The sequence below is a fragment of the Chromobacterium sp. Ag138 genome (assembly GCF_055181315.1).
The window spans coordinates 726,795-781,922 of sequence record NZ_JBUPWA010000001.1 but is presented as its reverse complement, the minus strand read 5'-3'; the positions used below and the strand labels follow the sequence as shown (position 1 = coordinate 781,922).

Sequence of the window (55,128 nt, the reverse complement as noted above, 5' to 3'; positions counted from 1 at the left end):
ATAAATAATAATTCTTTCCAGAATGATTATTCATTTGCCATAAAAAGATCTCCGTGACGCAACACTCAAGGAGAAAGAGATCATGACAAAGAAAATCATCACGCTGTGCGCGCTCGGCGCGGTTATCGCAGGCCAGATCGGCGCGGCCCTGGCCCTGCCGGTGAACAATAGCTACATCCAGTCCAGCGCCAACGAGATCCGGGGCTTTCTCGGCGCTTACGCGCGCCCGACGGTCTATGTGGACCAGAACGCCTGCGGCGAGCCGCAAACCAGCGCGATGGCGTGCGGGCCGTACACCATCAGCGTCGGCACCGGCTTCCTGCAGCAACAGGAAAGCAGCTATGGCAACTATGTGGCCAAGTTCATCCTGGCGCACGAATGGGGCCACTCCGTCCAGTTCACCCGCGGCATCAACCGCCAGCCGCCGATGCAGGAGCTGCAGGCTGATTGCGTGGGCGGCACCTTCGCCAAGTACGCCGAGACCAATCTGCGCTATCCGAGCTTCATCGAGAACGCGGTGGCATCGGCGCGCGACGCGGCCGACTACGCCGAGCACGGCACGCCGTCGCAGCGCGATTACTACTCGCGCTACGGCTACGCCAACGGCTTCAACGTCTGCATGACGCGGATCTGACGATGAAGAGGGCAACCTTGTTGATCGCAGCGGCCGCAGGGACGGCGGCCGTGGCGGCATGGCTATGGCTGCCCGCTCACTTCACGATGGCGGGCGGCGCGTCCGGACAGGCGCAGTCCGCCGCCGCGAAGGGGGCCGGGATGGAAAAGGGAGCGGCGCAGGCATCCGCGAAACCGGCCGCCGATGGTTTCAGCTTCGCGGTGGGCGGCGATCCGTCCGCGCAGCAGCCGTCCGCCGCCGCGCCAGCGGAAACGCCGGCCGAGCGCGCGCGCAAGCAGCAGCTGCGCAAACTGGGCTACATGATAGACGCGCGTTATTACCAAATGTCGCTGGCCGACTTGCGCATGGCCGCCAGCCGCGGCGATCCGCAGGCGCTGACGCATCTGGCCGAGCGCTATCTGTTCCAGCTTGACGGCCACCCGCGCGAGCCGGACTACGAGGCGGACTTCCGCTATCGCGAGGAGGCGCGCGAGGCGCTGCAGCAGGCCTATGCGCGCGGCAATCTGCACGCGGCGGCCATCATCTCGGAGAGTTATCTGCTGGACAAGCAGCCGGAAGAGGCCGCCGCCTGGAACCTGGTGGCGCGCCGCTCCGGCGACACGCTCAGCGCCGACTGGTTATTGAAGACCAAGGACTACCAGGCCTTGACCGAGCAGCAGAAGGCCAGCGCCGCGCAACGCGCCAACCAGTTGTGGCAATCGCTGCAGCGGCGCAAGGCCGCCGCCGGCTAGTTTGACGGGACGCGGCGCTTCAACGCGGCCTGCCGGGCCGCAGCGAGGCGCCGCGCACCTCGAATCTCACCGCCTGCACCGCCTTGCCGTCGCCGCCGCGCAGCTCCAGCCGGTGCCGGCCGGGCCAGGGAAACCAGGCCAGCTCCGCTCCGCTTCCCAATCGTTTGCCGTCCAGCCACCATTGCGGCTTGGCCACGCCGCGCGCGCGCAGCACCATGCGCTGGTTGGCGGGCGGGATGTCCGGATCGAGCGCGAAGATGCTGCCGTCCACCGGCGCGGCGATGCCCGGCGTCAGGTCGGCGGCGGAGCCTTTCTGCGGCACGATCAGCGCGCGCTGGGTGCCGGCCAGGAACCACTCGGTCCGCGGCGCGGCGACATCGCCCTGGTAGCGCACCTTCTGGCGCACCAGGCCGGCCGGCGGCGCGGGCGGCGGCAGGGGCGCGGCCGATTGCTGGGCGCGATCCAGCACGGCCTGCCATACCGGCGCCGCGCCGTGCATGCCGGACACGTCCCACATCGGCTCGCCGCTGGCGTTGCCCACCCAGGCCGCGACGGTGAAGCGGCGCGAGAAGCCCACCGCCCAGTTGTCGCGCATGTCCTTGCTGGTGCCGGTCTTCACCGCGCTCCAGTAGCGAGTGGACAGCGCGCTTTCCAGGCCGAAGGTGAGGGCGCGCGCGGTGCGGTCGGACAGGATGTCTGCGATGATGAAGCTGCTGGCGGGGTCGAGCAGACGCTGGGGCTGAGGCTTCGCGTCGGCCAGCGTCCAGCGCGGCGGGCTGGCCAGGCCCTGGTTGGCGAGCGTGCGGTAGGCGTTGGCCAGGTCCAGCAGGCGGATGTCGGCCGCGCCCAGCGCCAGGCTGTAGCCGTAGTAGTCGCCGTCCTCGGTCAAGCTGGAGAACCCCAGCTTGACCAGCCGGTCGCGCGCGGCGTTGGGAGTGACCATTTCTATCGTTCGCACCGCCGGGATGTTCAACGATGACGCCAGCGCGGTGCGCACCGGCACCAAGCCCTTGAAGTCCTTGGAGTAATTTTGCGGCGCGTACAGGCCGCTGCCGGTCTGCAGATCCAGCGGGCTGTCGTCCAGCAGCGAAGCCGCGGTCAGATAATGTTTCTCCAGCGCCTGCTGGTACAGGAAAGGCTTGAGCGTGGAGCCGGCCTGGCGCAGCGCGGTGACCCCGTCCACCTGGGCGGCGTTGGACAAGCCGCGGCCGCTGGATCCGATCCAGGCCAGGATGTCGCCGCTGCGGTTGTCCAGCACCACCAGCGCGCCGTCCTGCACATTGCGCTGCGACAGCGCCGACAGATGGCGGCGCAGCGCGGCGGCGGCGAAGCGCTGCAGCGGCAGGTCCAGCGTGGTGGCCACCCGGCTGCCGGCGGCGAAACGGCGCGTCTGCTGCAGCTTTTGCGCGAAGTGCGGCGCGTCCTGTTCGGCCAGCGGGTTGGCGGCGCGGCTGCGGGCCAGCGCTTGGCTGGCGCGCACGCCCAGCGCCGCGCAGTCCGGTTTGCGGCCCATGTCCTGCAGGATATGGCAGGCGCGGCCGGACACCTTGTCCGGCGCGGCGTTGGGCGCGCGGATCAGCGCCACCGCGATCGCCGACTCTTCCAGATTCAGCCCGGAAGGCAGCTTGCCGAACAGCGTGGACGACAGCGATGACAGACCCACCAGCTCGCCGCGGAAGCCCACCAGGTTCAGGTAGGCCTCCAGGATCTCCGCCTTGGTCCAGTGCCGTTCCAGCCAGGCGGCGGACCAGGTCTGGCCCATTTTCTGCCACAGGCTGCGCCCGCCCTTGCTCACCTTCAGATCGTCGTCCAGCAGGCCGGCCAACTGCATGGTCAGCGTGGACGCGCCGCGGGTGCGGGTGTTCCACAGATTGGCCCAGGCCGCCGCCGCCACGCCGGACCAGTCCACGCCGCTGTGCTGGTAGAAGCGCTTGTCCTCGGACAGCAGCAGCGCCTGGCGGAAGGCGGGCGAGGTGTCGGCCAGGTCGACCCACTCCTGCCGCCGCGCCTGCTTGTCGACGCGCAGCCGCTGCAGCGTCTGGCCGTGTCGGTCCAGCAGCGTCACGTCGGACGGTTGCCAGGCGGCTTTCACCTCTTTGAACGTGGGCTGAGCCCAGGCGGGGGCGGAGAGCAGGGTCAGGGCGATGATGAGGATGCTGGGTTTGGTCACTGCTGGTGCTTTTCTCAATTGCGGGCGGGCACTGGGTATTGGCGCAAAGGTTATGGCGCGGCGCATTCGGGGTTCATTGGCGCGAACTCTGCTGCTGGGCGGCTGTTGCGATGCCTATCGCTTCTCTCAATGCGGCTGCCGTTTGAGCGAGTCCGTGATTTCTCGGCTCAGCGGGTTCGGTCGAATAGAATTCTGAAAATGGACGATTTTTATCTCTGGGCACGACATGCATGTGAAAGTGGCCGAGCTCATTGAAGGCGCCGCCGTTCTGGCAGAGGGCGATGCCGTCCGGGCGGTACAGCGACTGGATGGCCCTGGCGACGGTTTGGGCCGCGCCCATGACCGCTTTAGTCAACTGCTCGTCCAGTTCTTCCAGTTCCACGGCATGCCGCTTGGGGAGGATCAGCGTATGCCCTTCGCTGAAAGGATCGTGGTCGAGAAAGCACGCGACAAGGTCGTTTTCGTAAACTGTGTGTATGGTTTCTTTACCATTCGCCAATCGGCAGCCCAAACACTCCATCTTTTCTCCCGTTATTTCTGCGCGACATCCAGCCCATGAGCGAGTGCGGCCTCTCCCTGGAATGACAGGGAGAGGCCATTGCGTCACTTGCCGCCATCCACCACTTTGAATGCCCCGTTCGGCGACATGCCGAACACGTCCGGCGCGTACATCGCTTCGACGCGGGTCGGCGGCAGCTTGAAGGTGCCGGGATTGTTCAGCCGCATCGTGTATTCCACTTTCAGCTCGCCGCGCGGCACATAGCTGTAGTAGGCGCGGTAGCCGGCGAAGCGGCGTTCGATGTAGTCGGCGTAGTCGCCGCCGTTGCCGGGCTTGGCGTCGATCGCCGAGTCGCGGCCCAGGCCGCCGCCCTGGATCGCGGCGCCGGCCGGGATCGGGTCGTCCACCACCACCCAGCTCATGTCGCTCTGCGCCTGGATGGACAGCGTCACTTTGACCACGTCGCCTGGCTGATATTGGCCGTCCACCTTCTGGCTCACCGGCGTCAGCGTCTTCTTGATGCTGTAGCCGGCGTAGCGCGGCGCTTTCAGCGGGATGGCCGCTTCGGCCTGGACGGTAGCCCATGGAGCGCCGGAGCCGGCGTGCTTGAGCTGCAGCTTGCCGCCGCCGGCGGGCCACGGCAGCAGGCCCAGCAGTTTGACGCCTTCCTGCGGCCAGGCGAGGCTGAGGCTGGATTTGCCGAGGACGGCGCTGGTCTGGCCCGTCACCGGCACGGTCTCGAACTGGCGCGAGAACTGCGCGGTGGCCAGCGATCCCCATAGGTTGGCGGTAGTGGTGTCCCAATGGCCTTTCTGCTGGCGGCCGAGCAGGCCGGTCAGCAGGCGCGGCATGTCGGCCTGCCAGTCCGGCAGCTTGCGCGCCGCCAGCAGCAGCTTGGCGGCGTTGACGTCGCCGTTGCCCATCAGCCACCAGGCGTTGTCGCTGGCCTCGGTGCTGAAGCCCATCCGCGTGCCCTGGTAGGTCAGGCGGGCGCGCAGCAGGTTGGAGGCTTCCGAGATGCGGCCGGCGCGCTGCGGGATGTCCGCCGCGCGGCCCAGCAGCGACAGCCAGTCCACCAGCATGGCGGTGCCCATCTTCTGCGGGTTCAGGTCCAGCACGTCCAGCATCGCCGGGCGGAAGCGGCCGTAGCGCGACAGCGCGTCCATCGCCGCCAGGCGGCGCGCGTCGGCGTCCTGGCGGCTACCGGGCAGGTCGCGTTTCAGCTTGCCTTCGACGAAGGCGGACAGGCCGTCCAGCATTTTGCCGCGCGGGCTTTCCGGAATCTCCATGCCGGCCTCGCCGGCCACCGACAGCAGATAGCTGGTCAGCACGTCGCTGCCGCGGTCCGGCGCGCCTTCGGCGAGCGGGAAGTAGGCGGCCAGGCCATTGCCGTCCAGATACAAGGGCAGCTCGCCCATCAGCTGGTTCCAGCGCTTGCCGTCGGCCAGGCCGATGGCGATGGAGCTGCGCTGTTCCAGGCAGGCGTAGGGATAGTCCTCGAACCAGCGGCGCACGCCGGGCAGGCTGTTGCCCAGTTTGGCCTGCAGGCTGACGCGGATGCCGCCGCGGCCCGGCAGCGCGCCCGGCGGAGGGGCCGCCGGGATGGACAGCTCGGGCGATACGCGCTGCAGCGTGGCCTGTTCCACCGTCACCGGCACCGCCGGGTCGATCTGTTGCTTGACCGCCAGCTTGTCGGCGGCCTTGCCGTCAACCTGCTGGGCGGAGAAGGTCCATTGCGCCTCTTTCAGCCCCTCAGGCACCGTCACGTTCCAGCTGACCAGCCGCGCCTCGCCCACCGGCAGGCTGATTTCTCTGGCCGGCAGCGCCGGGAAGCCGGATGCGGCGGCCGATACCTTGACCTTCAGCGCCTTTTCGCCGCCGTTGCGGACGGTGACGCCGGCCTGGAACTGATCGCCCTCGCGCGCCAGCGGCGGGATGCCGGAAGTCAGTTGCAGATCTTGTGTGACGTTGAAGCCGGATTCGCCGGTGCCGAACATGTCATTGCCGACATCGGCCACCGCCATCAGGCGGAAGCGGGTGAGGGCGTCGTTGATCGGCACCTTGACGCGGGCGCTGCCGTTGGCGTCTAGTTTGAGGGCGGGCTGCCAGACCAGCAGGGTGTCCAGCAGCTCGCGTGTCGGCGCCTTGCCGCCGCCGCCGCCCGGCGGCAGCGACTTGCGGCCGTAGTGGCGCTTGCCCACCACTTCCAGCTGGGCGGTGGCAGTTTCCACGCCGTAGCTGTGGCGCTGGTACATCGCCTGCATCAGCTCCCAGCTGTGGTTGGGCTGCAGTTCCAGCAGCGCCTCGTCGACGGCGGCGAAGGCCACCTCGGTGCCGGCAGGCGCCGGTTTGCCATTGGGCAGTTTCACCTTGACGGCGACTTCGGCGGTCTCGCGGATGCCGTAGCTCTTCTTGGCTGGCGTGACTTCCACGCTCAGCCGCTTGGCGGCGTCGCCCACTTGTATCTCCGCCACGCCGTATTTGAAGGCCGGGCGCGACAGGTCCACCATCGCGGTCGGCGGCGCGTAGTCGCCGCCTTCGTTCCAGTAGGCGTCCCACCATTCCGACGGGCTCTTCCAGCCCCAGGTGAAGAAGGAGTACCACGGCACGTCGCGCACGCGGCCGCGCACGGCCAGCACCGATACATAGACGTTGGGCGTCCAGTCGGGGCCGATTTTCAGCTCTACGGTCGGGTCCTTGCCTTCCAGCTCCACCACGCGGGTTTCCAGGACACCTTCGCGTTCGATGGCCAGCCAGGCGGTGGCCTTGCGGAAGGGCATGCGCACCTGGAAGCGGGCGGTCTCGCCGGGCAGATAGCTGGTTTTTTCGGGCAGGATGTCGATGCGGTCGTTGTTGTCGACATCGAACCACAGCTCGTCGTGCTTGCTGACCCAGACCGATTGCGCGGCCTGGGCGATGTTGCCCTGGTCATCCTTGGCTTCGGCGATCAATTCCATGTCGCCTGCGTTCTTGAGGTTGATGTCGCAGAACACCAGGCCGCGGGCGTCGGTGGTGCCGCCGCACACCTTGCCCTTGTCGTCGGTTTCCTCGTTGTGGTCCCAGGCGTAGAAGCCGCCCACCAACCGTTTGCGGCTGGACAGGTAGCGGTGTTCGCGCAGCGTGACCTTGACGTCCTTGTTGGCGATGGGCTTGCCGGCGGTGTCCAGCACCACGGCCTTCAGCTGCAGCGCGCGGCCGGCGGTGATCCAGCTGTCCACGCTGACGCCCACCTGCAGCGCGGCGGGCCACAGCGGAATGCGGCGGGTGATGGTCTGGGTTTCGCCGTTGGGGTCGCGGTAGGCGGCCTCGGTCACCAGGTCGTAGCGGCGGTCCAGCTTGGGCAGCTTGTCGACGGCCACCTTGCCGTTGCCGTTGGCGTCCAGCTTCAGCGCGGCCTTGTCCAGCACCACCTTGCCGTCCAGCGAGCCGTCGCTGTTTTCGCGGCTGCGCTGCGGCGGCGAGAAGGTGAAGCCGTCATAGGCCTTGATGCGGGTGTAGGCGTCGGCCAGCATCGCGCTGACCTCCACCGGCCAGTCCTTGGCCGGGCCGCCGTTGCCCCAGGACATCGACACGTTGAGCGGCACTTGCTTGGCGCCGATATTGGCGCCCTTGGCGGTGAAGATGCGGCCGGTCATCACCGGCAGGCGGAATTCCTCGACGCGGAAGCTGCCGCTGTGCAGCGAGTAGCCGTCCAGCTCCGGGCTGGCCGGCTTGGCCTTGTCGTCCGGGCCGCGGGCGCCCTTGCGTTCCAGGTACAGCGTGTACTCGCCGAGCTTGGCCTCCTTCGGCAGAGCGTAGCTGCTCTCGGCGTAGCGGCCGTTGCGCCAGGCCAGCGGCAGAGTGATCTCGTCGCCGCTGCCGTCATGGACGATGCGCAGCTGCTGCGGCAGTTGGTTCGGCTTCAGCTGGGCCAGTCCCTTGCCGGCCTGCACCCGCAGCAGGTGCTTCATCGACACCGTTTCGCCGGCGCGGAACAGCGGGCGGTCCAGGATGGTGTGGGCCAGGATGGACGGGCTGTCGTTCCATTGCGTGGGGAAGGGGAAGCGCCAGGACTCGATGCCGCGGTTCCAGCCGGAGCGTACGAAGGACACGTCCTCGTTGCCCTGCGCGTCCTTGGCGCGGGCGGTGACGAACAGGCCGGACAGCTCTTCGTCGGATGAGCATTCGCCGCCGTTCAGCTGCTTGTTGATGTTGGCGATGCCGTTCTTGTCGGCCTTGCCGGACCACAGCGCCTCGCCCTTGCAGTCGTAAACGCTGATTTTGGCGTCCGGCACCGGCTTGCCCTTGTCCAGCGTGGTGACCCACACCGAGGCGTTCTCGCCGGAGCGCTTCAGGTGCACGGCCATATTGGTGACCAGGGCGGCGGTGCGCACGTACATCGGTTTGTCGGCGCCCAGCAGAGACTTGCCCAAGAGGCGGGACGACACTTCCACCACGTAGAGGCCGGGTTTGGGCAGCGGGATGCCCACCACCTCGAACGGCCACTTGCCGTTCTTGTCAGGCTGCGTCGGCAGCTTCAGCGGCGCGGCGTCGCGGTTCTTGTTCAATAGCGACACGCGCCGGCTTTCCACGGTTTTGTCCTTGCCGGCCGGCAGATTGCTTTCATGGTAGCGCTGCACCTTGGCCAGCCACTCCATCATGTCGGCGTCGTTCAGCAAGTGCAGCGCCTTGCCGCCCAGCTGCACCGACTTGATGCGCAGATCGGCCTCCACGCCGCGCAGCGTGATCGGCAAGGCGGCGTCGGCGCCGGATTCGATGATGCCGAACGGCGCGGCGGCGAACTTGGCCAGCGGGGGATAGTCGCCCAGCTTGAACGACAACGGGAAGCGGCCGGCGTTGACCAGCGGCCGGCCCACCTCGTCTCGGAAGTCCTTGGGCAAGGTCAGCGTCAGCGTTTCCAGCGGCGGGAAGGGCGGCGCGAAGCTGATGCTGTCCACCGGCTCGCCCTTGCTGCGCTCTTGCGCCTGAGGCGCGCGCTCGGCGCCGCCGCCGGACAGGCGCACCGCCATGGCCAGCTTTTCCGGCACCGGCGAGCTGAAGTTCAGCGTGACGGGCTTGAACGGGATGCAGGCGCCCTTGGCGCTCTCGCGTTGGCAGCTCATGCTGGCGCTGAAGGCGGGGCGCACCTGGAAGTCCAGCTTGTCCGGTTTGCCGGCGCCGCGCAGGTGCACCAGCGACAGCTTGCTGTCCGGCGCCAGGCGTTGGTCGCAGCGCACGGTCAGCACCTGAGAGGCCGACTTTTGCAGATCGAGATGCTTGAGCAGCGCCGCGCGCTCGGCGATGGCGAGCGTCCGCACCGGGATGCGTTCCGGCAGGCTGGACGACTGGCAATACAGCGAAGACGGCGACACATTGGCGGCGTTGAATTTCAGCACGAAGGCCTGGTCTTCCTCGATCCGCCCCTCGTCCGGCCAGCTGCGGCTGACAATGGGCAGGCCGGTGAAGAAGCGGAAGGCCGGGCCGCTGACCGCGTCTCCCCGCGCATCCTTCAGGCCGGGCTTCAGCGTGAAGCGGCAGTCGGTGTTGGCGGCGGGCGTCTCCGGCAGGTCCAGCGCCCAGGTCTTGTCGTCCACCCAGTGGCCCTTGCCTTTCAGGCCGCAGCTCCAGGCGAACGGCGCCGGCGCGGCGCTGTTGCCCAGCGCGATCATGCTGGCCGAGAAGGTGGCGCGCACCTGGCTGATTTCCTTCACTTCGCCCTGGGGGCTGAAGGTGACCACGCCGGCGAGAGTGGCGGCGGGGGCGGCGAGAGCGGCGAGCAGCAGGCTGCGGCGCAGCAGTGTCTTCATGGCATCACCGAGGGATGGTTGGGGCCGGGAGGCGCGGTTTCGGGCGGGAATGCTCATTCTTTCAGGATATTTTCTCTGCCGGAAATGGCAATTTGCATGAGGCGGGATGATAGCAGATGGCGCCAGCCGCCGCGCGCGCGCCGGTAAAAACCTCTGCAATATCAAGCCGGAATCCTTTTGGGCTCGCGGCGCGGCGCGCGTCGGCGCCGCAGGCGGGCGAGCCTCCCGGCCGAAGCCGGAGCGGCAGAAGGGCAGACAAGCCGGCCCTGCGTGCTATACTCTTTGCTTCGTTGGGTGCGTGGTGTAACTCCACGCAGCGCCGCTTCCAAGCCGTCCGGCGGGTGCCGGAAACCTGGCGGGAGTGGGCGTCGTACCGTCCCAGATGACTAAAACCTGTCACACTTAAGGAATCAACATGCAAGTACAGCTGGAAACTCTGAGCAATCTTGAACGCCGCATGAACATCGCCCTGCCGATGGCCGCCATCGAAACCCAGGTTGCGGAGCGCCTGAAGCGCGTGGCACGCGGCGCCAAGATCCAAGGTTTCCGCCCGGGCAAGGCTCCGCTGAAGATCGTGGAGATGAACTACGGCGCCCAGGTGCGTGAAGAGGTGATGGGTGAGCAGGTTCAGCAAGGCTTCTACAAAGCCGTGACCGAACAAAGCCTGCGCGTTGCCGGCTACCCGCGTTTCGAGCCGGTTGCCGCCGGCGACGACAAGGAAAACTTCAAGTTCGCCGCCACTTTCGAAGTGTATCCGGAAGTGAAGATCGGCGAACTGGCCGGCAAGGAAATCGAAAAGCCGAACACCGTGGTCGGCGACGCCGAAATCGAAAAGACCATCGACATCCTGCGCAAACAGCGCACCCGCTACAACCGCGTTGAGCGCGAAGCCGCCGAAGGCGACCGCGTGATCATCGACTTCAAGGGCACCATTGACGGCGTGGCCTTCGAAGGTGGCTCCTCCGAAAACTTCCCCTTCGTGCTGGGCCAGGGCCAGATGCTGGCCGAGTTCGAAGCCGGCATCGTCGGCGCCAAGGAAGGCGACATCAAGAGCGTGGAAGTGAGCTTCCCCGAGGACTACCACGGCAAGGACGTGGCCGGCAAGAAGGCCGTGTTCGAAATCCTGGTGAAGAACGTGGCTGAGGCCACCCTGCCGGAAGTGAACGAAGAATTCGCCAAGATGCTGGGCATCGCCGAAGGCGACGTCGAAAAAATGCGCGGCGAAATCCGCAAGAACGTTGAGCGCGAAGTGAAGCGCCGCCTGCAGGCCCGCATCAAGGAAAACGTGATGCAGGCGCTGATCGACGCTACCGAGCTGGAGCTGCCGAAGGCCCTGGTGAGCCTGGAAATCGGCCGTCTGGTCGAGCAGGCCCGCCGCGACATGCAACAGCGCGGCATGAACGTGAAAGACATGCCGTTCCCGCCGGAACTGTTCGCCGCCCAGGCCGAGCGCCGCGTGAAGCTGGGTCTGATCCTGTCTGAAATGGTTGAAGCCAACAAGCTGGAAGCCAAGCCGGAGCAGGTTCGCGCCATGATCACCGAGTTCGCCGACAGCTACGAGCAGCCGGAAGACGTGCTGTCCTGGTACTACGAGAGCCAAGACCGTCTGGAAGGCCCGACTTCGATGGTTCTGGAAGACAACGTGGTTGAATTTGTGCTGTCTCAGGCCAATGTTGTAGCCAAGGACCTGTCCTTCGATGAACTGATGGGCAGCCAAGCCTGATAACAACTTTTGGAGTGGCCGATGAAATCTATGATGGAAGCGCAAGGTCTGGGCTTGGTGCCCATGGTGGTGGAGCAGAGCGGTCGGGGCGAGCGCGCCTATGACATCTACTCTCGCCTGCTGAAGGAACGCATCGTCTTCCTGGTCGGCCCTGTCACCGACGAGTCGGCCAACCTGGTTGTGGCGCAGATGCTGTTCCTGGAGTCGGAAAATCCGGACAAGGACATCCATTTCTACATCAACTCGCCGGGCGGTTCGATTACCGCCGGCATGTCGATCTACGATACGATGAACTTCATCAAGCCGGACGTTTCCACGCTGTGCATCGGGCAGGCGGCCAGCATGGGCGCCTTCCTGCTGGCGGCCGGCGCGCATGGCAAGCGCTTCGCGCTGGAGAACAGCCGGGTGATGATTCACCAGCCGCTGCTGTATGGCGGCGGCCTGTCCGGCCAGGTGACCGACATCGAGATCCATGCCCGCGAGCTGGTCAAGGTGAAGGCCAAGATGAACGAGCTGCTGGCCAAGCACTCGGGCCAGACGCTGGAGCGTGTGCAGTCCGACACCGAGCGCGACAACTTCATGTCGGCGGAAGAGGCTCGTGCGTACGGCATGATCGATAAAGTGCTGTCTTCCCGTCGGGATGTGACGGCCTAAGTAGTGGAATTGGCTAATGGCTGACAAAAACAGCAATGAGAAGCTTCTCTACTGCTCTTTCTGCGGAAAGAGCCAGCACGAGGTGCAACGGCTGATCGCCGGACCGCAGGTGTTCATTTGCAATGAATGCGTCGAGCTGTGCAATGACATCATCCGCGAGGAGCTGGAAAAAGGCGCTGGCGGAGAGGTGATCGGCGGCGGATCCGACGATCATCCCTTGCCGACGCCGCAGGAGATTCGCGCGGACCTGGACCAGTACATCATCGGCCAGGACTTCGCCAAGAAAACTCTGTCGGTGGCGGTGTACAACCACTACAAGCGGTTGTACAACAAGGGCGGCAAGGATGACGTCGAGCTGGCCAAGAGCAACATCCTCTTGATCGGTCCGACCGGCTCCGGCAAGACGCTGCTGGCGCAGTCGCTGGCGCGCCTCTTGGACGTGCCCTTCGTCATCGCCGACGCCACCACGCTGACCGAGGCGGGGTATGTGGGCGAGGATGTCGAGCACATCATCCAGAAGCTGCTGCAGAAGTGCGACTACGATGTGGAGAAGGCCCAGCGCGGCATCGTCTACATCGACGAGATCGACAAGATTTCGCGCAAGTCGGAAAACCCGTCCATCACCCGCGACGTATCGGGCGAGGGCGTGCAGCAGGCCTTGCTGAAGCTGATCGAGGGCACGGTGGCCTCGGTGCCGCCGCAGGGCGGCCGCAAGCATCCGAACCAGGAGTTCATCCAGGTCGACACCACCAACATCCTGTTCGTCTGCGGCGGCGCTTTCGATGGTCTGGACAAGATCATTCGCCAGCGTTCCGAGAAGGGCGGCATCGGCTTCGGCGCCGAGGTCTCCTCCAAGGACGACGGCAAGAGCCTGACCAAGCTGTTCCAGGAAGTCGAGCCGCAGGACATCATCCGTTTCGGCCTGATTCCGGAGCTGATCGGTCGTCTGCCGGTGGTGGCCACGCTGGAAGAGCTGGACGAGGAAGCGCTGGTTTCCATCCTGACCCAGCCGAAGAATGCGCTGATCAAGCAGTATCAGCGGTTGTTCTCGCTGGAGACGGTGGAGCTGGAGGTTCGTCCGTCGGCGCTGCGCGTGATCGCCAAGCAGGCGCTCGCCCGCAAGACCGGCGCCCGCGGCCTGCGTTCCATTCTGGAACGCGCGCTGCTGGACACCATGTACGAGCTGCCGTCGATGCAGGATGTGGAAAAGGTCGTCGTCGACGAGAAAGTGATCGAGAAGGGCGACAAGCCGCTTTTCATCTATCGCGAAGGCGGCGGTGTGGCACAATCCGCCTGACGGCCTGGCCTGAATGACTGAACCGCCCGTCAGGGCGGTTTTTTATTTGTCACCGACGTAATCTGTTTTAGTATGGGGTGTTGATATTCTGGCCTTCCACCCCATTTTCCAAGCATTGTTTCCCCAAGCTAAGGTTAGGTGATATGCCGCAACCCGCAGAAATCAGAGAAGAGACCACGCTGCCGCTGCTGCCCTTGCGCGACGTGGTGGTCTTTCCGCACATGGTCATTCCGCTGTTCGTCGGACGGGCCAAGTCGATCCGTGCGCTGGAACTGGCGATGGACGAAGGCAAGCAGATCCTGCTGGTGGCCCAGCGCTCGGCCTCCAAGGACGAACCTTCCGCCGAAGACCTGTACAGCGTGGGCACCATCGCAGCCGTGCTGCAGATGCTCAAGCTCCCCGATGGCACCGTCAAGGTGCTGGTGGAGGGCCGTCAGCGCGCCACCATCAAGGAGGTGGGCGAGGAGGACGGCTGCTTCGTCGCCGAGTTCGCGCCGCTGTCCAGCGAGCTGGAAGAGTCCAACGAGACCGAGGCGATGCGCCGCGCGCTGCTCGCGCAGTTCGAGCAGTACGTCAAACTGAACAAGAAGATTCCGCCCGAGGTGTTGAACTCGCTGGCCGGCATCGATCGCGCCGGCCGCATGGCCGACAGCATCATCGCCCACCTGCCGCTGAAGCTGGAGCAGAAGCAGGAGGTGCTCGAGATGTTCGACGTGCAGACCCGCCTCGAGCACCTGATGTCGCAGCTGGAAGGCGAGATCGACATCCTGCAGGTGGAGAAGCGCATCCGCGGCCGCGTCAAGCGCCAGATGGAGAAGAGCCAGCGCGAGTACTACCTGAACGAGCAGGTCAAGGCCATCCAGAAAGAGCTGGGCGAGATGGACGAGGCCAGCGACCACGACGAGCTGGAGCGCCGCATCAAGGCTGCCGGCATGAGCAAGGAAGGCCGCGAGAAGGCGTTGTCCGAGCTGAAGAAGCTGAAGATGATGTCGCCGATGTCGGCCGAGGCCACCGTGGTGCGCAATTATATCGACACGCTGCTCGAGCTGCCGTGGAAGAAAAAGACCAAGATCAGCAAGGACGTGGCCGCGGCCGACGCCGTGCTGGACGAGGATCACTTCGGCCTGGAGAAGGTCAAGGAGCGTATTCTGGAGTACCTGGCGGTGCAACAGCGCGTCGACCGCCTGAAAGCGCCCATCCTGTGCCTGGTGGGCCCTCCGGGCGTGGGCAAGACCTCGCTGGGGCAGTCCATCGCCCGCGCCACCAACCGCAAGTTCGTGCGCATGGCGCTGGGCGGCGTGCGCGACGAGTCCGAGATCCGCGGCCACCGCCGCACCTACATCGGCTCCATGCCGGGCAAGGTGCTGCAGAACATGGCCAAAATCGGCGTCAAGAACCCGCTGTTCCTGCTGGACGAAGTGGACAAGCTGGGCGCCGACTTCCGCGGCGATCCGTCGTCGGCGCTGCTGGAAGTGCTGGATCCGGAGCAGAACCACGCCTTCATCGACCACTACGCCGAAGTCGAGTACGACCTGTCCGATGTGATGTTCGTCGCGACCGCCAACTCGCTGAACATTCCGCCGGCCTTGCTTGACCGGATGGAAATCATTCGTCTTTCCGGCTATACCGAGGACGAAAAGGTGAACATCGCGCTGAAGTACCTGTTGCCGAAGCAGATGGAGGCCAACGGCGTGCGCGAAGGCGAGCTGGTGGTGCAGGAGTCGGCGATTCGCGACATCGTCCGTTACTACACCCGCGAAGCCGGCGTGCGCAGCCTGGACCGCGAGGTGGCCAAGATCTGCCGCAAGGTGGTGACCGGCGCGCTGCTGAAGCCGGCCAAAACGGCCAAGGTGACGGTGTCGGCCAAGAATCTGGACAAGTACCTGGGCGTGCGCCGCTTCGACTACGGCCTAGCCGAGGAGCAGAACCGAATCGGCCAGGTGACTGGCCTGGCATGGACCGAAGTGGGCGGCGAGCTGCTGACCATCGAGGCGGTGTCGCTGCCCGGCAAGGGCAACATCGTGCGCACCGGCCAGTTGGGCGAGGTGATGCAGGAGTCGATCACGGCGGCGATGAGCGTGGTGCGCAGCAGGGCCAGGAGCCTGGGCGTGAAGCCGGACTTCTACGAGAAGAGCGACATGCACATCCACGTGCCGGAAGGCGCGACACCGAAGGATGGCCCCAGCGCGGGCATTGCGATGACCACGGCCATCGTGTCGGTGCTGACCGGCATTCCGGTGCGTGCCGACGTGGCGATGACCGGCGAGATCACGCTGCGCGGCGAGGTGTTGCCGATCGGTGGCTTGAAGGAAAAGTTGCTGGCGGCGCACCGCGGCGGCATCCGCCACGTGCTGATCCCCAAGGGCAATGAAAAGGACTTGGTGGAGATTCCGGCCAACATCAAGCAGAAACTGGAGATCCATCCGGTGAAGTGGATTGATGAGGTGCTGGCGCTCGCGCTGGAACGTCAACCGGAAGAACTGTCGCAAGAAGAACAATCTGGCGACATCCCGCCTGCGCAGGATGCGGGCAGCAATGTCCCGGTTCTGAAGCATTAAGAATCATGGTCTTACCGAAGCCGTGAATAAGCTGTGTTTTCGCGGCTTCCCGTTGTGCTTGCGAATTAGCAAAATGACCGTGGAAGCCGCTTGACACAAGGATTTCCGCCTTGCTATAAAGCAAGCGTTTTTATCTGAACTACGTAGACCGAGAACGACGAAAGGGGACTTACGTGAACAAGTCTGAACTGATTGACGCCATCGCGGCTGAAGCCGATATTTCCAAGGCTGCTGCTGCCAAGGCTCTGGACGGCATGGTTGCTGCCGTTACCTCTGCCTTGAAAAAAGGCGATACCGTGACCCTGGTGGGTTTCGGCACCTTCTACGTGGGCGAGCGCGCCGAGCGCAGCGGCCGCAACCCGAAGACCGGCGCCACCATCAAGATCCCGGCGGCACGTTCTCCCAAGTTCCGCGCTGGCAAGGCACTGAAAGACGCGCTATAATTTGCCACTCCGCCGGGGTCTGATTTTGCAGGGTTCGGCGGAGCGCAGGGGCGTTTAGCTCAGTTGGTAGAGCGTCTGCCTTACAAGCAGAATGTCGGCGGTTCGACTCCGTCAACGCCCACCAACGGCACGGAGTGGTAGTTCAGTTGGTCAGAATACCGGCCTGTCACGCCGGGGGTCGCGGGTTCGAGCCCCGTCCACTCCGCCAAATACACAAGAGAAGGTGAACCGTTTGCGTGTTCACCTTTTTTTTTACAGGGGTGGCCTTAGCCAATCGTCATGTTCGAGTTTGTCCAGAACAACAAAACCGTCATTCAAGTGATCCTGGGCGCTGTGGCCCTGACTTTCGTGGGCTTCGGCGTCGGCAGCTATTCCAGCGCCACCGACGATCCCTATCTGGTCAAGGTGGGCAAGACCAAGATCTATAAACGAGATCTGGATCGCGCGCTGGAGGGCCAGCCTAGCGACCCCGCCGCCCGCCAGGCCGCGCTGGAAAACCTGATCCGCCAGGAGCTGCTGCTGGCCGAGGCCCGCGACCACGGCGTCGCTGTCAGCCCGGAACAGCTGCGCAAGGTGATCGCCTCCATTCCCGCGTTCCAGGAAAACGGCCAGTTCAGCGCTCAGCGCTACAGCGAATTCCTGAAGAGCCGCTATCCGAATCCGGAAGCCTTCGAGGCCGACATCGGCCGCGACATCCTGTTGCAAAGCCAGCTGAACAGCGTGGCCGGCACCCAGTTTGTGTCCAATACCGTGGTGGCCCGCGTGGCGGGGCTGCTGGGCGAAGGCCGCGAGCTGCAGCAGCTGGTGCTGAAACCGTCCGACTTCGCATCCGAGGTCAAGACCGACGCCGCCGCGATCAAGGCCTACTACGATGCCAACGCCAAGCGCTTCAAGCTGCCGGAGCAGGTGAAGCTGGATTACGTGGTGCTGTCCCAGGATGCTCTGGCCCAGGGCATCAAGGTCAGCGACGCCGAGGTGCAGAAGTACTACGACCAGCACAAGGCCGACCTGGCCGGCGAACAGCGCCGCGCTTCCCACATCCTGCTGACGGTGGCCAAGGACGCCAAGCCGGAACAGAAGGCCAAGGTCAAGGCCGAGGCAGAGGCCATCCTGAAGGACGTGCGCGCCAATCCGGCCAAGTTCGCCGAGCTGGCCAAGGCCAAGTCGCAGGATCCGGGCTCCGCGGAGAAGGGCGGCGATCTGGGCTTCTTCGGCCACGGCATGATGGTCAAGCCGTTCGACGACGCGGTGTTCAAGCTGAAGCCGGGCCAGATCAGCGATCTGGTGGAAACCGAGTACGGTTTCCACATCATCCGCCTGGACGCGGTCAAGTCGCAGAGCCTGGAGGACGTCAAGGGAGCGATCGTCGACAAGCTGCAGAAGCAGAAGTCCGCGGCGCTGTTCCGCGAGCAGGCCGACAAGCTGAACGAAGTCGCCTATCAGCAGGCCGACTCGCTGAAGGGCGTCGTCGACGCGCTGAAGCTGGAGGTCAAGCACTCCGACTGGATCCAGCGCAACCAGCCGTCGCAGGATGAGCTGCTGGGCAACGCCAAGCTGCTGTCCGCCGTGTTCAGCGACGATGTGCTGAAGAAGAAGCACAACAGCGAAGTGGTGGACATCGGCGGCAACCGCCTGGTGGTCGCCCGCATCGCCGAGCACCAGCCGGAGCGGCAGCAGCCGCTGGCCGACGTCAGCGACGCGATCCGCAAGGAGTTGGTGGAGCGCGAAGGCGCCAAGCTGGCCGACAAGAAAGGCCAGGCTCTGCTGGCCGAGCTGAAGGCCGGCAAGGGCGTGGACGCCCAGAAATGGGGCCAGTCGGCCACGGTGTCGCGCCGCGCTGCCGCCGGCATGCCCGTGGCTGACGTCCGCGCGGTGTTCGCCGTGGCCGGCAGCAAGCTGCCTGGCTTCGCGGGCGTGCGCCACGACACCGGCGAGTACGTGATCTACCGCGTCAACAAGGTGGTTCCGGCTCCGGCCGTCACCGACGCCGACCGGGCGCAGCTGGGCAATGTGCTGGGCGAATTGAGCGCCAACAGCCAGTTGGCCAGCTACCTGAAGGCCCTGCGCGAGAAGTATCCGGTCACCGCCGGCAAGCAGTCGCTGACCGACAACAACTGATCCGGCCCGCTCCGGACGCCAAGCCCCGCGCATGCGGGGCTTTTTGCTTTCAGCGCGGTGGATGAAGCCCGAAGCCGCGCGCCCGGGCTTCCTGGCGCAGCGCGTCCAGCAGCAGCCGGGCCTTGCGCGGCATGCCGCGGCTGGCGAACACCGCATGCATCTGCGGATCGTCGCCGTGGCTGGACACGATGCGGAAATCCGGGCACAGCCGCACCAGCTGGCCGCGCGCGGCCAGCGGCTCCGCCAGCCAGTCTCCCAGCCGGGCGATGCCCATGCCGGCGCGGACGGCGTCCAGCACGCCGTTGCCGGAGTTGCTGCGATGCCAGGCAGTCAGGTTGAGGCTGACGGTTTCATCTCTCGATACGAAATTCCAGGCTTTCAGCACCCGTGGCGCGCTATGGATCACCACCCGGTGCTGGGGCAGCTCGGCGGGATGGTCCGGCGCGCCGTGGCGGGCGACGTAGTCCGGGCTGGCGTACAGGTGGCGGCGGTACTGCCACAAGGGGTGGCCGATCAGCTCGCTGGAAGCGGGGAAGGCGCCGCGTATCGAGAAATCCAGCTTGTCCCGTATCGGCTCCAGTATCGAATCGCTGTACAGCACTTCGAAGCGCAGGCCGGCGTGGGCATCGGCCAGGCTGGCCAGCACGGCGGGCAGCAGTTCGCGTCCCAGCGTTTCCGGCGCGGAGAAGCGCAGCAGGCCGCGCGGCGCGCCGGCCTGCTGGCTCAGCTCTTCCTCGGCCTGCTGCTGCAGGTCCAGCATCTGGCGGGCGGCCGGGTAGTAGGCTTCGCCGGCCATGGTCAGCTCCACCTGTTTGCTGGAGCGGGCCAGCAGCATCGCGCCCAGTTCCTCCTCCAGCGCCTGCAGCGCGCGGGTGGCGCTGCTGGGCGAGGTGCCCAACTGGCGGGCGGCGGAGACGAAACTCTTCTGCTCTACCACCGCGCAGAATATGCGGATTCCCCATAGCGGCTTCATCGCGGCTCCAAGGTTGCGTTTTTTGCAATATTACATTGCAAGCATTGTTTCGGGCCAGCACGTACAATTCGCGTCGAGGAGGATGACAATGTTGTTGAGCTTGAGCTTTCTATGCCTGATCGCGTTTTGCGCGGGTTTGGTGGACGCGGCCGTCGGCGGCGGCGGCCTGATCCAGATTCCCGGCCTGTTCAGCGCGCTGCCGAATGCGGCGCCGGCCACCATCTTCGGCACCAACAAGCTGTCGGCGGCGGTGGGCACGCTGTCGGCGGCGCGTTCTTATCTGAGCCGGGTGCGGCTGCCGTGGCGGCTGGTGCTGCCGGCCGCCGCCACCGCCTTCGCGTTTTCGTTCGCCGGCGCGGCTGTCGTGTCGCAGATTCCCAAGGGCGTGATCCGGCCGTTGGTGCTGGCGCTGCTGCTGGTGATGGCGGTGTATACGCTGTGGAAGAAGGACTTCGGCAAGCTGCACAAGCCGGTGGCCATCGGCCGCCGGGAAATGGCGGTCGGCATGGCCATAGGCGGCGCCATCGGTTTCTACGACGGTCTGTTCGGGCCCGGCACCGGCAGCTTCCTGATGTTCCTGTTCATCCGCTTCTTCGCCTTCGACTTTCTGCACGCGTCCGCGGCGGCCAAGGTGGTGAACCTGGCCACCAATGTCGCGGCGTTGATCTTCTTCGTCGGCGCCGGCCACGTGCTGTACCAGCTCGCGCTGCCGATGGCGGCCGCCAATATGGCCGGCGCGATGGTCGGCACCCGCCTGGCGATGAAGAAGGGCGCCGGCTTCGTGCGGGTGCTGTTCCTCGGTTTGACCAGCGTGCTGATCTGCAAGCTGGCCTGGGATATTTTCCACGGCTGAGCGTTTTGCCCGGGAGCGGCCGCTTTGAACTGAGGCGGCCGCTCCTTTATCATGTAGTCTGAATGACTACGCCACGGCCGTTTTCCATGCACCCATCCCGCTGTCCGCCGCCGGACGCCGCCACCGATCTGCTGCAACTGCCCAACGTCGGCCCGCGCGCCGCCGCAGACCTGCGGCTGCTCGGCCTGAGCCATCCGGCAGAGCTGCGGGGGCGCGATCCCCACCAGCTTTATGTGCAGCTGTGCGACGCCACCGGCCAGCGCCACGACCCTTGCGTGCTCGACGTACTGATGTCGGTTTGCCACTACATGGATACCGGCGAGGCGCGCGCTTGGCCAAGTTTCACCGCGGAGCGCAAGCGCAAATGGACGGTGTGAACGGGGAGGGGGCGCTGACGGCCTGCCACGATTGCGATCTGCTGCTACGCCTGCCCGGCGCGCAAACCGGCCGCGTGCGCGTTTGCTGCCCGCGCTGCGGCGCCCAGCTGTACGAATGCTCGGACAGCGGCCCCGAGGTCGGCGTGGCGTTGCTGGCGGCCGGCGCGGTGATGTTCGCGATCTCCAACGTCTATCCGGTGCTGGTGCTGGAGATCGCCGGCAACCGCAATGCCGCCACGCTGTGGCAGACCGCGCTGGCGCTGCATGGGCAGGGCATGCCGGAGGTGGCGTTGCTAGTGCTGTTCACCGGCATCGTGATGCCGGCGCTGGAGCTGGCCAGCATGCTTTACCTGCAGTTGCCGCTGTTGTTCGGCCGCGCGCTGCCGGGTTTTCCGGCGATGATGCGGTTGCGCGGCCTGGCGCGGCCCTGGTGCATGGTGGAGGTGTTCTTGCTGGGGGTGCTGGTTTCGCTGGTGAAGCTGGTGCATCTGGCCAGCGTGCAGCCAGGCATAGGCCTATGGGCGTTTTTCGGCCTGATCGTGCTGATGGCGGCCAGCGCCAGCCGCTTCCGGCCGCATGAACTGTGGGAGCGCTACCGCTCATGCCGCATTATCCATTGAGCAGCGCCGCGTCGCGCAATCTGTGCCTGTGCCACGGCTGCGGGCTGCTGGTGAGGATATCTACGCCCCATGCCGCCGTCTGTCCGCGTTGCGCGGCCCCGCTGCACCTGCGGCGCCCGGCGGCGCTGCAGCGTTGCTGGGCTTTGCTGCTGGCGGCGATGATCAGTTATCTGCCGGCCAATCTCTTGCCCATCATGGAAACCACGGCGCTGACCGGCGTGCAGCGCGACACCATCATGAGCGGCGTGGTCTATCTGTGGAACAACGACTCTTGGCCGCTGGCGCTGGTGGTGTTCACCGCCAGCGTGCTGGTGCCGTTGCTGAAAATACTGGCCTTGCTGCTGCTGTTGTGCAGCGTGCAGTGGCGCTGGCGCTGGGCGCCGCGCCAGCGCACGCGGCTGTACCGGATGATAGAAGTGATCGGCCCGTGGTCGATGCTGGACATTTTCGTGGTGGCGCTGATGGTGGCGCTGGTGCAGTGGCAGTCGTTGGCCAGCATCAAGGCCGGGCCCGGCGCGATCGCCTTCGGCGCGGTGGTGGTGCTGACCATGCTGGCCGCGATGAGTTTCGATCCCCGGATGATCTGGGACCCCGTAGAGGAACATGATGAGCAGTGAAAATCCGCAAAACCCTCCAGAGCCGGATCTGCCGCAGGCGGTGCCGGTGCGCCGCGGCCGCTGGGCGCCGTCGCTGGTCTGGCTGATTCCGGTGGTGGCGGCCTTGATAGGCGGCTGGCTGGCGGTGCATGCCGTGCTGTCGCGCGGCCCCACCATCACCATTTCCTTCCAGAACGCGGAGGGGATAGAGGCCGGCAAGACCCGGATCAAGTACAAGGACGTGGAGATCGGCGAGGTGACTTCGGTCAAGCTCAGTCCCAGCCGGCAGGCCATCGTCGCCACCGCGCAGCTGAGCAAGGAGGCCGCCGACTACCTGGCCGAGGACAGCCGCTTCTGGGTGGTGCGGCCGCGGGTGTCCGGCGGCGGCGTGTCCGGCCTGGGCACAGTGCTGTCCGGTTCCTACATCGGCATGGACATCGGCAAGAGCGAGGCGCGCAAGACCGATTTCGTCGGCCTGGAAACCCCGCCCATCATCAATGCCGACCTGCCGGGCCAGACCTTCACGCTGCGCGCCGACAATCTGGGCTCGCTGAACACCGGCTCGCCGGTGTATTTCCGCCGGGTGCCGGTGGGGCAGGTGGTCGGCTACGAGCTGGACCCCAAGGGCGGCTACGTCAAGGTGGCCGTCTTCATCAATGCGCCTTACGACCATTTCGTGTCCGCCAACAGCCGCTTCTGGCACGCCAGCGGCGTCGACGTGTCGCTGAGCGCCAACGGCCTCAACGTCAGCACCCAGTCGCTGGCGGCGATCGCGCTGGGCGGCATCGCCTTCGAGACGCCGCTGGCCGACAATGCCGGCATCCCGCTGTCGGACCGCAATTTCATCCTGCACGATACCCGCGACAGGGCGCTGCAGAATCCGGACCGCGAGATGCAGCCGTTCCGCCTGCGTTTCCGCCAGTCGCTGCGCGGGCTCAGCGTCGGCGCGCCGGTGGACTTTCGCGGCATCACGATAGGCGAGGTGACGGCGATAGGCGTGCAGTATGTGCAGGACCGCAAGGACTTCGACATGACGGTGGACATCCGCACCTATCCCAGCCGTCTGGACAGCCTGTCGCGCGGCGGCCGCATCACCGGCAAGTTGTCGCCGCAGGCGCTGGTGGCCAACGGCATGCGCGCCCAGCTGCGCTCCGGCAACCTGATCACCGGCCAGCTCTACGTGGCGCTGGACTTCTTCCGCGACGCGCCGCCGGCCCGGCTGGTGGTGAAGGGCGGCGTGCCGGAGTTGCCGACCATTCCGGGCGACCTGGAAGAACTGCAGCGGGTGTTGCAGCGCATCGTCAAGAAACTGGATGCGGTGCCGTTCGACAGCATAGGCAAGGAGGCCGACGCCTCGTTGAAATCGCTGCACCAGACGCTGGACAGCGTGAAGCAGCTCAGCGACGGCCTGAATAAGCAGACGGTGCCGCAGGCGAGCAAGACGCTGGAGCAGCTGCAGCAGACGCTGGAAGCCACCCGCCAGACCATGCGCGCCGATTCCCCGCTGCAGCAGGACATGCGCTCCGCCGCGCAGGAAGTGAAGGAGACCGCGCGCAGCTTCCGCGCGCTGGCCGATTATCTGGACCGCCATCCCGAGGCGCTGGTGCGCGGCAAGGAGGCGCAGCCATGATGATGAAAACGATGTTCGCAGCGGCCACGATCGCGGCGCTGGCGGGCTGCGCGTCGCCGCAGTCGCGCTTTTACGGGCTGGACGCGCCGGCCGCGCCGCAGACGCAGGCGCAGTTCGGCAAGCGGGTGCTGCTGGGGCCGGTGAGCCTGCCGGCGGCGCTGGATCGGCCCCAGCTGGTGATGGACATGGGCGGCGGCGAGCTGAAGCTGCAGGAGTTCGAACGCTGGAGCGCGCCGCTGGACCGCTTGCTGGCGCAGCGGCTCAGCCAGGGCGTGGCGCGCGCCAGCGGCGTGGCCAGCGTCTACGCCTACCCGCAGCCGGGCATGGACGGCGGCGATCTGCGCATCGCCGTCGACGTGCGCGGCCTCAGCCTGAAACCGGGGCAGGGGGCGGCGCTGGAGGCGGCGTGGCAGCTGCAGAACGCGGCCGACGGCAAGATATTGGCCCGCGGCGGCTTCAGCCGCAGCCAGGCGGTGGCGTCTAACGAGCCGGGCGCGCTGCTGGCCGGCCTGCAGACCTTGCTGGATGGCCTGGCCGCCGACATCGCCGCGCCGCTGGTCCAGCATCCGGAATGGTGGCGCGCGGGCTGACTCTCCTCCATTGGGAGTAGCCGGCGCCGGCCGTAAGGGTTAATCCGCCTCGTCCGTTGGCAGGCTGATAATCCTGCGACCGACGAATACCGGCGCGCGCCGCCGTCGCTTATCGTGGCAACCATGACCACTCCATGGGTATGGTGCCATGACTTCCCCGACATTCAAACGCTACTGCGTGCTGGCCAGCAGCACGCTGGCCTTCACCCTCTGCTTCATGGTCTGGATGATGTTCGCGGTGCTGGGCATCCCGATCCAGCAGCAGCTGGGCCTCAACGAAACCGAGTTCGGCATCCTGGCGGCGACGCCGGTGCTGACCGGCTCGCTGATCCGCGTGCCGCTGGGCATCTGGACCGACCGCTACGGCGGCCGCCCGGTATTGTTCGCGCTGATGCTCAGCTGCGTGATTCCCATCTACCTGATGCAATTCGCCAGCGCCTACTGGCAGTTTCTGCTGGCCGGCTTGTTCGTCGGCCTGGCCGGCGGCTCGTTCTCGGTCGGCACGCCCTATGTGGCGCGCTGGTTCCGCAAGGAGCAGCAGGGCCTGGCCATGGGCATCTTCGGCGCGGGCAACGCCGGCTCGGCCTTGACCAAGCTGGTGGCACCGGCGCTGATCGTCGCCTGGGGCTGGCAGAGCGTGCCCACCGCCTACGCGTTGATCATGCTGGCCGCCGCCATCCTGTTCTGGCTGTTCTCGTTCAGCGATCCGGCGCACAAGGCGCCGTCCACCATCACGCTGCGCCAGCAACTGGCGCTGATGAAGCACCCGGCGGTGCTGCGCTATTGCCAGTACTACTCGGTGGTGTTCGGCGGCTACGTGGCGCTGGCGCTGTGGATGACCAAGTACTACGTCGGCGAGTACGGGTTGGACCTGAAGCACGCGGCGTTGCTGGCGGCCTGCTTCTCCCTGCCCGGCGGCGTGCTGCGCGCTGCGGGGGGGTATCTGTCCGACCGCTTCGGCCCCTATGTCGTCACCTGGGCGGTGATGTGGGTGTGCTGGGTGGCCTTCTTCCTGTTGTCCTATCCGCAGACCGAGATGCGCGTCGCCACCGTGAACGGGCCGATGAGCCTGCATATCGGCCTCAACGTCTACCTGTTCACCGGCCTGCTGTTCCTGGTGGGGGTGGCGATGGCCATCGGCAAGGCGTCGGTGTTCAAGTTCATCGCCGACGAGTTCCCGGACTCCATCGGCGCGGTGTCCGGCGTGGTGGGCCTGTCCGGCGGCCTGGGCGGTTTTCTGCTGCCCATTCTGTTCGGCGCGCTGCTGGATCTGACCAGCGTTCGTTCCAGCGCCTTCATGCTGCTGTACGGCACGGTGTGCGTCAGCCTGGTGTGGATGCATTTTTCCTTCAAATCGGCGGCTAAGGCCAAGGCGCGCGCGGCCGCGCCGGTCCATCCCATTCCCTTGACGAGCGAGCGCGGCTGAGCGCGGCGCGGGAGACACTCATGACTTATCTGATCAAACACTGGGAGCCGGAATCGGCCTCGTTCTGGCAGCAGAAAGGCCGCGCGGTGGCGCGGCGCAACCTGTGGATCTCGATTCCGGCGCTGACGCTGGCCTTCGCGATCTGGCAGGTATGGAGCGTGGCGGTGCTGAACATGCCGAATATCGGCTTCGGCTACAGCCAGAACCAGCTGTTCTGGCTGGCGGCGCTGCCGGCCTTGTCCGGCGCCACGCTGCGCATTTTCTATTCCTTCATGGTGCCGGTGTTCGGCGGGCGCAAGTGGACGGCGATTTCCACCGCCAGCTTGCTGATTCCCGCGGTGGGCATCGGTTTCGCGGTGCAAGACCCCAGCACCAGCTATGTCACCATGGTGACGTTGGCGCTGTTGTGCGGCTTCGGCGGCGGCAACTTCAGCTCCAGCATGGCCAATATCAGCTTCTTCTTTCCCAAGGCGGAGAAGGGCACCGCGCTGGGCCTGAACGCCGGTCTGGGCAATCTGGGCGTGTCCATCGTCCAGTTCGTGGTGCCCATCGTCATCACCATGGGCCTGTTCGGCCAGTTGGGCGGCGATCCGCAGCATTGGGCGAAGGGCGCGCTGTCCAAACAGATGTGGCTGCAGAACGCCGGCTTCGTCTGGGTGCCGTTCATCGCCGTGTCGGCGCTGGCGGCCTGGTTCGGCATGAATGACCTGGCCTCGGCCAAGTCCTCGTTCTCCGAACAGGCGGTGATCTTCACCCGCAAGCATAACTGGCTGATGTGCTGGCTGTACGTGGGCACCTTCGGCTCCTTTATCGGCTTCTCCGCCGGCTTTCCGCTGCTGGTGAAAGGCCAGTTTCCGGAAATCGACCCCACCCGCTATGCCTTCCTCGGTCCCCTGGTCGGCGCGCTGACCCGTCCGCTGGGCGGCTGGCTGGCGGACAAGATAGGCGGAGCCAAGGTGACGCAGACGGCGTTTTCGCTGATGGTATTGGGCGTGCTGGGCGTGATCTTCTTCCTGCCGCACGGCGGCCAGGGCGGCAGCTTCGCCGGCTTCTTCGCGATGTTCCTGTGCCTGTTCGCGCTGACGGGAATCGGCAACGGCTCCACTTTCATGCAGGTGCCGGCCATCTTCCTGACGCTGCATCAGCGCATGGCCGGCCCCGGCGAGGCGGCGCAGAAGCAGGCGACGCAAGACGCCACCCGCGAAGCGGCGGCGGTGCTGGGCTTCACCAGCGCGATAGGCGCGTATGGCGGCTTCTTCATTCCCAAGAGCTACGGCACCTCGATCGCGATGACCGGCGGCGTGGAAGCGGCTTTGTATTTGTTCATCGCCTTCTACCTGAGCTGCCTGGCGATCAACGGCTGGTACTACGCCCGCAAGAAGGCGGAGGTGCGCTGCTAAGCGGACGGCGCTTGTCGGCCGGGCATTGCAGCCTATGGCTTGGATGGTATCGAAAGGGCGCCCCCGGGCGCCTTTTTCACGTTCGGCTTTCGTTCTATTCCGGACTACTCCTTATGGCTTAGCCGGACCCCTTCCTCTGCCTGGTCCATTCACCCCTACTGGCCGATTGGGCGGCTTGAAGGCCAAAGGTAGGCTAAGAACCATCGCAACCAGTACCGGCAGCCGGGCGGCGGCGACGCAAGGCAAGGTTCCCGGCGCGCATGGAGGCAAGATGAGCCACTTTCTCGACAGACTGAATTTCCTAGGCAAGGTCAAGAGCACCTTCGCCGACGGCCACGGCGCGGTGGTGAATGAAGACCGCGGCTGGGAAGACGCGTACCGCCAGCGCTGGCAGCACGACAAGATCGTCCGCTCCACCCACGGCGTCAACTGCACCGGCTCCTGCAGCTGGAAAGTGTATGTGAAGAGCGGCCTGATCACCTGGGAAACCCAGCAGACCGACTATCCCCGCACCCGCCCGGACCTGCCCAACCACGAACCGCGAGGCTGTCCGCGCGGCGCGTCTTACAGTTGGTACGTGTATTCCGCCCAGCGCGTCAAATATCCGATGCTGCGCGGCGAACTGGCCCGGATGTGGCGCGAGGCGCGCCAGACCCTGAGCCCGGTCGAGGCCTGGGAAAAGATCAGCCAGACGCCCGAACTCGCCAAGCAATACAAGTCCGCGCGCGGCCAGGGCGGTTTCGTCCGCGCCAGCTGGGACGAGGCCAACGAGATCGTCGCGGCCGCCAACGCCTTCACCATCAAGAAATTCGGCCCGGACCGCGTGGTAGGCTTTTCACCGATCCCGGCGATGTCCATGGTGTCCTACGCCGCCGGCAGCCGCTACCTCAGCCTGATCGGCGGCGTGCCGCTGTCGTTCTACGACTGGTATTGCGACCTGCCGCCGGCCAGCCCGCAGACCTGGGGCGAGCAGACCGACGTGGCCGAGTCCGCCGACTGGTACAACTCCACCTACCTGATGGTGTGGGGCTCCAATGTGCCGATGACCCGCACCCCGGACGCCCACTTCTACACCGAGGTGCGCTACAAGGGCACTAAGACAGTGGCGGTGTCGTCCGACTTCGGCGAAATGGCCAAGTTCGGCGACATCTGGCTGGCGCCCAAGCAGGGCACCGACGCCGCGCTGGCGATGGCGATGGGCCACGTGATCTTCAAGGAATTCCATCTCGACCAGCCGTCCGCCTACTTCACCGACTACATCCGCCGCTACACCGACATGCCGATGCTGGTGACGCTCAAGCGCGACGGCGAGCGCTGGCTGCCGGACTACTTCCTGCGCGCCTCGCATCTTGACGGCCAATTGGGCGAAGACAACAACCCGGACTGGAAAACCCTGTTGATCGACGAGGCCAGCGGCGACATCGTCGCGCCCAATGGATCGATCGGCTTCCGCTGGGGCCAGGCCGAGGGCAAGACCGGCAAGTGGAACCTGGAGCAGAAGGCCGAGGGCGCGCGCGAGGTGTCGGGGCGCTTGTCGCTGATCGAGCATCGCGACGAGGTGGTGGGCGTAGGCTTCCCGTATTTCGGCTCCGAGCACGATGAATTGCTGACCCGCAATGTGCCGGCCAAGCGCGTCAAGCTGGCCGACGGCAGCGAGGCGCTGGTGGCCACGGTGTTCGACCTGATGGCCGCCAACTACGGCCTGGACCGCGGCCTGGGCGGCGGCAACCTCGCCATCGACTACATGGACGACGTACCGTACACGCCGGCCTGGCAACAGAAGCACACCGGCGTGAAGCCGGAGCTGGTGATCCAGGTGGCGCGCGAGTTCGCGAAGAACGCCGACCAGACCCAGGGCAAGTCGATGGTCATCGTCGGCGCGGCGCTGAACCACTGGTACCACATGGACATGACCTACCGCGGCATCATCAATATGCTGATGCTGTGTGGTTGCATCGGCCAGTCCGGCGGCGGCTGGTGCCACTACGTCGGTCAGGAAAAGCTGCGGCCGCAAACCGGCTGGGCGCCGCTGGCCTTCGCAGGCGACTGGAACCGCCCGGCGCGGCAGATGAACGGCACCAGCTTCTTCTACGCCCACACCAGCCAGTGGCGGCATGAAAAACTGGGCGTGGGCGAGATCCTGTGCCCGACCGCCGACGGCAAGATGGCCGATATGGCGCTGATCGATTACAACGCCAAGGCCGAGCGGATGGGCTGGCTGCCGTCCGCGCCGCAGCTGTCCGCCAACCCGCTGGACATCACCCGCGCCGCCGCGGAGGCGGGCCTGGACCCGGTCGCCTATACCGTGGACGGTTTGAAATCGGGCCGGCTGGACATGGCCTGCAATGATCCGGACAACCCGCAGAACTTCCCGCGCAATATGTTCGTGTGGCGCTCCAACATCCTGGGCAGCTCCGGCAAGGGCCACGAGTACTTCCTCAAATACCTGCTGGGCACCCAGAACGCGGTGCTGGGCTCGGAAGACGAATGCATCAAGCCATCCGAGATCACCGTGCGTCCGGCCGCCGAGGGCAAGCTGGACCTGATGGTGGTGCTGGACTTCCGCATGTCCACCACCTGCCTGTACGGCGACATCGTGCTGCCCACCGCCACCTGGTACGAGAAGGACGACCTCAACACCTCCGACATGCACCCCTTCATCCATCCGCTGTCCGAGGCCGTGCAGCCCTTGTGGCAGGCCAGGAGCGACTGGGAAATCTACAAGGGCTTCGCCAAGAGCCTGTCCGAGATCGGCAAGGATTATCTGGGCACGCAGAGGGACCTGGTGCTGACGCCGTTGATGCACGACAGCCCGCAGGAGCTGGGCCAGCCTTTCGACCCCAAGGACTGGAAGAAAGGCGAGTGCGAGCCGCTGCCGGGCAAGACCATGCCGGCGATGACGGTGGTGGAGCGCGACTACGGCGCGATCTACGACAAGTTCACCACCATCGGCCCCTTGCTGGAAAAGGCCGGCAACGGCGGCAAGGGCATAGGCTGGAAGACGGCGCACGAGGTGGACATCCTGCGCGGCCTGAACCAGGTGGCGCAATCGGGCGCCGGCAAGGGCCAGCCCCGGCTGGAGACCGCCATCGACGCGGCGGAGATGATTCTGACGCTGGCGCCGGAGACCAACGGCCATGTGGCGGTGAAAGCCTGGGACGCGCTGTCGAAAATCACCGGCCGCGACCATACACACCTTGCCCGCCCGCGCGAGCATGACACCATCCGTTTCCGCGACGTGCAGGCGCAGCCGCGCAAGATCATTTCCTCGCCGACCTGGTCCGGTCTGGAAAGCGAGGAAGTCAGCTACAACGCGGGTTACACCAATGTCCACGAACTGATTCCGTGGCGCACGCTGACCGGCCGCCAGCAGTTTTACCAGGATCACCAGTGGATGCGCGCCTTCGGCGAGGGATTGTGTGTGTATAAGCCGGCGGTCGATTTGAAGACCACGCAGGCTGTGCTGGGCAAGCACGGCAACGGCAATCACGAGCTGGTGCTGAACTTCATCACCCCGCACCAGAAATGGGGCATACACAGCACCTATTCCGACAATCTGCGCATGCTGACGCTGAGCCGCGGCGGGCCTCACGTGTGGCTGTCCGAGATCGACGCCGCCAAGGCCGGCATCGCCGACAACGACTGGATCGAGGTGTTCAACGTCAACGGCACGCTGACCGCCCGCGCCGTGGTGTCGCAGCGGGTGCCGGAAGGCATGACGCTGATGTACCACGCCCAGGAGAAGATCGTGAACGTGCCGGGCGCCGAAGTGTCCGGCAAGCGCGGCGGCATTCACAACTCGGTGACCCGGACCGTGACCAAGCCCACCCACATGATAGGCGGCTACGCCCAGCTGTCCTGGGGCTTCAATTACTACGGCACGGTGGGCGCCAACCGCGACGAGTTCGTGGTGGTGCGCAAGATGGACAAAGTCGACTGGATGGACGAGACGGCTCCGTCCGCGGGAGAGAAGCAATGAAGATACGCGCGCAAATCGGCATGGTGCTGAACCTGGACAAGTGCATCGGTTGCCACACCTGTTCGGTCACCTGCAAGAACGTGTGGACCAGCCGCGACGGCATCGAGTACGCCTGGTTCAACAATGTGGAAACCAAGCCCGGCATCGGCTACCCCAAGGACTGGGAAAACCAGGACAAGTGGCAGGGCGGCTGGAAGCGGCGCAGCGACGGCAAGCTGGAGCCGCGCCAGGGCGGCAAACTGAAAATTTTGGCCAATATCTTCGCCAACCCCAACCTGCCGGCCATCGACGACTACTACGAGCCGTTCACCTACGACTACGAGCATCTGCAGAACGCGCCGCGGATGCAGACGCCGCCGACCGCGCGGCCGGTGTCGGTGCTGACCGGCAAGAAGATGGACAAGATCGAGTGGGGCCCGAACTGGGAGGACGACCTGGGCGGCGAATTCTCCAAGCGCGCCAAGGACGCCTTGTTCGAAGGCATCCAGAAGGAGATGTACTCGGCCTTCGAAAACACCTTCATGATGTATCTGCCGCGGCTGTGCGAACACTGCCTGAACCCGGCCTGCGTCGCCTCCTGCCCGTCCGGCTCCATCTACAAGCGCGAAGACGACGGCATCGTGCTGATCGACCAGGACAAGTGCCGCGGCTGGCGGATGTGCGTGTCTGGCTGTCCGTACAAGAAGATTTATTACAACTGGACGTCCGGCAAGGCCGAGAAGTGCATCTTCTGCTACCCGCGCATCGAGTCCGGCCAGCCTACCGTGTGCTCGGAAACCTGCGTCGGCCGCATCCGCTACCTTGGCGTGCTGCTGTACGACGCCGACCAGATCGAGCAGGCGGCGGCGGTGGAAGATCCGCAGGATCTGTACCAGTCGCAGCTGGACCTGTTCCTGGACCCGAATGATCCGGCCATCGCGGCCGAGGCGCTGAAGCAGGGCATCCCGCAAAGCTGGCTGGACGCCGCCCGCCGCTCGCCGGTGTACAAGATGGCGATGGAGTGGAAGGTGGCCTTCCCGCTGCACCCGGAATACCGGACGCTGCCGATGGTGTGGTACATCCCGCCGCTGTCGCCGATCCAGAGCGCGATGGAGAACGGCCTGATAGGCGAGGGCGGCATCATCCCGGACGTGCAGAGCCTGCGCATTCCCATCAAGTATCTGGCCAACCTGCTGACGGCGGGCAAGGAAGAACCGGTGGTCAAGGCGCTGGAAACCATGGTGGCGATGCGCCGCTACATGCGCAAGAAGAGCGTGGAGAAGGTTAGCGACGCGTCGACCTTGGCCGGCACCCACCTGAGCTCAAGCCAGGTGGAAGAGATGTACCAGGTGATGGCCATCGCCAATTACGAAGACCGCTTCGTGATTCCGTCCAGCCACAAGGAAATGGTGGAGGAGGCGTTCGAGGACAAGGCCAGCTGCGGCTTCAGCTTCGGCAACGGCTGCTCCGGCGGCGAATCCGAGGCCAGCCTGTTCGGCAAGAAGAAGGCCACGCCCATCGTGTTCCACGACATGCGGCGCGACCGCAAGTCCAACGCCGGCAACTGAGGGAGACCATCATGCGCATCCACGCCATTCTGTCCGCGCTCTTGTGCTACCCGGAGGCCGAACTGGCGGCCGCGGTGGACGAGATCCGCGCCGAGGCGGCCGAGCACCTGCAAACCGCCAGCCTGCTGGAGCCCTTGCTGCAGGCACTGGAGAGCGAGGACCTGATCGTGCTGCAGCAGCGTTACGTGCTCACCTTCGACCGCACCCCCTCCCACTCGCTGCACTTGTTCGAGCATATCCACGGCGAGGACCGCGCCCGCGGCCAGGCCATGGTGGACCTGCTGGAGGAATACCGCCGCCACGGCTTCGAGCCGGCCTGCAGCGAGCTGCCGGACTACCTGCCGCTGTTCCTGGAGTTTTTGGGCCAGTGTGACAAGGCCGAGTCCGAACGGCTGCTGGGCGACGCGGCGCATGTGATCGGCCATGTGGCCGGCAAGCTGAATGATGCCGGCTCGGTGTACGCCGGCCTGTTCGACGCGCTGCTGACCTTGTCTCCGGTCAAGCCGGAGCCGCTGCAGGCGCCGCCCATCCGCGACATGGACGAAATGCTGGAAACCTTCGGCCCCGGTGCGGACGGCGTGGAGCCCTTGCTGAAGCCGGCCCTGCCGGCCATCGCGCCGGTCAATTTTTATCCGCCGGCGCGGGGCGCGCGCTAGCGCCAGAGCCTCACTCTCTGCTTGCGGGAAAAGGGCAGGGAGAGCGGGCGGGCCAGGCCAAAGGCTTTCGGCCAGGGCCAAGGCCGCCATGTAGAACCCAAATCCCCCTCTCCCCTCGCGGGAGAGGGCCGGGGAGAGGGGGCGATGCCGCCCGCTCTCCGCCATGCAGGAGAAAACCATGAGCTACCTTCATCAATTTGTATTCGGCATCTACCCCTATATCGCGCTGGCCATCTTCCTGCTGGGCAGCCTGATCCGCTTCGAGCGCGAGCAATACAGCTGGAAGAGCGAGTCGTCCCAGCTGCTGTACCGCGGCCAGCTGCGGCTGGGCAATATCCTGTTCCACCTGGGCATCATCGGCTTGTTTTTCGGCCACCTGGCCGGCCTGTTGACGCCGCTGGCGGTGTGGGAAGCGCTGGGCGTCAGCCACAGCTTCAAGCAACTGGTGGCGATGAGCGCCGGCGGCCTGATGGGCAGCCTGTGCCTGATCGGCATCGCGCTGCTGCTGCACCGCCGCTTTATGTGCGACCGCCTGGCGGCCAACACCACCTGGCGCGACAAGCTGGTGCTGCTGTGGATACTGGCGACGCTGCTATTGGGCCTGTCCACCATCTTCGTGTCGGCCCTGCACCGGGACGGCGGCGAAATGGTGCTGCTGATGAGCTGGGCGCAGCATATCGTCACCTTCCGCGGCGACGCGGCGGATTTCATCGTCTCCGCCTCGCCGGTGTTCAAGCTGCACCTGTTCATGGGCATGAGTTTGTTCGTGATCTTCCCCTTCACCCGGCTGGTGCACGTGTGGAGCGGCTTCGGCGCGGTGACCTATCTGGGACGGGCCTGGCAGCTGGTGCGCCCGCGCGGCTGAACGCCTGGGCATGAAAAACGCCGCGCATCCGGTGAGGGCGTGCGGCGTTTTGTTTGGGCAGACCACGTTTCGTTTCCCGTAGAGGTCCGTGGTGTTATCCGGGTAGATGCGGTGGATCGCCCCTGCGGGGCATCCACCCTACGCCTGTCGTAGGGCGGAATCGCGCCGCAGGCGTGAGTTCCGCCGGCGAGTGGCTGATATCCGGGGGGCGAGGCAACGACTAAGCAAACGGGCAGGCAAAAGCGTCGCTTTTGACTGTCCAGCGAGCGATAGTTGAGCGCATGGTTATGCTTTTTTATACTTTTGCTTCAAATAGTCGGCTGCAGTATCCATTTCTGGATAAATTTTGTCTTTGGAAAAGCCGAGTAGCTCTAGTTGATCCCTGAGCATTGGTTTGTTCTGCACTTTAAATCTTTGTGGTTCGAATTCTTCTTTTTTATAGTCGGCAAGCTTTTTCTTTGTGCCATCTATTCCGAATAGAAGGAATGCGCCGTCTTGTTTTATTATTCTTCGATTGTTGAGCAGGGGCTTGACGCACCATATTGATTGAAGGTGATCTTTCTCTATGACGTGGGAAAAGTATGGCTTCTCGTCTTTAATCTCGTGCAGCAAGTATTGAATATGTGGCTGACTGTTAAATCGCTTAATCCATTTCGACTTATCTTCGCCCTCTGATATTTTTCGCGATGTTTTGCTGATGTCGAGTTTATTGTAAGGTCTTTTAACGATGTTTGAGACTACGCTTACGGTGTCTGAATCGTAATATTTTATAAATTTGTCTGGTATCGCGTAAACTATGAATTCGCCTGCTTCTGAGTCGGTATTTTCATCGGCTTCTACTGCAAAAAATAGCGCAACCAAAGGGTTTGTTGTTATGTCGAGAAGGCGCGTGGGTAGGCCGTAATGTTGCATTTTTGTTAGAATTTCAAAGGTTGATTTTTGGCCTTTAAATTCATCAGGATTTCTTATAATAAACTCTTTGAAAAGCTTGTCCTCGCTTTCAAGGAACCCATCTCTGTCGATTGATGGCTTAATGGATTCGTATTTTTTCTTTTGCCCTCTAAAGTATAAGCTGTGGCCGGGTTTTTTTATCTTAGATATCTGATCCAGTAGTGTGGTAATACTATCAATTTTAGGTTCTGTCATCGGGTATCTCTTAGGCTAGGCCGCAAAATGCATCTGGGGCATAATGTGTGAATTAAGCCGCACCGCGAAGCAGCGTCAGCTTGAATAAAATATTAGCACTGCACGAGTAAATAACCGCACCAGCGCAGTCCACCAAAAATTTATTCAACAGCAAGCAACGAATCAATAAGAGCTTGGTCGCATAATCGGGAAGTTCCGTCAGCCAGCTTGTTTGTCTTCGGCGCGGCAAGTTTCACAAATCCCCATTCACGTCACACGACGAAGCGCCAAGCTGACAAGTCGCAGCCAGCGACTGCGAAACCCACCAAACAACAACCTTCTAACGTAAAAGTGAGGGGCGAGTCGCCGATAGGCGGCGCGTCCCTCTTGACTGCCGGGTTGGGCAGTATGTTACCAATACGACTCCCGTTTATCAGTTCGGTAGGTATTGGTGGTTCCTTCGAGCAGATGCGGATGTGCGTGGAGATAATCCCATGCGAAGTCGCTAATATTATGTGCGAACCCTTCAAGAACATTGCCGAGAGAGACGGATTGGAAAATGATGCCATCGGCTTTGAGTCCTTGAACAACGCCATCTTCAATGCGGAGCATATTGGCTCGCGTATTCATGGCGAGGTAAAAGCGGAGAATTTGCTTTTCATCTTCTGTCAGGCTATGGAGTCTATCGATTATGCGCCTATAGATATTTCTCCGTCTTCGCCATTTTTTGATGAGGCCGGTTATATCGGCGGCAACAGAGACAACAAAAAGCGACACGGTGACAATAAGGGTAAGGCCGAGAACCGCGCGATTGTTTTGTGCAAACTCCGCAACGCCGATTTGCTCGAGGAACTGGCGACTTGGAAAAAGGAGGATGGCAGCCATAGCTCCGAGCGCTATGAGATAACGTGGCGCGAGCTTCAGGAACTCAAGAAACGTCTTTGCGATTTCGGCGGTGATCATCTTAAGCTGCCCAACTTGTAATTAGACACCCGAAATGTCGAGTGAAACCACCAGATTTTGGCGCATAAAAATTATGCCGTCAAGATTTCATATTGAAATCAGTATGATGCGGCTCGGACTAACTATTTTAGGCGACCTAAGAATGGGAAAAACACACCACTCTATAAGCTAGGTCATTCCACGCTGAATTCATTAAACACATGAGAGGGGAACGCGGGTTAGCCTTGGCCGCCCCGCGCTACGATGGTATGGCTGTGGGATATCAAACCGGGCGAGGCTCAAGCCTTGTCCAGCCCATGCTCGACGGCGTAAACCGCCGCCTGCACCCGGCTGCTCAGCGACAGCTTGCGCAGGATGTTCTGCACGTGGACTTTGACCGTGCTCTCGGCCAGGTCCAGCGCGCGGGCGATTTCCTTGTTGCTGGCGCCGCGGGCCAGCCAGCTCAGCGTTTCGCGCTCGCGCGGGGTCAGGGTGTCCAGCTCGCTGGTCTTGGCGCTGGGCGGCTGGCGCAGCCGGGCCAGCAGCTTGGTGGTCATTTCTGGCGACAGCACGCTGTCGCCGTCCACGGCGCGACGTATGCTGTCCAGCAGGAAGTCGGCGTTGATGTTCTTCAGCAGGTAGCCGCGCGCGCCGCCGCGCATGCATTCGGCCAGATCGTCTCCATCCTCGGACACGGTCAGCATCAGCACCGCGGCGTCGGGACAGCCGCTCAGTATCTGCGCCAGCGCTTCGCGGCCGTTCATCACCGGCATGTCCAGGTCCAGCAGCACCACGTCGGGCCGCAGCAGCTCGGCCTGCTTGACGCCGTCCAACCCGTCGGCGGCTTCGCCGACCACTAGAAAGTCATCCTGGCGCTGCAGCAGCGCCTTGAGGCCGCTGCGGAACAGCGTGTGGTCGTCGATCAGTAAAATGCGTATGGCTTGTGTCATGCGCTGGTGCGCTCCTCTTTGGGCAGGGTCAGCTCCACCGTGGTGCCTTGTTTCGGCGCGGAGCTGATCTGAATCTGGCTGTGTATGCGGTTGGCCCGCTCTTGCATGATGGACACCCCGACGTGGCGCGCGGATTTCGCCGCCAGCTGGCCGGAGTCGAAGCCGCGGCCGTTGTCGCGGATGCGCATGCTGAAGCTGGCGGTGTTGTCGATTTCCACTTCCACCTCGCTGGCTTCGGCGTGCTTGCGGATATTGGACAGCGCTTCCTGCAGGATGAAGAACACTTGCAGCTGCTGTTGCGGGTCCAGCGGCTTGCCTTCGCCGCGCATTTCCAGCGCCACCGGCACCCGGGTCTGCTGCTCGAAGCGCTGCAGCAGGGTGCGCACCGCTTCCGGGAATTCCTGGCGGCTGATGCGGGTGCGGAAGTTGAGCAGCAGTTCCCTGACGTCTTCGTAGCACTCCTGCACGCCGGCGCGGATGAAGGCCAGGTTCTCGCGGGCCAGTTCCTCCTCGCGCGAATTCATCGCCTCTTCCAGCATCTGCGCCTGCAGATTGAGGAAGGACAGCGATTGGGCGATGCTGTCGTGCAGGCCCTGGGCCATCAGGTTGCGCTCCTCCGATACGGCGAACTGGCGCTCGCGCGCGCTCAGCCGCTGGTTTTCGATGGCGACGCCCAGATGCTGGCCCAGGGTTTCGATCAGCATTTGCTCCGGCATCGACAAGACGCGCTTCTGGCGGAAGTACAGCGTGAAGATGCCGACATCCTCGCGCTGGCTGCGGATGTGGAACACGGCGATGGAGGCGAAGCCGGCCTTGCCGCAGTGGCGGATATCCTCGCCTTCCAGCTCGCCGATATGGCGCAGCACGGCGAAGGGCTGTTGCGCCGCTTCGCCGCAGTGGCAGGCGTCGTCGGGAATGCATTCCTCGACCAGCGCCATCTCTTCCGGCAGCCCCTGCTGGGCGATCTGATCCAGCTTGCCGCGCTCGGGGTCCACCAGCCTGGCGTTGGCCGCGTCGGCGCCGGTCAGCTGCATCAGCCGGCCGATGAAGCCGTGGCAGGTTTCGTCCAGCGCGCGCTGCTGGTGCAGGAAGGATGTCATGTCGTACAGCGTTTTTAGCCGCAGGTTCTGTTCTTCCACTTCGCGGGTTTTCTGTTGCACCTTGCTTTCCAGATTCTGGTACAGGTCTTGCGCCCGCTCTGCCATCTGGTTGAAGCCTTCGGCCAGCATGCCGAATTCGTCCTGTCGGTCCACCTTGACCCGCGTGTCCAGCTCGCCCTCGCGCAGGCGGCGTATCGCGTCGCTCAGGGTATTGACCGGGTTGATCACCATCAGGAACAGCATGTAGGCCATGGTCACCGCACCGGCCAGCGCCATCGCGATCAGCACCATCTGGAACATGCGCAGCAGATTGGTGTGGTTTTCGTTGTCGCGCTCCAGCAGGCTGACCAAGCTGTCTATCTCGGCGACGAAGGCGTGCAGCTGCTGGGTGGTGGGTTGGCTGCCGGCGGCCAGCAGCCGCGGGCGGATGTCGCTGCGCCAGCGTTGCTCCAGGCGTTGTTCCTGGGCGCGGATGTCGCGGTTGTCGGGGAGGAACAGCGGCCGGGCCGGGTCGCCGTGCTTCAGCCGGGCCAGTGTCTGGTCGAAGCCGTCTATCTCGTCGCGCAGCAGGCGGTCTGGGGCCTGGGTGGACAGCAGGTAGGCGGCGCGGAAAGTGCGCATGCGCAGGCTGCCCACGTCGTTGATCGCGGCGGCGCCGCCCTCCAGCCGCCAGGACAGGGCCAGCGTATAGCCTATCGAGACCAGCGCGACGAAGAGCGCCAGCAGCGACAGCACCAGCAATTTGCTGGCCAGGGTCTGGAAGCGGGGGGGCGCAAGGCGGATGTCGGGCATGGGCATATTCTGCTTTTGGCGGATGGCGTACTGCGGCGGCGGGCTGCACAATAGGCAGTCGCGGTTATGGTTTAAATATTGATTGTTTCAACATAGCTTTTATCGGTGTTCGAGACAATCCGCCAAAAGGAGAAGGCATGCAAGCGGTACTGGGCATATGCGGCTATTCGGGCAGCGGCAAGACCACTTTGCTGGAGGCCTTGTTGCCTGTGTTGACGCGGCGCGGGCTGAGGGTGTCGGTGATCAAGCACAGCCACCACGATGTGCAGCTGGATGCGCCCGGCAAGGACAGTTTTCGCCATCGCCAGGCCGGCGCCTGCGAGGTGATGATCGTGTCCCCGCATCGGGTGGGCGTGTTTGCTGAGACCGCGCGCGAGCTGACGCTGGACGAGCAGCTGGCGCGCCTGTCGCCGTGCGATCTGGTGCTGCTGGAGGGACAGAAGAGCCTGCCTGTGCCCAAGCTGGAGGTGTACCGGCCGGCGCTGGGCAAGCCGGCGCGCTATCTGGATGACAGGGATGTGATCGCGGTGGCCAGCGACGCGCCGTTGGCGGCGGCCATTCCGGTGCTGGATCTGAACGACGCGGAGGGGGTGGCGCATTTCATTGCCGCCTGGCTGGCGGATCAGCGGTGATTCAGCCGCCGGTCTGCGACATGAAGCGCATCACCTTGGCCGGCGCTTCGCGGAAGTCGTGTTTTTCCGGCTTCAGCTCGATGGCGGCGCGGATGGCGCGGTCCAGCTCGGCGTCGCTGCAGCCGGCGCGCAGCAGCGGCCGCAGCTCGAAACGCTGCTCCTGGCCCAGGCACAGGTAGAGCGTGCCGTCCACAGACATCCTCACCCGGTTGCAGCTGGCGCAGAAGTGCTGGCTGATCGGCGTGATCAGGCCCAGCGTGAAGCGGCCGTCGCGCGATCCCCAATAGCGGGCCGGCCCGCCGCCCAGGCTGGCGCTGAGCTCGGACAGGCAGAAGCGGCGGCCCAGCCGCTCCAGTATCGGCGCCAGCTCGCTGCCGCGGGCGTCCCGGCCGCTGTCGCCCATCGGCATCGCCTCGATCAGGCGCAGGATAAAGCCGTGCTCGATGCAGAATTCCGCCATCGCTTCGATATCGCCGTCGTTGACGCCGGCGATCGGCACCATATTGATCTTGATCCGCTCGAAGCCCGCCGCTTTGGCGGCGGACAGGCCGGCCAGCGCCTTGGGCAGGCTGTCGCTGCCGGTCAGCTGCGCCACGCAATCGCGGCGCAACGAATCCAGGCTGACATTGAGCCGGCTCACGCCGGCGCGGCGCAGCGCCTCGGCGTGGCGCTCCAGCTGGGTGGCGTTGGTGGACAGGGAAAGGTCCGCCAGGCCGGGCAGGGCGGACAGCCTGCCGGCCAGCGAGGGCAGGTCGCGGCGCAGCAGCGGCTCGCCGCCGGTCAGGCGGATGCGGCGCGCGCCCAGACGGACGAAGGCGGCGGCGACGCGTTCGATCTCGTCGAAGCTTAGCCAGTGCGCGGGCTCTTCGAAGCCTTTGAAACCCTTGGGCAGACAATAGCTGCAGCGCAGGTCGCAGCGATCGGTGACGGAAAGCCGCAGGTAATCGATGGCGCGGCCGAAGCGGTCGGACAACATGGTGCATCCTTGGGGGACTGCCGAGATAGTGAAAATTGTATGCGGGAAAGCGCCGCGCGGCAGTTGCCTGGAGGTGGGAGGCGGTCTAGCTATTTAGGCGTAGGGGGCGGAGGGCGGCGGCGCATGGACTCTGTGGATGTAATTTGCGCGGTTTTGTTCTTTCTTGAACTTTTCTTCCGATCATGATTTTTTAGCATATGAAATATTTCATTGTTTGATTATTTATTGAAATAATGCTTCTTTGAATTATTGTAAAATGGCACAAATTGTTTACATTCGTCGCCATGCCCGCCATTCATTCCCAACGCAACGCTTACATCCTGTTGGTGTTGACCATGTTGATGTGGTCCACCAATTTCGTCATCGCCCGCGCGCTGCATACGCAGCTGGGGCCGTTCACGCTGGCTTTCGCCCGCTGGGGCATCGCCCTGGCCTGCGTGCTGCCGTTCGCGCTGCCCAGGCTGGGCCGCAACTGGAGCAAGCTGCGCGCGCAATGGCCGTTGCTGCTTGTCCTGGGCCTGTTCGGCATCGGCCTGACCAATACCTTCGTCTACTGGGCGGTACAGACCACCACCGCCACCAACGCGGTGATCCTCAACAGCGCGACGCCGGTGATGGTGCTGCTGCTGGGCTCGCTGTATTTCCGCCAGCGCTTGAGCAGCCGGCAGTGGATGGGCATGACGCTGGCGCTGTGCGGCGCGCTGCTGATCGTGCTGAAGGGCAATCTGCTGGAGATCGGCGGTTTTCATTTCAGCGGCGGCGACCTGTTCGTGCTGGCCGGCGGCCTGAGCTGGGCCATCTACACGCTGGGCCTGCGCAAGCTGAAGCCGGGCATCGATCCCATGGTGCAGATGGCCGCGCTGCTGCTGGTGGGCGAGGCGGTATTGCTGCCCTTGTTCCTGGGCGAGCTGTCGTCGCGCGGCCTGCCGACGCTGGACGCCGGCGCCGCGGCCAGTTTGCTGTATCTGGGCGCGTTGCCTTCGGTGGTGGCTTATCTGCTGTACAACCGCGCCATCGCGATGGTGGGCACCGCCAAGGCGGCCGCTTTCCTGTACCTGATGCCGGCTTTCGGCGCGATGCAATCGATCGCGCTGTTGGGCGAAGAGCTGCATTGGTATCACGCGGCCGGGCTGGCGGCGATTTTCGGCGGCATCGCGCTCAGCTCCCTGAGTCGCGGAGCCGCTAGGGAGCGCGCCGGCGCGGCGCTGAGGGCGAAGGAGTCCTGATCCGGCAGCCTGGCCAAAATGAAAAAGGCGGCGCTTTTCAGCGCCGCCTTTTTCATGGCCGACAGCGGATCGGCTAGGTCAGGTACAGCAGCAGCGGCATCACGCGCACCGTCAGCCAGGCCAGCACGACCGGCAGGATCAGGCACAGCCCGCCCCAGAAGACCCAGGAAGTCTCGCAATCCGAGCGCCGGCGCATTTCCATCAGCTGCAGCCGGTAGGCGAGATAGCTGATGGCGGCGACCAGCGGCGACACCAGCACATAGGCGGCCATGGGACGCCACTCCAGCCACGGCGACAGCGCCAGCACCCCGAGGTGCAAGGCCAGCTGGCTGGCGCACAGCGCCGCCAGCCGCAGGTCGCGGCCCGGGAAGCGCATGGCGCGCCGGCTCACGCGCATGTGGACCGCCGCCCACATCGCGGCGGCGATGCCCAGCCAGGCGTAAGGGTAGAACAGCGGCAATACCAGAGGTTCGATCGATACCGGTTCCGGATGGTGGTCCAGCAGCGCCGCCAGTATCAGGTAGGCGGCCAGGAAACAGGCGACAGCGGTGCCGTCGCGGCTGCGGACCAGCCGCCAGGCCATGTGCAGCGAAAACAGGATGAGGACAAGCAGCAGCAGGATTCCGACAGGCGTCGCCGTCATGCAGCCTCCAGCGCCGACAGCAGCGCGGCGGATACCAGCTCGCCGATCTGGGCCAGGTACTGGGTGTGCATGTCGAAGGTGAAACGCTGGGAATCGTCGCTGGCCAGCACCAGAATGCCGAAGGGCTGGCCGCCGGCGTCTTTCAGCGCCACCTGGGCGAAGGACTGCAGCACCGGCGTGGCGGGGAACCAGCTCAGCACCTCGTCGTTGACGTAAGGCCCGCAATACGGCGCCGCTAGATTGCGGGCCAGGCCCTGCACTTCGCTGCGGGCGTTGTAATGCTCGGCGTCCTTCTCCGCGGCCGGGTGCCACAGTTTCAGCGCGGCGCGGTCCAGCTGGAACTCCTGGCGCAGGCTGCCTTTCAGCTCGGCGATCAGCTCGCCGGGGCCGCGCGCGGCAAGCAAGGCCAGCGTCAGGCGGTGCAGCCTGGCCAGCAGGCGGTCATTATCCTGGCCGCGCTCGATCAGCTGCTGCAGCTGAGCCTCCAGCTGGCGGTTCTGGTCCTTCAGCTCCAGCATCTGGCGCTCGACGAAGGAGATCACGCGCTCGCCGTTCTGCGGCGCGGCCTGCAGGTTGTAACGCGGGGCGTGCTGCTGCAGGAAGTCGGGATGCTCGTCGAGAAACGCCAGGACTTGTTCGCTGTGCATCTGCCTTGTCCTTTCCTTATCGGGATGCGGAAATGGGTTGGTGTGGCGGCGGGGGTTAAAGTTCGATTTCGCCCTGGAAAACGGTGACGGCCGGGCCGGTCATGATCACCGGGCTGCCTTCGCCGGCCCATTCGATCACGATGTCGCCGCCGCGCGCGTGCACGGTGACGCGTGCGTCCAGCAGGCCCCAGCGGATGCCGCAAGCCACCGCCGCGCAGGCGCCGGTGCCGCAGGCCAGCGTTTCGCCGGCGCCGCGCTCGTAGACGCGCAGGCGGATCTCTCCGCGGTTGACGATCTGCATGAAGCCGGCGTTCACCCGTTGCGGGAAGGCGGGATGGCTCTCGATGCGCGGGCCGATCTCGGCCACCGGCGCGGCATCCACGTCATCCACCAGTTGCACCGCGTGCGGATTGCCCATCGACGCGATGCCGATCTCGCAGGCACCGCCGGCCAGCGGCAAGGCGTAGGTCAAGGCTTCGGCGTCGGCCAGGAAGGGGAGGTCGGCAGGTTTGAAGCGCGGCACGCCCATGTCGACGCGGGCCAGGCCGTCGCCCAGGTATTCCGGCGCGATCACGCCGCGCGCGGTTTCCACTTCGATCCGGGTCTTGCCGGTCAGGCCCTGGTCGCGGACGAACTTGGCGAAGCAGCGCGCGCCGTTGCCGCATTGCTCGACCTCGCCGCCGTCGTTGTTGAAGATGCGGTAGCGGAAGTCGTGGGCCGCTTCGCGCGCCGGCTCCACCAGCAGCAGCTGGTCGAAGCCGATGCCCAGCTGGCGGTTGCCTAGCAGGCGGATCTGCTCCGGGGCGAGGGACACGGTTTGGCGCACGCCGTCGATGACCATGAAGTCATTGCCGAGGCCGTGCATCTTGCTGAATTTCAGTTTCATGAGCCGGTTGTCTGCGCTGCGTGATGCGGATAGCGCAGATTAGCATAGCGCGGACGGATATTCACCGGGGATGGGAGGGCGGCCGCGCCGGAGCCGGGCGCGGCCGCCGGGGACTCAGGCGCGCAGCACGGTGCGCGCGCCCTGGTAGCGCGGCGCGAAGTAGACGTTGTCCAGCCGCGCCACGCGTATGGTGCTGTTGGTGCGCGGCGCGTGGACGAACTTGCCGTCGCCGATGAAGATGCCCATGTGCGAGAACGGCCGGTTCATGGTGTTGAAGAACACCAGGTCGCCGACCTGCATCTGGCTGTCGGAGATCGGCCGCGCGATGCCGGCGATCTGCGCGGCGTTGTGCGGCAGGCGGATGCCGACGGCGTTCTGGTAGATGTAGCTGACCATGCCGCTGCAATCGAGCCCCGCTTCCGGATTGCTGCCGCCGAACTGATAGCCGCCGTCCAGCAGGCCTATCGTGTACAGCAGGATCTCGCGGCCGTTGCCGTCGGCGGTGATGTTGGACAGCGAGGTGTCGCCGCCCGGCTTGCCCGGCCGCGGGCGCTGCTGGCTGGTTTTCACCGGCGTGGTGCCGCAGGCGGCGAGCATGGCCGCCAGGCCGGCCAGCGCCGCGCCCTGGAGCAGGCGGCGGCGGCCGGCGCCGCCGTCATTCAGCTGGGTGTCTTCCATTGTCGCTTGGACTCCTGTCTTTCCATGCCGCGGAGGGGGTGTGCGCCCCGCATCGGGCTCCGCGGCGATTTGTCTCGCTCCCGCCGGGCGCTCCGGCCACGCGACGGGAAAGGCTGCTTTGGGGGCAGTATAGCGCGAGCCGGGACGCCAGCTCCGGCGCCACTGTAAACGCGGTAACGGGTCGGGCCATGTCGGTCGGCGGCGATGCCGGGGCGAATGGCGCGCCGGCTGGCAACGCCGGCATCCGGATGGCCCTGATTTTCCATGGATATCGCGCGTGCCCGGCTAAACTGGTAGCTCGATTCGACATCTTTCCGAGGGGAGATGCGCGGTGAATATTGTAACGGTCTCCACAATCGTTTTGAGGATCGCGTCGTTGATGCGCCGCGCGCTGCCGCGGGCGTTGGCGATCTTCATCGCCCTCGTCGCGCCGCATGCGCTGTCCGCTGAAATCGCCTACATCACCGCCAAGGCCGATCTGCCGTTCTGGGACACGGTGGGCAAGGGAGTGAGGGCGGTGGCGGAGGCGAACGGCTACGCGTTTTCGGAGCTGGACAGCAAGCTCAACGCGGAGATGCAGCTGAGCAATGTCCGCCAGGCCATCGATCGCCATGTGGCGGGGATCGTGATTTCCCCGACCAACAGCAAGTCGGCGGAGGAGGCGCTCACGCTGGCCCGGCGGGCTGGCGTTCCGGTCGCCATCGCCGATATCGGCGCCAGCGGCGGCGATTACGTCAGCTTCGTCAAGTCGGACAACTATCGCGGCGCATACGATGTGGGCGCGGAGCTGGCGAAGGCGCTTAAGGCGCGGAACTGGAGCGGCGGCGCGTACGGCATGGTCACCATCGAGTTGTCCAGGAAGAACGGCCAGGACCGCACCAATGGATTCCGCGACGCGATGAAGGATGCCGGCTTTCCGCGCGAGATCGTGCTCAGGCAGATGAAGGATTACTCCGCCGAGGAAACATACCGCTATGTCAAGGAGATGCTGACCGCGCATCCGGGCATGCGGGGCTTCTTCATCGAAACCGACCAGCCGGTGGATGGGGCGATGCGGGCGATACGGGAGGCGGGCAAGGAAAAGCAGGCGCTGCTGGTCTCCTTCGACGCGATGCCGGACGTGGCGCGCCTGCTCAAGAGCGACGCCTTGATCGCCGTCGGCATGCAGCAGCCGTATTTGATGGGCAGCTCCGCGGCCGGCGCGCTGGTTTCGCACCTGCATGGCCATTCGCCGGCCAAGGAAATCCTGGTACCCATCCTGGTGGCCACCAGCCGCAATGTCGACCAGTTGATGCCGGTCGCCTCGAAAACGGTGTTCGGCAAGCCGCTGAAGTGAGCGGCATCACGGCATCATGCGGGCCATTTCATTGTTGCGGATCAGGTCTCGGATGGTGGCGTTGAACGATTGCTGCAGCGCGCGGCCGCCTTTCAACGCGCGGCTGAGCTCGAAATGCAGGCCGGTGGGGGTGTCGCCGGGCAGGTCGGCGCGGCGGAGCGCCGGCCCGTTGAACAGATCGCGCAGCGCGGCGTCGCGTTGGGACAGGCTGTCCACCACTTCACGGATTTCGATGAAGACGTCGCAGCGGTTCTCGATGATCTTGCTGATCGCGCTGCGCTCGTTCTTCGAGCCGATGTCCTGGCGCGAAGGGTCGACGCCGAACGCGTCCAGGCGGTTGCCGAACAGGCCGCACACGGTGTAGCGCTTGAGATCGGACAGCGCGCGCAGCGGCGCGCCCTCCGGGTGCTTTCTGGCGGAATAGAAATACAGGTGATGGACTTCGGCGTAGGCGTCGGTGGCCAGGAAGCGTTTTTCGTCGAGCTCGCGGGAGGGAACGTCGATGGCGATGTCGATCTGGCCGTGGGCGACCATCTCGCGGCAGCGTCTCCACGGCAGCCTTTCTATGACCGCCGGCTCGCGCCCGGCGCGCCTCAGCGCGCGCTGCAGCACATTGATGGCGAGCCCTGTGTCCTGGGCGCCGCCGGCGAAGCCGGACGACGAGGTGAACACATACGGCGGAAAATCCACGTCGGACGCGCAAGCCAGCGGCGCCGCCTGCGCGGCGCTGACGGTCATCGCCAGCGCTGCCGCGAGCCGCCAGCCTTGCCCATGCCGCGGTTTTCGGCTGTCGAGTGGCGCCACATGTCCTCCGCCCCGTGTCTGGTTGGGTCTTGGCGACGCAGGCCGCGGCCGGCGCGGGAGGCTGGATGGCGTTCCGCGTCGCCTCTTCCTTCCGGTGTAGCCCATCCGCGACCGGGCGGCAAAGCGCCGCCCAGCCCAACGGGCAGGGCTCAGCGGGCGCGTTGTTCCAGGTCTTCCCAGCGGGCCAGCTTTTCCAGCAGCAGCTCGTCGATTTCGTCGACGCGCTGCTGCCAGGCGATGGCTTCCTTGGGCGTGTCGCGGTAGCAGTTGGGATCGAGCAGGCGCTGGTTCAGCTCGGCCTGCTCCGCCTCCAGCGCGCCGATCTGGTCCGGCAGCGCCGTCAGCTCGCGGGTTTCGTTGTAGGACAGCTTGTTGCGCGCGGCCTTGGGCTTGTCCTGGCGCGCCTGCGCCGCGGCGGGCGAAGCTTCCTTCGCTTTTTCGCTCGGCGCCAGCTCGGCCATGCGCTTTCTGGCTTCCAGCCAATCCTGGTAGCCGCCCGGGTATTCCTCCAGCTTGCCTTGGCCCTCAAAGGCGATCACCTGGGTGACCACATTGTCCAGGAAGGCCCGGTCGTGGCTGACCAGGAACACGGTGCCTGCATACTGCGCGATCACGTCCTCCAGCAATTCCAGCGTGTCGATGTCGAGGTCGTTGGTCGGCTCGTCCAGCACCAGCACATTGGCCGGGCGGGTGAACAGGCGGGCCAGCAGCAGGCGGTTGCGTTCGCCGCCGGACAGCGAGCGCACCGGGCTCCTGGCGCGTTGCGGCGAGAACAGGAAGTCTTCCAGATAGCTCATCACGTGTTTCTTCACGCCGCCGATCTCGACAAAGTCGTTGCCCTGGCTGATCACGTCGGCCACGCTCATTTCCTCGTCCAGCTGCTCGCGGAACTGGTCGAAGTAGGCGATTTCCAGCTTGGTGCCTTGCTTGACCGAGCCGGAGTCGGGCTCGAGCTCGCCCAGGATCAGCTTAAGCAGCGTGGTCTTGCCGGCGCCATTTGGTCCGATCAGGCCGATCTTGTCGCCGCGCAGGATGCGGTTGGTGAAGTCGCGGATCAGCTGTTTATCGCCGAAGCCCTTGCTGACGTGTTCCAGTTCCGCCACCAGCTTGCCGGAGCGCTCGCCGGCATCCAGCTGGAAATTCACCTTGCCGACGCGTTCGCGGCGGGACGCGCGTTCGCGGCGGATGGCCTCCAGCCGGCGCACGCGGCCTTCGTTGCGGGTGCGGCGCGCCTCGATGCCCTTGCGGATCCACACTTCTTCCTGGGCGTGGAATTTATCGAAGATGCGGTTCTGCTCTTCTTCTATCGCCAGCTCTTCCGCCTTGCGCGTCTGATAGGCGGAGAAGCTGCCCGGATAGCTGCGCAGAATGCCGCGGTCCAGCTCGATGATGCGGGTGGCGACGTTGTCCAGAAAGCGGCGGTCGTGAGTGATCAGCAGCACGCTGCCGGAGAAGCTCTTGATCAGGCCTTCCAGCCATTCGATGGCGGACACGTCCAGGTGGTTGGTGGGCTCGTCCAGCAGCAGCACGTCCGGCTTGGACGCCAGCGCGCGCGCCAGCGCCACGCGTTTCTTCCAGCCGCCTGACAGCGCCGAGATGCGGGCGTCGGCGTCCAGGCCCAGGTGGCTCAGCGTGGACGAGATCAGCGCGTCGAATTGCCAGCCGCCGCGGGCCTCCAGCTCGTGCTGGATGGTTTCCATCCGCGCCAGCGCCTGTTCGTGGTCGGCGTCGGCCTGCGTCAGCAGCTGGGTGACCTTGTGATAGTCGGTCAGCAGCGCCTTCAGCTCGCCCAGGCCCTCGGCCACCGCCTCGAACACGGTGTGCTCGGGGTTGAATTCCGGTTCCTGCGGCACGTAGGCGACCTTGACGTCGCCCTTGGTGTTGATGCGGCCGTCGTCCAGCTGCACCGCGCCGGCGATGCCTTTCAGCAGCGACGACTTGCCCGCGCCGTTGCGGCCGATCAGGCCGACCGCCTCGCCCGGTTCCAGGGCGAAGTCTACGTTGTCCAGCAGCGCGTGGTGTCCGAAGGCGAGGCATGCCTTCTCGACGGTAATCAGGGCCATGTTCTGTGTGTCTTGCGAGATGGGAAAATACCGGCCAGTTTAACACGATGGCCCTGCCGGCGGACGGGTCGCCTGGCGGCTTCGGGGCTGATACAATGCGCGCCGAATCAACATTTGTCCGAAAGGTCCCGCCATGTATTTCGTCGACCGCGCCGTTGCCGTGATCAAACCGAAGCAACCGTTCCTGGACTGGCTGAACCAGCTGCCGGACACCGACATGATCGATCTGTCGCTGGACAGCCTGCGCAGCGACTGCACCGCCATCCTGCTGCCGGAGTTCATCGAGCCGGAAGAGGGCGTGGCCCACATCGACGAAATCAGCGAGCAGCTGTTCAAGATGGAACTCGCGTCCTGGGACGAGGACGAAAGCCTGTGGCCCAAGGATTTGTCGCTGAAGGCGTTCTGGGAGTGGTTTGACGTGGAAATCCACTCCACGGTGATGGACAGCGTCGACGACGACATTACCAACAGCCCGGCCAGCGAGCTGTAACATCATGCGCGAACGGCCGCTGCTGCAACCCTTCTCGGTGCCGCTGCGGCCGTCGCGGTGGTGGCTGGGCCTGGTGTCGGCCGCTTTCGCCGCCTATGCGGCCGTCGTGGCCTGGCACCTGCCGGCGGCTTATCTGATCAGCGTGCCGGCCGCCGCCTGGCTGGCCCAGCGCGCGCTGCGCGCCGACGGATGGCTGCGGGGCGACGCGCCGGAGCGGCTGGAAATCGATCCGCGCGGCCGCTTGTTCCTGTGTCGCGGCGACGAGCGGCGCGAGGCGGAGGTGCTGGACGATTGCTTCGTCACGCCGCTGCTGACGGTGCTGAGCGCCAGGCAGGACGGCAGGCGCCGCAGCGTGATGCTGTGGCCGGATTCGGCCGGCGCCGAAGCGCGCCGCCTGCTAAGAGTTTACCTGCTGTGGTTCCAGCCGCCGCAGCCTGAAGAAGAGACGGAAACCCACCGATGACGATGAAGAAGACGCTGGACGACTGGCTGAGCTGGCAGGAAAGCCTGCACACCGCGGCGATAGACATGGGCCTGGCCCGCGTGTCCCGGGTGCGCGACGCGATGGGGCTCAAGCCGGCCTGTCCGGTGATCATGGTGGCCGGCACCAACGGCAAGGGGTCCACCTGCGCGATGCTGTCCAGCATCTTTCGCGCCGCCGGCTTCAAGGTCGGCGCGTATACCTCGCCGCACATCCTGCGCTACAACGAGCGCATCGCCATCGATCTGAAGCCGGCCAGCGACGCGCGCATCATCGCCAGCTTCGAGGCGATAGACGCCGCGCGCGGCGACACCACGCTGACCTATTTCGAATTCGGCACCCTGGCCGCGGTGCACAGCTTCGTCGCCGAAAAGGTGGATGTGATCATCCTGGAGGTGGGGCTGGGCGGCAGGCTGGACGCGGTCAATATTTTTGAGCCTGACGTCTCCGTCGTCGTCAGCGTGGATCTGGATCATCAGGCCATTCTGGGCGACAACCGCGAGGACATCGGCTTCGAGAAGGCCGGCATCTACCGCGCGGGCAAGCCGGCGATCTGCGTCGACCCCGAGCCGCCGCAGCGGCTGCTGGACCACGCGGCCGCCATCGGCGCGGATCTGAGGCTGTACGGCCGCGATTTCGGCTACACCCGGATGGACAACCAGTGGTCGTTCCGTTGCGGCGCCCACGCGCGCCACGCGCTGCCCATTCCGGCGTTGCGCGGCGGCTACCAGATGGTCAACGCCTGCGGCGCCCTGGCCGCGCTGGAGGCGATCCGCGACCAACTGCCGGTGGGCATAGGCGCGATCAAGCAGGGCCTGGTCGAGGTGGAGTGGCCAGGCCGCTTCCAGGTGCTGCCGGGCCGCCCGGCTGTGGTGCTGGACGTCGGACACAACCCGCACGCGGTCAAGGCGATGGTGGCGGCGCTCAAGCAGCTGCCGTACGCCGAGAACCGCTACGCGGTGTTCTCGATGCTGGCCGACAAGGATATGGCGGCGGTGATCGAGCTGGCTAAGGGCGAATTCGACCATTGGCTGGCGGCCGGGCTGGACATGCCGCGCGGCCAGAGCGGCGAAGCCATCGCCGCGTCGCTGAAAAATGCCGGCGTCGCGTCGGTGTCCGCTTTCGATACCGTCGCCCAAGCGTGGTCGGCAGCCTTATCGCGGGCCGGCGAAAATGATAGAATCGTCGTTTTCGGATCGTTCCACACCGTAGCGGAAGTGGAAGCGGCCCGGCGACACCCGGTTTGAGGAATGCATGGCACTGTCCAGCCACGATGAACTGATATTGCTGAGAAAGCGCGCCCGCCGCCGCCTGGTGGGCGCGGTGGTGCTGGTTTCCATCGCCACCGTCGTTTTGTGGAATGTGGTGGGTCATCTGCCGGAGCAGCAGATGAAGCCCGAGTCCATCGAGATCATGGGCGGCGCGTCCGCGCCGGTGGCCGCTTCCGCGGCCGCGAAGCCCGCAGCGTCGCAGGTAGCGGCGGACGCCGCTGTTCCGGCGCCCGCGTCCGGCAACGCCACCGAGCTGCCGGCCAACCTGTCTTCCGTCATCGCGCCGCCGCCGGCGGAAACCGCCAAGCCCGCCGCGAAGCCGGCCCCGGCCGTGGCGGAAACCGCGCCGAAGCCGGAACCCAAGCCCGAGCCGAAACCCAAAACTGAGCCCAAGCCGGAAAAACGCAAGGAAGAGCCTAAGGCCGAGAAGCCGCGCAAGGCCGATCCGGCCGCCATCCTGGAGGGCCGCGTCGATCCGGACAGCCATCAGGCCAAGGCCGAGCCGGCCCACGGCAAGTCGGTGATCCAGCTGGCGGCGCTGTCCGATCCGGCCAAGGTGGACGCGCTGCGCGGCAAACTCTCCGCCATCGGCGTGACCGCCCACTTTTCCAAGGTGGAAACCAGCAAGGGCGAGGTGACCCGCGTCCGCGTCGGTCCGTTCGCCAGCCAGGCTGAAGCGCAGGCCGCGCTGCAGAAGCTGGCCAAGTCCGGCATCAACGGCATCATCATCAACAAGTAGCCGCCATGACCGTGTTCGACTATATCGCAATAGCCATCATCGCCGGATCGGTGCTGATGGCCCTGATGCGCGGTCTGATCGCCGAGGTGCTGTCGCTGGGCTCGTGGCTGATAGCCTTCTGGTGCGCGAAGCAGTTTTCGCCGCTGGCGATGGCGTTCCTGCCGTCCAGCCTGCAGAGCGAAGGCCTGCGGATGGTGGCGGGCTTCGTGCTGGTCTTCTTCCTGGTGTGGCTGGCCACCGCCTTGCTGCGGGTGACGCTGACCGGACTGGTGGACAGCATAGGCTTGGGCGCGGTCAACCGGCTGCTGGGCGGCATGTTCGGCCTGGCGCGGGGCTTGGCGCTGGTGACAGCGCTGGTGCTGTTGGGCGGATTGAGCAATCTGCCGCAGAAACCTATGTGGAGGAACGCCGTGCTCGCGGCGCCATTCGAATCTCTGGCCTTGTCATTGAGGCCATGGTTGCCGCCAACGATGGCGGACAATTTGCACTACGACTCGCCCGGCGGCTTGCCGCCGGACAGTTAGGCGAAAGAGGCGGAATATCTTGATATCTTTACTTCAAGATTCCGCCTCTTTCTTTTGGGCTTTTCCTTTTTCAGCAAGTTGGGATAGAGGGCATTAAAGATGTGTGGAATTCTAGGCGTGGTCGGTCAATCGCCGGTCAATCAGCTGCTGTACGATGGTTTGCAGGTGCTGCAACACCGCGGACAGGACGCGGCCGGTATCGTTACCGCCAATAGCAAGACCTTTCACATGCACAAGGGCAGCGGCATGGTGCGCGACGTGTTCCGCACCCGCAACATGCGTTCGCTGCTGGGCAATGCCGGCATCGCCCATGTGCGCTATCCGACGGCTGGCTCGGCTTCCTGCCTGGCTGAGGCCCAGCCGTTCTACGTCAACTCGCCCTTCGGCATCGTGCTGGCGCACAACGGCAATCTGACCAATACCGAAGAGCTGAAGGCGGACATGTTCCGCAACGACCTGCGGCACATCAACACCAATTCCGACTCCGAAGTGCTGCTGAACGTGTTCGCCCACGAAGTGGCGCAACGGGTGACGGGCCACGAGTTGACGGTGGAGGCCGTGTTCGGCGCGGTGGAAGCCGTGCACCGCCGCGTCAAGGGCGCCTACGCGGTGGTGGCGATGATCGCCGGCTTCGGCCTGGTGGCTTTCCGCGACCCCAACGGCATCCGTCCGCTGGTGATGGGCTGCACCGAGACAGACGGCAAGACCGAATACATGTTCGCGTCGGAGTCGGTGGCGCTGGACTGTTCCGGTTTCAGCCTGCTGCGCGACGTGCAGCCGGGAGAGTGCGTGTACGTGACCTTCGACGGCGACATGCACAGCCAGATCTGCGCCGAAAATACCCGCCTGGCGCCCTGCCTGTTCGAATACGTATACTTCGCCCGCCCGGATTCGGTGATCGACGGCGTGTCGGTTTACCAGTCCCGCCTCAATATGGGCGAGACGCTGGCGGAGAAGATCCGCCGCGATCTGCCGGAGCTGGACATCGACGTGGTGATCCCGATTCCGGACTCCAGCCGCCAGAGCGCGCTGCAGCTCGCCAACGCGCTGGGCCTGCCGTACCGCGAGGGCTTCATCAAGAACCGCTACATCGGCCGCACCTTCATCATGCCCGGCCAGGCGGTGCGCAGGAAGTCGGTGCGCCAGAAGCTGAACCCGGTGCCGCTGGAGTTCGCCGGCCGCAATGTGCTGCTGGTGGATGACTCCATCGTCCGCGGCACCACGTCCAAGGAAATCGTGCAGATGGCGCGCGATTCCGGCGCCAAGAAGGTTTATTTCGCCTCGGCCGCGCCGGCGGTGCGCTTTCCCAATGTCTACGGCATCGACATGCCCACCCGGGCCGAGTTGCTGGCCACCGGCCGCGACGAGGCGGAGATCGCGCGCGAAATCGGCGCCGACGTGGTGATCTACCAGGATCTGGACGCGCTGCAGGACGCGGTGCGCAGCGTCAACCGCGAGCTGGGCCTGTTCGAGAGCTCCTGCTTCGACGGCAAATACATCACCGGCGACATCACCGAAGCGTATCTCGACGCCATCGAGTGCGCGCGGCTGGACTTGAAGGACAAGGGCGGCAGCGAGCACATGATAGACCTCAACCTGAACGTGGCTGAGCAGAATCTGATCTGATCGGCCTTTGGCCTGGGCTATCTTGAAGAGTCCAGGCCGGTTCTGCGCCAAAGAGGGCGTTCCGGCAGCGGAACGTCCTCTTTGTCTTTATGGAGCGCGCGAATCTTGTCCCGCTTGCTCGTTTTGCTGTGCCTTCTGCCCGCTTTGGCTGCCGCCGGCGAACGGCCGCTGGAGCTGGTCACGCTGCAATATCCGCCTTACCAGTATCAGGATGGGACCGAGGTGAGCGGCATCGCGGTGGACATCGTGCGCGAGGCCTTCCGCAGGATGGGGCGGCCTGTCCATGTCGGCATCTATCCCTGGGGCCGCTCGCTGGCTATGGCGGAATCGGGCCAGGCGGACGCCATCTTCACGCTTTACAAGACGCCGGAGCGTGAGGCCCTGCTGGACTACTCCCGCCAGGTGCTGATGCCGCAGGAGGTGTCGCTGTTCGTGCTGCGGGACTCTCCCATTCGCTTCGACGGCCGGCTGAGCCAACTGGCCGGCTATCGCTTCGGCGTGGTCAGGGCCGTCAGCTACGGCGCGATCTTCGACGCGGCGGTGAGGCAAGGCGGCATCCGCATCGCGGAGACGGCCGCCAGCGGCGAGCAGAACATGGACAAACTGTTGGCGCGGCGTTTCGACATCCTGATCAGCAATCGGCTCGGCGCGCGGGACATTGTCCGGCGGCAGCATGCCGAGGCCTTGGTGCGCGAACTGAAGCCGCCGGTCGAGCAAATTCCCAGCTATATCGCGTTTGCGCGCAAACCGGAGCTCGCCGGCTTGCGCGACCGTTTCGACGCCGCGCTGGAAACAATGAAGCAGGACGGCAGCTACGGCCGCCTGGTGTCGCCGGCGGCGCCCTGAATTCCATTGCCTTTCTTGACAGTCTTGTCGGCGGCAACTTAAGTAAAACCACACACCCGCCGGTATGGGGGGCGGCGCCGACGATAAGATTCCACACTGGCGGGGGCATGGTTGAATGGGAAACAGGAGCAAACCGCTGTTCATCTTCGCCGGACTGAGCCTGGCGGCGATGGCGGCGTTGGTGTGGGTGTCGCCGTGGCTGGGCTGGCTGATTCCCGTGCTGGGC

Annotated in this window: 45 protein-coding genes and 2 tRNA genes; 32 read left to right on the top strand and 15 right to left on the bottom strand. The window is 64.9% G+C overall.

The genetic code is table 11. The features are described from left to right. Positions 1-82: 82 nt before the first annotated feature. Positions 83-634, top strand: a complete 552-nt coding sequence (locus tag ACY3GB_RS03230) for a neutral zinc metallopeptidase (protein WP_463087466.1) — start codon at positions 83-85, stop codon at positions 632-634. 2 nt (positions 635-636) lie between these two features. Next, a complete protein-coding gene (locus tag ACY3GB_RS03225; protein WP_463087465.1) occupies positions 637-1,365 on the top strand; it encodes a hypothetical protein in 729 nt (242 codons plus the stop codon). Between the two features lie 19 nt (positions 1,366-1,384). Here ACY3GB_RS03225 and pbpC read toward each other — a convergent pair whose 3' ends face one another. The 3 genes from pbpC to ACY3GB_RS03210 all read right to left on the bottom strand — a co-directional run bounded on the left by pbpC (position 1,385) and on the right by ACY3GB_RS03210 (position 9,820). Next, complete coding sequence (gene pbpC, locus ACY3GB_RS03220) at positions 1,385-3,535, bottom strand: penicillin-binding protein 1C (protein WP_463087464.1); 2,151 nt, start codon at positions 3,533-3,535, stop codon at positions 1,385-1,387. A gap of 73 nt (positions 3,536-3,608) precedes the next feature. Then, complete coding sequence (locus ACY3GB_RS03215) at positions 3,609-4,055, bottom strand: HIT family protein (protein ID WP_463087463.1); 447 nt, start codon at positions 4,053-4,055, stop codon at positions 3,609-3,611. A gap of 83 nt (positions 4,056-4,138) precedes the next feature. Next, a complete protein-coding gene (locus tag ACY3GB_RS03210) occupies positions 4,139-9,820 on the bottom strand; it encodes an alpha-2-macroglobulin family protein (protein WP_463087462.1) in 5,682 nt (1,893 codons plus the stop codon). 415 nt (positions 9,821-10,235) lie between these two features. Between ACY3GB_RS03210 and tig the strand changes: the two genes are divergently transcribed. From tig to ACY3GB_RS03170, 8 genes are all read left to right on the top strand, one after another. Next, positions 10,236-11,543, top strand: a complete 1,308-nt coding sequence (gene tig, locus ACY3GB_RS03205; RefSeq protein ID WP_463087461.1) for a trigger factor — start codon at positions 10,236-10,238, stop codon at positions 11,541-11,543. Between the two features lie 21 nt (positions 11,544-11,564). Then, entirely contained in the window at positions 11,565-12,197 is a 633-nt protein-coding gene (clpP, locus tag ACY3GB_RS03200; protein WP_166440242.1) for an ATP-dependent Clp endopeptidase proteolytic subunit ClpP, read from the top strand. Positions 12,198-12,213: 16 nt separating this feature from the next. Next, positions 12,214-13,494 carry an ATP-dependent Clp protease ATP-binding subunit ClpX gene (clpX, locus tag ACY3GB_RS03195; RefSeq protein WP_231154133.1) on the top strand — a complete coding sequence of 427 codons (1,281 nt, stop codon included), beginning with the start codon at positions 12,214-12,216 and terminating at the stop codon, positions 13,492-13,494. Between the two features lie 143 nt (positions 13,495-13,637). Beyond that, positions 13,638-16,052 carry an endopeptidase La gene (gene lon, locus ACY3GB_RS03190; RefSeq protein WP_463087460.1) on the top strand — a complete coding sequence of 805 codons (2,415 nt, stop codon included), beginning with the start codon at positions 13,638-13,640 and terminating at the stop codon, positions 16,050-16,052. Between the two features lie 173 nt (positions 16,053-16,225). Then, positions 16,226-16,495 carry an HU family DNA-binding protein gene (locus ACY3GB_RS03185; RefSeq protein ID WP_011136101.1) on the top strand — a complete coding sequence of 90 codons (270 nt, stop codon included), beginning with the start codon at positions 16,226-16,228 and terminating at the stop codon, positions 16,493-16,495. 48 nt (positions 16,496-16,543) lie between these two features. Continuing rightward, positions 16,544-16,619, top strand: a tRNA-Val gene (locus tag ACY3GB_RS03180). Between the two features lie 7 nt (positions 16,620-16,626). Next, positions 16,627-16,703: transfer RNA gene (locus tag ACY3GB_RS03175), tRNA-Asp, on the top strand. A 71-nt stretch (positions 16,704-16,774) separates the two neighbouring features. After that, positions 16,775-18,613: a SurA N-terminal domain-containing protein gene (locus ACY3GB_RS03170; RefSeq protein WP_463087459.1), complete on the top strand. Its 1,839-nt coding sequence runs from the start codon at positions 16,775-16,777 to the stop codon at positions 18,611-18,613. A 49-nt stretch (positions 18,614-18,662) separates the two neighbouring features. Here ACY3GB_RS03170 and ACY3GB_RS03165 read toward each other — a convergent pair whose 3' ends face one another. After that, on the bottom strand, positions 18,663-19,586 hold the full coding sequence (locus ACY3GB_RS03165) for a LysR family transcriptional regulator (protein WP_463087458.1): 924 nt from the start codon (positions 19,584-19,586) through the stop codon (positions 18,663-18,665). Positions 19,587-19,674: 88 nt separating this feature from the next. On the opposite strand from ACY3GB_RS03165, the gene ACY3GB_RS03160 reads away from it, so the two are divergent. The 12 genes from ACY3GB_RS03160 to narI all read left to right on the top strand — a co-directional run bounded on the left by ACY3GB_RS03160 (position 19,675) and on the right by narI (position 34,125). Next, positions 19,675-20,439: a sulfite exporter TauE/SafE family protein gene (locus ACY3GB_RS03160; RefSeq protein ID WP_463087457.1), complete on the top strand. Its 765-nt coding sequence runs from the start codon at positions 19,675-19,677 to the stop codon at positions 20,437-20,439. Between the two features lie 86 nt (positions 20,440-20,525). Then, entirely contained in the window at positions 20,526-20,816 is a 291-nt protein-coding gene (locus tag ACY3GB_RS03155; RefSeq protein ID WP_463087456.1) for a helix-hairpin-helix domain-containing protein, read from the top strand. Beyond that, positions 20,804-21,436, top strand: coding sequence for a paraquat-inducible protein A (locus tag ACY3GB_RS03150; protein WP_463087455.1), 633 nt, complete (start codon positions 20,804-20,806; stop codon positions 21,434-21,436). Before ACY3GB_RS03155 ends, ACY3GB_RS03150 begins: the two co-directional genes overlap by 13 nt. Continuing rightward, on the top strand, positions 21,418-22,053 hold the full coding sequence (locus tag ACY3GB_RS03145; RefSeq protein WP_463087454.1) for a paraquat-inducible protein A: 636 nt from the start codon (positions 21,418-21,420) through the stop codon (positions 22,051-22,053). The genes ACY3GB_RS03150 and ACY3GB_RS03145 overlap by 19 nt, the downstream gene beginning before the upstream one ends. Beyond that, entirely contained in the window at positions 22,040-23,662 is a 1,623-nt protein-coding gene (locus tag ACY3GB_RS03140) for a PqiB family protein (RefSeq protein WP_463087453.1), read from the top strand. Before ACY3GB_RS03145 ends, ACY3GB_RS03140 begins: the two co-directional genes overlap by 14 nt. Beyond that, complete coding sequence (locus ACY3GB_RS03135; RefSeq protein ID WP_463087452.1) at positions 23,659-24,252, top strand: PqiC family protein; 594 nt, start codon at positions 23,659-23,661, stop codon at positions 24,250-24,252. Before ACY3GB_RS03140 ends, ACY3GB_RS03135 begins: the two co-directional genes overlap by 4 nt. Positions 24,253-24,400: 148 nt before the next feature. Continuing rightward, positions 24,401-25,678, top strand: coding sequence for an MFS transporter (locus ACY3GB_RS03130; RefSeq protein WP_463087451.1), 1,278 nt, complete (start codon positions 24,401-24,403; stop codon positions 25,676-25,678). Positions 25,679-25,698: 20 nt separating this feature from the next. Then, the gene (locus tag ACY3GB_RS03125; RefSeq protein ID WP_463087450.1) at positions 25,699-27,078 is read left to right on the top strand and encodes a NarK family nitrate/nitrite MFS transporter; all 1,380 of its coding nucleotides are present in this window, start codon (positions 25,699-25,701) and stop codon (positions 27,076-27,078) included. A 271-nt stretch (positions 27,079-27,349) separates the two neighbouring features. Then, positions 27,350-31,057 (top strand): nitrate reductase subunit alpha, encoded by a 3,708-nt coding sequence (locus ACY3GB_RS03120; RefSeq protein ID WP_463087449.1) that lies wholly within the window; start codon positions 27,350-27,352, stop codon positions 31,055-31,057. Next, positions 31,054-32,604 (top strand): nitrate reductase subunit beta, encoded by a 1,551-nt coding sequence (gene narH / locus ACY3GB_RS03115; protein WP_463087448.1) that lies wholly within the window; start codon positions 31,054-31,056, stop codon positions 32,602-32,604. Before ACY3GB_RS03120 ends, narH begins: the two co-directional genes overlap by 4 nt. Before the next feature lie 11 nt (positions 32,605-32,615). After that, entirely contained in the window at positions 32,616-33,260 is a 645-nt protein-coding gene (gene narJ, locus ACY3GB_RS03110; RefSeq protein ID WP_463087447.1) for a nitrate reductase molybdenum cofactor assembly chaperone, read from the top strand. A gap of 178 nt (positions 33,261-33,438) precedes the next feature. Beyond that, positions 33,439-34,125, top strand: coding sequence for a respiratory nitrate reductase subunit gamma (gene narI, locus ACY3GB_RS03105; RefSeq protein WP_463087446.1), 687 nt, complete (start codon positions 33,439-33,441; stop codon positions 34,123-34,125). Positions 34,126-34,410: 285 nt separating this feature from the next. Here the strand turns inward: narI and ACY3GB_RS03100 are convergent, their stop codons facing one another. From ACY3GB_RS03100 to ACY3GB_RS03085, 4 genes are all read right to left on the bottom strand, one after another. After that, complete coding sequence (locus ACY3GB_RS03100; protein ID WP_463087445.1) at positions 34,411-35,271, bottom strand: FRG domain-containing protein; 861 nt, start codon at positions 35,269-35,271, stop codon at positions 34,411-34,413. A gap of 390 nt (positions 35,272-35,661) precedes the next feature. Next, positions 35,662-36,135, bottom strand: a complete 474-nt coding sequence (locus ACY3GB_RS03095; RefSeq protein WP_463090910.1) for a super-infection exclusion protein B — start codon at positions 36,133-36,135, stop codon at positions 35,662-35,664. Positions 36,136-36,491: 356 nt separating this feature from the next. Continuing rightward, the gene (locus tag ACY3GB_RS03090) at positions 36,492-37,142 is read right to left on the bottom strand and encodes a response regulator (RefSeq protein ID WP_463087444.1); all 651 of its coding nucleotides are present in this window, start codon (positions 37,140-37,142) and stop codon (positions 36,492-36,494) included. Further along, positions 37,139-39,034, bottom strand: coding sequence for a type IV pili methyl-accepting chemotaxis transducer N-terminal domain-containing protein (locus ACY3GB_RS03085; RefSeq protein ID WP_463087443.1), 1,896 nt, complete (start codon positions 39,032-39,034; stop codon positions 37,139-37,141). Before ACY3GB_RS03085 ends, ACY3GB_RS03090 begins: the two co-directional genes overlap by 4 nt. A gap of 137 nt (positions 39,035-39,171) precedes the next feature. Here ACY3GB_RS03085 and mobB point away from each other — a divergent pair, with 137 nt between their 5' ends. Then, positions 39,172-39,666, top strand: a complete 495-nt coding sequence (gene mobB, locus ACY3GB_RS03080; RefSeq protein ID WP_463087442.1) for a molybdopterin-guanine dinucleotide biosynthesis protein B — start codon at positions 39,172-39,174, stop codon at positions 39,664-39,666. 1 nt (position 39,667) lies between these two features. On the opposite strand, the gene moaA is transcribed toward mobB, so the two are convergent. After that, the gene (gene moaA, locus ACY3GB_RS03075; protein ID WP_463087441.1) at positions 39,668-40,642 is read right to left on the bottom strand and encodes a GTP 3',8-cyclase MoaA; all 975 of its coding nucleotides are present in this window, start codon (positions 40,640-40,642) and stop codon (positions 39,668-39,670) included. Between the two features lie 284 nt (positions 40,643-40,926). Between moaA and ACY3GB_RS03070 the strand changes: the two genes are divergently transcribed. Beyond that, complete coding sequence (locus ACY3GB_RS03070) at positions 40,927-41,868, top strand: DMT family transporter (RefSeq protein ID WP_343478932.1); 942 nt, start codon at positions 40,927-40,929, stop codon at positions 41,866-41,868. A gap of 73 nt (positions 41,869-41,941) precedes the next feature. Here the strand turns inward: ACY3GB_RS03070 and ACY3GB_RS03065 are convergent, their stop codons facing one another. The 4 genes from ACY3GB_RS03065 to ACY3GB_RS03050 form a co-directional block, all read right to left on the bottom strand. After that, positions 41,942-42,511 (bottom strand): hypothetical protein, encoded by a 570-nt coding sequence (locus ACY3GB_RS03065; protein WP_463087440.1) that lies wholly within the window; start codon positions 42,509-42,511, stop codon positions 41,942-41,944. After that, positions 42,508-43,158: a DUF484 family protein gene (locus ACY3GB_RS03060; protein WP_463087439.1), complete on the bottom strand. Its 651-nt coding sequence runs from the start codon at positions 43,156-43,158 to the stop codon at positions 42,508-42,510. The genes ACY3GB_RS03065 and ACY3GB_RS03060 overlap by 4 nt, the downstream gene beginning before the upstream one ends. 55 nt (positions 43,159-43,213) lie before the next feature. Then, positions 43,214-44,044: a diaminopimelate epimerase gene (gene dapF, locus ACY3GB_RS03055; RefSeq protein WP_463087438.1), complete on the bottom strand. Its 831-nt coding sequence runs from the start codon at positions 44,042-44,044 to the stop codon at positions 43,214-43,216. Positions 44,045-44,158: 114 nt separating this feature from the next. Further along, positions 44,159-44,722: a C40 family peptidase gene (locus ACY3GB_RS03050; RefSeq protein WP_463087437.1), complete on the bottom strand. Its 564-nt coding sequence runs from the start codon at positions 44,720-44,722 to the stop codon at positions 44,159-44,161. 379 nt (positions 44,723-45,101) lie between these two features. Between ACY3GB_RS03050 and ACY3GB_RS03045 the strand changes: the two genes are divergently transcribed. Then, complete coding sequence (locus ACY3GB_RS03045) at positions 45,102-46,058, top strand: substrate-binding domain-containing protein (protein ID WP_463087436.1); 957 nt, start codon at positions 45,102-45,104, stop codon at positions 46,056-46,058. Between the two features lie 6 nt (positions 46,059-46,064). Here ACY3GB_RS03045 and ACY3GB_RS03040 read toward each other — a convergent pair whose 3' ends face one another. Then, positions 46,065-46,796, bottom strand: coding sequence for a substrate-binding periplasmic protein (locus ACY3GB_RS03040; protein ID WP_463087435.1), 732 nt, complete (start codon positions 46,794-46,796; stop codon positions 46,065-46,067). 215 nt (positions 46,797-47,011) lie between these two features. Further along, positions 47,012-48,925 (bottom strand): ATP-binding cassette domain-containing protein, encoded by a 1,914-nt coding sequence (locus ACY3GB_RS03035; RefSeq protein WP_463087434.1) that lies wholly within the window; start codon positions 48,923-48,925, stop codon positions 47,012-47,014. A gap of 133 nt (positions 48,926-49,058) precedes the next feature. On the opposite strand from ACY3GB_RS03035, the gene ACY3GB_RS03030 reads away from it, so the two are divergent. The 7 genes from ACY3GB_RS03030 to ACY3GB_RS03000 all read left to right on the top strand — a co-directional run bounded on the left by ACY3GB_RS03030 (position 49,059) and on the right by ACY3GB_RS03000 (position 54,902). After that, positions 49,059-49,415 (top strand): hypothetical protein, encoded by a 357-nt coding sequence (locus ACY3GB_RS03030; protein WP_463087433.1) that lies wholly within the window; start codon positions 49,059-49,061, stop codon positions 49,413-49,415. 4 nt (positions 49,416-49,419) lie between these two features. Then, positions 49,420-49,878, top strand: coding sequence for a protein YgfX (locus ACY3GB_RS03025; RefSeq protein ID WP_463087432.1), 459 nt, complete (start codon positions 49,420-49,422; stop codon positions 49,876-49,878). Next, complete coding sequence (gene folC, locus ACY3GB_RS03020; RefSeq protein ID WP_463087431.1) at positions 49,875-51,143, top strand: bifunctional tetrahydrofolate synthase/dihydrofolate synthase; 1,269 nt, start codon at positions 49,875-49,877, stop codon at positions 51,141-51,143. Before ACY3GB_RS03025 ends, folC begins: the two co-directional genes overlap by 4 nt. A 7-nt stretch (positions 51,144-51,150) precedes the next feature. After that, on the top strand, positions 51,151-51,906 hold the full coding sequence (locus ACY3GB_RS03015) for an SPOR domain-containing protein (protein ID WP_463087430.1): 756 nt from the start codon (positions 51,151-51,153) through the stop codon (positions 51,904-51,906). Between the two features lie 5 nt (positions 51,907-51,911). Further along, positions 51,912-52,430: a CvpA family protein gene (locus ACY3GB_RS03010; RefSeq protein WP_463087429.1), complete on the top strand. Its 519-nt coding sequence runs from the start codon at positions 51,912-51,914 to the stop codon at positions 52,428-52,430. A gap of 99 nt (positions 52,431-52,529) precedes the next feature. After that, positions 52,530-54,056, top strand: a complete 1,527-nt coding sequence (gene purF, locus ACY3GB_RS03005; protein WP_463087428.1) for an amidophosphoribosyltransferase — start codon at positions 52,530-52,532, stop codon at positions 54,054-54,056. 105 nt (positions 54,057-54,161) lie between these two features. Continuing rightward, complete coding sequence (locus ACY3GB_RS03000; protein WP_463087427.1) at positions 54,162-54,902, top strand: substrate-binding periplasmic protein; 741 nt, start codon at positions 54,162-54,164, stop codon at positions 54,900-54,902. The last annotated feature ends 226 nt before the right edge of the window (positions 54,903-55,128 follow it).

What these genes read in the sequence shown, in the direction of transcription:
- lon (WP_463087460.1), top strand. Translation starts at nt 13,638, where the DNA reads ATGCCGCAACCCGCAGAAATCAGAGAAGAGACCACGCTGCCGCTGCTG.
- ACY3GB_RS03045 (WP_463087436.1), top strand. Translation starts at nt 45,102, where the DNA reads ATGCGCCGCGCGCTGCCGCGGGCGTTGGCGATCTTCATCGCCCTCGTC.
- ACY3GB_RS03135 (WP_463087452.1), top strand. Translation starts at nt 23,659, where the DNA reads ATGATGATGAAAACGATGTTCGCAGCGGCCACGATCGCGGCGCTGGCG.
- ACY3GB_RS03130 (WP_463087451.1), top strand. Translation starts at nt 24,401, where the DNA reads ATGACTTCCCCGACATTCAAACGCTACTGCGTGCTGGCCAGCAGCACG.
- ACY3GB_RS03215 (WP_463087463.1), bottom strand. Translation starts at nt 4,055, where the DNA reads ATGGAGTGTTTGGGCTGCCGATTGGCGAATGGTAAAGAAACCATACAC.
- ACY3GB_RS03085 (WP_463087443.1), bottom strand. Translation starts at nt 39,034, where the DNA reads ATGCCCGACATCCGCCTTGCGCCCCCCCGCTTCCAGACCCTGGCCAGC.
- ACY3GB_RS03070 (WP_343478932.1), top strand. Translation starts at nt 40,927, where the DNA reads ATGCCCGCCATTCATTCCCAACGCAACGCTTACATCCTGTTGGTGTTG.
- ACY3GB_RS03030 (WP_463087433.1), top strand. Translation starts at nt 49,059, where the DNA reads ATGTATTTCGTCGACCGCGCCGTTGCCGTGATCAAACCGAAGCAACCG.
- ACY3GB_RS03015 (WP_463087430.1), top strand. Translation starts at nt 51,151, where the DNA reads ATGGCACTGTCCAGCCACGATGAACTGATATTGCTGAGAAAGCGCGCC.
- ACY3GB_RS03150 (WP_463087455.1), top strand. Translation starts at nt 20,804, where the DNA reads ATGGACGGTGTGAACGGGGAGGGGGCGCTGACGGCCTGCCACGATTGC.
- ACY3GB_RS03010 (WP_463087429.1), top strand. Translation starts at nt 51,912, where the DNA reads ATGACCGTGTTCGACTATATCGCAATAGCCATCATCGCCGGATCGGTG.
- narJ (WP_463087447.1), top strand. Translation starts at nt 32,616, where the DNA reads ATGCGCATCCACGCCATTCTGTCCGCGCTCTTGTGCTACCCGGAGGCC.
- ACY3GB_RS03035 (WP_463087434.1), bottom strand. Translation starts at nt 48,925, where the DNA reads ATGGCCCTGATTACCGTCGAGAAGGCATGCCTCGCCTTCGGACACCAC.
- purF (WP_463087428.1), top strand. Translation starts at nt 52,530, where the DNA reads ATGTGTGGAATTCTAGGCGTGGTCGGTCAATCGCCGGTCAATCAGCTG.
- ACY3GB_RS03165 (WP_463087458.1), bottom strand. Translation starts at nt 19,586, where the DNA reads ATGAAGCCGCTATGGGGAATCCGCATATTCTGCGCGGTGGTAGAGCAG.
- ACY3GB_RS03230 (WP_463087466.1), top strand. Translation starts at nt 83, where the DNA reads ATGACAAAGAAAATCATCACGCTGTGCGCGCTCGGCGCGGTTATCGCA.
- ACY3GB_RS03160 (WP_463087457.1), top strand. Translation starts at nt 19,675, where the DNA reads ATGTTGTTGAGCTTGAGCTTTCTATGCCTGATCGCGTTTTGCGCGGGT.
- ACY3GB_RS03225 (WP_463087465.1), top strand. Translation starts at nt 637, where the DNA reads ATGAAGAGGGCAACCTTGTTGATCGCAGCGGCCGCAGGGACGGCGGCC.
- dapF (WP_463087438.1), bottom strand. Translation starts at nt 44,044, where the DNA reads ATGAAACTGAAATTCAGCAAGATGCACGGCCTCGGCAATGACTTCATG.
- ACY3GB_RS03170 (WP_463087459.1), top strand. Translation starts at nt 16,775, where the DNA reads ATGTTCGAGTTTGTCCAGAACAACAAAACCGTCATTCAAGTGATCCTG.
- ACY3GB_RS03155 (WP_463087456.1), top strand. Translation starts at nt 20,526, where the DNA reads ATGCACCCATCCCGCTGTCCGCCGCCGGACGCCGCCACCGATCTGCTG.
- clpP (WP_166440242.1), top strand. Translation starts at nt 11,565, where the DNA reads ATGAAATCTATGATGGAAGCGCAAGGTCTGGGCTTGGTGCCCATGGTG.
- clpX (WP_231154133.1), top strand. Translation starts at nt 12,214, where the DNA reads ATGGCTGACAAAAACAGCAATGAGAAGCTTCTCTACTGCTCTTTCTGC.
- ACY3GB_RS03210 (WP_463087462.1), bottom strand. Translation starts at nt 9,820, where the DNA reads ATGAAGACACTGCTGCGCCGCAGCCTGCTGCTCGCCGCTCTCGCCGCC.
- ACY3GB_RS03140 (WP_463087453.1), top strand. Translation starts at nt 22,040, where the DNA reads ATGATGAGCAGTGAAAATCCGCAAAACCCTCCAGAGCCGGATCTGCCG.
- ACY3GB_RS03095 (WP_463090910.1), bottom strand. Translation starts at nt 36,135, where the DNA reads ATGGCTGCCATCCTCCTTTTTCCAAGTCGCCAGTTCCTCGAGCAAATC.
- narH (WP_463087448.1), top strand. Translation starts at nt 31,054, where the DNA reads ATGAAGATACGCGCGCAAATCGGCATGGTGCTGAACCTGGACAAGTGC.
- moaA (WP_463087441.1), bottom strand. Translation starts at nt 40,642, where the DNA reads ATGTTGTCCGACCGCTTCGGCCGCGCCATCGATTACCTGCGGCTTTCC.
- ACY3GB_RS03120 (WP_463087449.1), top strand. Translation starts at nt 27,350, where the DNA reads ATGAGCCACTTTCTCGACAGACTGAATTTCCTAGGCAAGGTCAAGAGC.
- tig (WP_463087461.1), top strand. Translation starts at nt 10,236, where the DNA reads ATGCAAGTACAGCTGGAAACTCTGAGCAATCTTGAACGCCGCATGAAC.
- ACY3GB_RS03050 (WP_463087437.1), bottom strand. Translation starts at nt 44,722, where the DNA reads ATGGAAGACACCCAGCTGAATGACGGCGGCGCCGGCCGCCGCCGCCTG.
- ACY3GB_RS03145 (WP_463087454.1), top strand. Translation starts at nt 21,418, where the DNA reads ATGCCGCATTATCCATTGAGCAGCGCCGCGTCGCGCAATCTGTGCCTG.
- ACY3GB_RS03090 (WP_463087444.1), bottom strand. Translation starts at nt 37,142, where the DNA reads ATGACACAAGCCATACGCATTTTACTGATCGACGACCACACGCTGTTC.
- ACY3GB_RS03040 (WP_463087435.1), bottom strand. Translation starts at nt 46,796, where the DNA reads ATGACCGTCAGCGCCGCGCAGGCGGCGCCGCTGGCTTGCGCGTCCGAC.
- narI (WP_463087446.1), top strand. Translation starts at nt 33,439, where the DNA reads ATGAGCTACCTTCATCAATTTGTATTCGGCATCTACCCCTATATCGCG.
- ACY3GB_RS03025 (WP_463087432.1), top strand. Translation starts at nt 49,420, where the DNA reads ATGCGCGAACGGCCGCTGCTGCAACCCTTCTCGGTGCCGCTGCGGCCG.
- ACY3GB_RS03100 (WP_463087445.1), bottom strand. Translation starts at nt 35,271, where the DNA reads ATGACAGAACCTAAAATTGATAGTATTACCACACTACTGGATCAGATA.
- ACY3GB_RS03125 (WP_463087450.1), top strand. Translation starts at nt 25,699, where the DNA reads ATGACTTATCTGATCAAACACTGGGAGCCGGAATCGGCCTCGTTCTGG.
- ACY3GB_RS03060 (WP_463087439.1), bottom strand. Translation starts at nt 43,158, where the DNA reads ATGCACAGCGAACAAGTCCTGGCGTTTCTCGACGAGCATCCCGACTTC.
- folC (WP_463087431.1), top strand. Translation starts at nt 49,875, where the DNA reads ATGACGATGAAGAAGACGCTGGACGACTGGCTGAGCTGGCAGGAAAGC.
- mobB (WP_463087442.1), top strand. Translation starts at nt 39,172, where the DNA reads ATGCAAGCGGTACTGGGCATATGCGGCTATTCGGGCAGCGGCAAGACC.
- ACY3GB_RS03065 (WP_463087440.1), bottom strand. Translation starts at nt 42,511, where the DNA reads ATGACGGCGACGCCTGTCGGAATCCTGCTGCTGCTTGTCCTCATCCTG.